General features: G+C 73.8%; 46 protein-coding genes (1 of these 46 running past the window's edge). 28 read left to right on the top strand and 18 right to left on the bottom strand.

Annotated features, from left to right (window positions below; genetic code table 11):
• The 3 genes from ACZ4VK_RS34820 to ACZ4VK_RS34810 form a co-directional block, all read left to right on the top strand.
• Positions 1–97: the final stretch of an acyl-CoA dehydrogenase family protein gene (locus ACZ4VK_RS34820; RefSeq protein ID WP_468361364.1), read on the top strand. 1,100 nt of this gene lie to the left of the window's left edge; 97 of the gene's 1,197 nt are visible here — the last part of the coding sequence; the start codon falls outside the window, past its left edge; the stop codon is at positions 95–97.
• A gap of 536 nt (positions 98–633) precedes the next feature.
• Positions 634–1,770 (top strand): Rv3169 family protein, encoded by a 1,137-nt coding sequence (locus ACZ4VK_RS34815; protein WP_468361362.1) that lies wholly within the window; start codon positions 634–636, stop codon positions 1,768–1,770.
• 10 nt (positions 1,771–1,780) lie between these two features.
• Complete coding sequence (locus ACZ4VK_RS34810; protein WP_468361359.1) at positions 1,781–2,869, top strand: phosphotransferase family protein; 1,089 nt, start codon at positions 1,781–1,783, stop codon at positions 2,867–2,869.
• A 36-nt stretch (positions 2,870–2,905) separates the two neighbouring features.
• Here ACZ4VK_RS34810 and ACZ4VK_RS34805 read toward each other — a convergent pair whose 3' ends face one another.
• Entirely contained in the window at positions 2,906–3,274 is a 369-nt protein-coding gene (locus tag ACZ4VK_RS34805) for a hypothetical protein (protein WP_468361357.1), read from the bottom strand.
• Between the two features lie 224 nt (positions 3,275–3,498).
• Here ACZ4VK_RS34805 and ACZ4VK_RS34800 point away from each other — a divergent pair, with 224 nt between their 5' ends.
• The 4 genes from ACZ4VK_RS34800 (at position 3,499) to fxsA (ending at position 7,615) form a co-directional block, all read left to right on the top strand.
• Complete coding sequence (locus ACZ4VK_RS34800; RefSeq protein WP_073818744.1) at positions 3,499–3,939, top strand: Lrp/AsnC family transcriptional regulator; 441 nt, start codon at positions 3,499–3,501, stop codon at positions 3,937–3,939.
• A 113-nt stretch (positions 3,940–4,052) separates the two neighbouring features.
• The gene (locus ACZ4VK_RS34795) at positions 4,053–5,696 is read left to right on the top strand and encodes an amidohydrolase (RefSeq protein ID WP_468361354.1); all 1,644 of its coding nucleotides are present in this window, start codon (positions 4,053–4,055) and stop codon (positions 5,694–5,696) included.
• 431 nt (positions 5,697–6,127) lie between these two features.
• Positions 6,128–6,904, top strand: coding sequence for a polyprenol monophosphomannose synthase (locus tag ACZ4VK_RS34790; RefSeq protein WP_468361351.1), 777 nt, complete (start codon positions 6,128–6,130; stop codon positions 6,902–6,904).
• Positions 6,905–7,021: 117 nt separating this feature from the next.
• Positions 7,022–7,615 carry an FxsA family membrane protein gene (gene fxsA, locus ACZ4VK_RS34785; RefSeq protein WP_468361348.1) on the top strand — a complete coding sequence of 198 codons (594 nt, stop codon included), beginning with the start codon at positions 7,022–7,024 and terminating at the stop codon, positions 7,613–7,615.
• Positions 7,616–7,719: 104 nt separating this feature from the next.
• On the opposite strand, the gene ACZ4VK_RS34780 is transcribed toward fxsA, so the two are convergent.
• The 4 genes from ACZ4VK_RS34780 to yczE all read right to left on the bottom strand — a co-directional run bounded on the left by ACZ4VK_RS34780 (position 7,720) and on the right by yczE (position 11,220).
• A complete protein-coding gene (locus ACZ4VK_RS34780) occupies positions 7,720–8,094 on the bottom strand; it encodes an RNA polymerase-binding protein RbpA (protein WP_015032218.1) in 375 nt (124 codons plus the stop codon).
• A 255-nt stretch (positions 8,095–8,349) separates the two neighbouring features.
• A complete protein-coding gene (locus ACZ4VK_RS34775) occupies positions 8,350–9,720 on the bottom strand; it encodes an MFS transporter (RefSeq protein WP_468361345.1) in 1,371 nt (456 codons plus the stop codon).
• 70 nt (positions 9,721–9,790) lie between these two features.
• The gene (locus tag ACZ4VK_RS34770; RefSeq protein ID WP_468361342.1) at positions 9,791–10,555 is read right to left on the bottom strand and encodes a glycerophosphodiester phosphodiesterase family protein; all 765 of its coding nucleotides are present in this window, start codon (positions 10,553–10,555) and stop codon (positions 9,791–9,793) included.
• The gene (gene yczE / locus ACZ4VK_RS34765) at positions 10,552–11,220 is read right to left on the bottom strand and encodes a membrane protein YczE (RefSeq protein ID WP_468361339.1); all 669 of its coding nucleotides are present in this window, start codon (positions 11,218–11,220) and stop codon (positions 10,552–10,554) included. Before yczE ends, ACZ4VK_RS34770 begins: the two co-directional genes overlap by 4 nt.
• Positions 11,221–11,321: 101 nt before the next feature.
• On the opposite strand from yczE, the gene ACZ4VK_RS34760 reads away from it, so the two are divergent.
• Positions 11,322–12,821 (top strand): SCO1417 family PLP biosynthesis transcription factor, encoded by a 1,500-nt coding sequence (locus tag ACZ4VK_RS34760; protein ID WP_468361337.1) that lies wholly within the window; start codon positions 11,322–11,324, stop codon positions 12,819–12,821.
• A gap of 68 nt (positions 12,822–12,889) precedes the next feature.
• Here ACZ4VK_RS34760 and ACZ4VK_RS34755 read toward each other — a convergent pair whose 3' ends face one another.
• Together ACZ4VK_RS34755 and ACZ4VK_RS34750 are read right to left on the bottom strand one after the other, a co-directional pair.
• Positions 12,890–14,725 (bottom strand): hypothetical protein, encoded by a 1,836-nt coding sequence (locus ACZ4VK_RS34755; protein WP_468361334.1) that lies wholly within the window; start codon positions 14,723–14,725, stop codon positions 12,890–12,892.
• A 37-nt stretch (positions 14,726–14,762) separates the two neighbouring features.
• Positions 14,763–14,957, bottom strand: coding sequence for a hypothetical protein (locus ACZ4VK_RS34750; RefSeq protein WP_015032212.1), 195 nt, complete (start codon positions 14,955–14,957; stop codon positions 14,763–14,765).
• Positions 14,958–15,266: 309 nt separating this feature from the next.
• On the opposite strand from ACZ4VK_RS34750, the gene ACZ4VK_RS34745 reads away from it, so the two are divergent.
• From ACZ4VK_RS34745 to ACZ4VK_RS34720, 6 genes are all read left to right on the top strand, one after another.
• Positions 15,267–15,659, top strand: coding sequence for an ankyrin repeat domain-containing protein (locus ACZ4VK_RS34745; protein ID WP_468361331.1), 393 nt, complete (start codon positions 15,267–15,269; stop codon positions 15,657–15,659).
• A gap of 255 nt (positions 15,660–15,914) precedes the next feature.
• Entirely contained in the window at positions 15,915–17,330 is a 1,416-nt protein-coding gene (locus tag ACZ4VK_RS34740; RefSeq protein WP_468361328.1) for a HEAT repeat domain-containing protein, read from the top strand.
• A 204-nt stretch (positions 17,331–17,534) separates the two neighbouring features.
• Positions 17,535–18,656, top strand: a complete 1,122-nt coding sequence (locus ACZ4VK_RS34735) for a glycosyltransferase family 4 protein (protein WP_468361325.1) — start codon at positions 17,535–17,537, stop codon at positions 18,654–18,656.
• 26 nt (positions 18,657–18,682) lie between these two features.
• Positions 18,683–19,921 carry a glycosyltransferase gene (locus ACZ4VK_RS34730; RefSeq protein WP_468361322.1) on the top strand — a complete coding sequence of 413 codons (1,239 nt, stop codon included), beginning with the start codon at positions 18,683–18,685 and terminating at the stop codon, positions 19,919–19,921.
• A 107-nt stretch (positions 19,922–20,028) separates the two neighbouring features.
• Positions 20,029–20,868, top strand: a complete 840-nt coding sequence (locus ACZ4VK_RS34725; RefSeq protein ID WP_468361319.1) for an SGNH/GDSL hydrolase family protein — start codon at positions 20,029–20,031, stop codon at positions 20,866–20,868.
• Complete coding sequence (locus ACZ4VK_RS34720) at positions 20,865–24,473, top strand: hydantoinase B/oxoprolinase family protein (protein WP_468361316.1); 3,609 nt, start codon at positions 20,865–20,867, stop codon at positions 24,471–24,473. The genes ACZ4VK_RS34725 and ACZ4VK_RS34720 overlap by 4 nt, the downstream gene beginning before the upstream one ends.
• 134 nt (positions 24,474–24,607) lie before the next feature.
• Here ACZ4VK_RS34720 and ACZ4VK_RS34715 read toward each other — a convergent pair whose 3' ends face one another.
• From ACZ4VK_RS34715 to ACZ4VK_RS34705, 3 genes are read right to left on the bottom strand one after another with little or no spacing between them, the layout of a single operon-like run.
• Positions 24,608–25,486 (bottom strand): 5-oxoprolinase subunit C family protein, encoded by an 879-nt coding sequence (locus ACZ4VK_RS34715; protein ID WP_468361313.1) that lies wholly within the window; start codon positions 25,484–25,486, stop codon positions 24,608–24,610.
• Entirely contained in the window at positions 25,483–26,124 is a 642-nt protein-coding gene (gene pxpB, locus ACZ4VK_RS34710; protein WP_468361310.1) for a 5-oxoprolinase subunit PxpB, read from the bottom strand. The genes ACZ4VK_RS34715 and pxpB overlap by 4 nt, the downstream gene beginning before the upstream one ends.
• Complete coding sequence (locus tag ACZ4VK_RS34705) at positions 26,121–26,897, bottom strand: LamB/YcsF family protein (RefSeq protein ID WP_468361307.1); 777 nt, start codon at positions 26,895–26,897, stop codon at positions 26,121–26,123. Before ACZ4VK_RS34705 ends, pxpB begins: the two co-directional genes overlap by 4 nt.
• A 106-nt stretch (positions 26,898–27,003) precedes the next feature.
• Here ACZ4VK_RS34705 and ACZ4VK_RS34700 point away from each other — a divergent pair, with 106 nt between their 5' ends.
• The 5 genes from ACZ4VK_RS34700 to ACZ4VK_RS34680 all read left to right on the top strand — a co-directional run bounded on the left by ACZ4VK_RS34700 (position 27,004) and on the right by ACZ4VK_RS34680 (position 35,671).
• Positions 27,004–27,714: a GntR family transcriptional regulator gene (locus ACZ4VK_RS34700; protein WP_468361304.1), complete on the top strand. Its 711-nt coding sequence runs from the start codon at positions 27,004–27,006 to the stop codon at positions 27,712–27,714.
• 91 nt (positions 27,715–27,805) lie between these two features.
• Positions 27,806–29,350, top strand: coding sequence for a hypothetical protein (locus tag ACZ4VK_RS34695; RefSeq protein WP_468361301.1), 1,545 nt, complete (start codon positions 27,806–27,808; stop codon positions 29,348–29,350).
• Positions 29,347–29,943, top strand: a complete 597-nt coding sequence (locus tag ACZ4VK_RS34690; protein ID WP_468361298.1) for a hypothetical protein — start codon at positions 29,347–29,349, stop codon at positions 29,941–29,943. Before ACZ4VK_RS34695 ends, ACZ4VK_RS34690 begins: the two co-directional genes overlap by 4 nt.
• Positions 29,940–30,854: a hypothetical protein gene (locus tag ACZ4VK_RS34685; protein ID WP_468361295.1), complete on the top strand. Its 915-nt coding sequence runs from the start codon at positions 29,940–29,942 to the stop codon at positions 30,852–30,854. Before ACZ4VK_RS34690 ends, ACZ4VK_RS34685 begins: the two co-directional genes overlap by 4 nt.
• Positions 30,855–30,997: 143 nt before the next feature.
• Entirely contained in the window at positions 30,998–35,671 is a 4,674-nt protein-coding gene (locus ACZ4VK_RS34680; RefSeq protein ID WP_468361292.1) for a hypothetical protein, read from the top strand.
• 82 nt (positions 35,672–35,753) lie between these two features.
• On the opposite strand, the gene ACZ4VK_RS34675 is transcribed toward ACZ4VK_RS34680, so the two are convergent.
• Positions 35,754–36,122: a hypothetical protein gene (locus ACZ4VK_RS34675; RefSeq protein ID WP_468361289.1), complete on the bottom strand. Its 369-nt coding sequence runs from the start codon at positions 36,120–36,122 to the stop codon at positions 35,754–35,756.
• Between the two features lie 435 nt (positions 36,123–36,557).
• Between ACZ4VK_RS34675 and ACZ4VK_RS34670 the strand changes: the two genes are divergently transcribed.
• Genes ACZ4VK_RS34670 through ACZ4VK_RS34655 form a run of 4 tightly spaced genes read left to right on the top strand, consistent with a single transcriptional unit; the run spans position 36,558 to position 41,166 of the window.
• On the top strand, positions 36,558–39,698 hold the full coding sequence (locus ACZ4VK_RS34670; RefSeq protein ID WP_468361382.1) for a sensor histidine kinase: 3,141 nt from the start codon (positions 36,558–36,560) through the stop codon (positions 39,696–39,698).
• Positions 39,695–40,144 carry a roadblock/LC7 domain-containing protein gene (locus tag ACZ4VK_RS34665; RefSeq protein WP_468361286.1) on the top strand — a complete coding sequence of 150 codons (450 nt, stop codon included), beginning with the start codon at positions 39,695–39,697 and terminating at the stop codon, positions 40,142–40,144. Before ACZ4VK_RS34670 ends, ACZ4VK_RS34665 begins: the two co-directional genes overlap by 4 nt.
• 10 nt (positions 40,145–40,154) lie before the next feature.
• A complete protein-coding gene (locus ACZ4VK_RS34660; RefSeq protein WP_468361283.1) occupies positions 40,155–40,580 on the top strand; it encodes a DUF742 domain-containing protein in 426 nt (141 codons plus the stop codon).
• A complete protein-coding gene (locus ACZ4VK_RS34655; protein ID WP_468361280.1) occupies positions 40,561–41,166 on the top strand; it encodes a GTP-binding protein in 606 nt (201 codons plus the stop codon). Before ACZ4VK_RS34660 ends, ACZ4VK_RS34655 begins: the two co-directional genes overlap by 20 nt.
• 49 nt (positions 41,167–41,215) lie before the next feature.
• On the opposite strand, the gene ACZ4VK_RS34650 is transcribed toward ACZ4VK_RS34655, so the two are convergent.
• Positions 41,216–42,037, bottom strand: coding sequence for a M15 family metallopeptidase (locus ACZ4VK_RS34650; protein ID WP_468361277.1), 822 nt, complete (start codon positions 42,035–42,037; stop codon positions 41,216–41,218).
• On the opposite strand from ACZ4VK_RS34650, the gene ACZ4VK_RS34645 reads away from it, so the two are divergent.
• Positions 42,036–42,614: an NUDIX domain-containing protein gene (locus ACZ4VK_RS34645; RefSeq protein ID WP_468361274.1), complete on the top strand. Its 579-nt coding sequence runs from the start codon at positions 42,036–42,038 to the stop codon at positions 42,612–42,614. The two genes, ACZ4VK_RS34650 and ACZ4VK_RS34645, sit on opposite strands and share 2 nt — an antisense overlap.
• A gap of 159 nt (positions 42,615–42,773) precedes the next feature.
• Here ACZ4VK_RS34645 and ACZ4VK_RS34640 read toward each other — a convergent pair whose 3' ends face one another.
• Positions 42,774–45,311, bottom strand: a complete 2,538-nt coding sequence (locus tag ACZ4VK_RS34640) for a glycoside hydrolase family 31 protein (protein WP_468361271.1) — start codon at positions 45,309–45,311, stop codon at positions 42,774–42,776.
• 215 nt (positions 45,312–45,526) lie between these two features.
• On the opposite strand from ACZ4VK_RS34640, the gene ACZ4VK_RS34635 reads away from it, so the two are divergent.
• Entirely contained in the window at positions 45,527–47,497 is a 1,971-nt protein-coding gene (locus tag ACZ4VK_RS34635) for an acetoacetate--CoA ligase (protein WP_468361269.1), read from the top strand.
• Positions 47,498–47,570: 73 nt separating this feature from the next.
• Here ACZ4VK_RS34635 and ACZ4VK_RS34630 read toward each other — a convergent pair whose 3' ends face one another.
• Entirely contained in the window at positions 47,571–48,659 is a 1,089-nt protein-coding gene (locus tag ACZ4VK_RS34630; RefSeq protein ID WP_468361266.1) for a CU044_5270 family protein, read from the bottom strand.
• Positions 48,656–49,390, bottom strand: a complete 735-nt coding sequence (locus ACZ4VK_RS34625) for an RNA polymerase sigma factor (RefSeq protein ID WP_468361263.1) — start codon at positions 49,388–49,390, stop codon at positions 48,656–48,658. The genes ACZ4VK_RS34630 and ACZ4VK_RS34625 overlap by 4 nt, the downstream gene beginning before the upstream one ends.
• Positions 49,391–49,514: 124 nt before the next feature.
• On the opposite strand from ACZ4VK_RS34625, the gene ACZ4VK_RS34620 reads away from it, so the two are divergent.
• Positions 49,515–51,116: a serine protease gene (locus tag ACZ4VK_RS34620; protein ID WP_468361260.1), complete on the top strand. Its 1,602-nt coding sequence runs from the start codon at positions 49,515–49,517 to the stop codon at positions 51,114–51,116.
• A gap of 136 nt (positions 51,117–51,252) precedes the next feature.
• Here the strand turns inward: ACZ4VK_RS34620 and ACZ4VK_RS34615 are convergent, their stop codons facing one another.
• Complete coding sequence (locus ACZ4VK_RS34615; protein ID WP_468361257.1) at positions 51,253–52,572, bottom strand: aminotransferase class I/II-fold pyridoxal phosphate-dependent enzyme; 1,320 nt, start codon at positions 52,570–52,572, stop codon at positions 51,253–51,255.
• 45 nt (positions 52,573–52,617) lie between these two features.
• Here ACZ4VK_RS34615 and ACZ4VK_RS34610 point away from each other — a divergent pair, with 45 nt between their 5' ends.
• A complete protein-coding gene (locus tag ACZ4VK_RS34610) occupies positions 52,618–53,904 on the top strand; it encodes an MFS transporter (RefSeq protein WP_468361254.1) in 1,287 nt (428 codons plus the stop codon).
• Between the two features lie 23 nt (positions 53,905–53,927).
• Positions 53,928–54,827, top strand: a complete 900-nt coding sequence (locus tag ACZ4VK_RS34605) for a hypothetical protein (protein WP_468361251.1) — start codon at positions 53,928–53,930, stop codon at positions 54,825–54,827.
• Between the two features lie 71 nt (positions 54,828–54,898).
• Here ACZ4VK_RS34605 and ptsP read toward each other — a convergent pair whose 3' ends face one another.
• Positions 54,899–56,569: a phosphoenolpyruvate--protein phosphotransferase gene (ptsP, locus tag ACZ4VK_RS34600; protein ID WP_468361248.1), complete on the bottom strand. Its 1,671-nt coding sequence runs from the start codon at positions 56,567–56,569 to the stop codon at positions 54,899–54,901.
• A gap of 80 nt (positions 56,570–56,649) precedes the next feature.
• On the bottom strand, positions 56,650–57,099 hold the full coding sequence (locus ACZ4VK_RS34595; RefSeq protein ID WP_468361245.1) for a PTS sugar transporter subunit IIA: 450 nt from the start codon (positions 57,097–57,099) through the stop codon (positions 56,650–56,652).
• Positions 57,100–57,671: the final 572 nt, after the last annotated feature.

The following is a 57,671-nucleotide window of genomic DNA, read 5'->3' as shown; positions in this document are numbered from 1 at the left end:
TCTGCGGGAGGCGAAGATGCTCCAGATCGTCGAGGGGACCAATCAGATCCAGCGGGTGGTCATCGCCCGTCACCTGGTCGGACCAGAATCCCGCTGACGCGCACGGTGCGGTCCGCCCAGACGGGGCCGGCCGCGAGCCGGGCCCACTCCTGGTCGCGGTGACCGGGAAGGGTACGGCCCTGACTGGCCCAGAGGGAGAGCACCGCCTTGTAGATGGGCGGGTCGGCGGGGAGGGGGGACGGGGTGGCCGCCTGCGCCGGTACGGGGACGGGCACGGGCGCCGATACCGATACCGGAGCCGGTGTCTGCCCGGGCGCCGATGCCGGAGTCCGCGCGGGCGCACGCCCGGGTGCGGGTGCTCCGCCGGGCGCGGGTGCTCCGCCGGGCGCGGGCGACGGGCGAGGAACCGATTCTTCAAGGCGCGGCTCGGCCTGTCGGTGCCGACCGAATCCGCTGGGCGTGGTGTACAGCGTGGTCATGCCCGGACCAACGCGCCCCGGCGGTCGTGGTCACCGCCGAACGGATTCGAGCGACAGTTCGCCCGGTACCCGGTGCACGGCTCTGGTCCCCGGAGCTGCATCTGACGTACCGTCAGTTTCCCTCGCCGGAACCCTGCCGACCAGGAGGTCCGCCATGTCCGCGCACCGGTACGTCGACGACCGGCCCGTCGCCCTCGACGAATACCCCGTGCACCAGGCCCCGCTCTCGATGAAGCACCTCGTCAGCGGCGACCGCAACGCCTACGACCGATGCATCTTCCATGTCTTCGACCACACGGGCCGCGCCCTGCTCATCGCCGGCCTCGGCGTCTACCCCAACACCGGCGTCATCGACGCCTACGCCACCCTCCGCGTCGGCGACCGGCTGCACGCCGTCCGCGCCTCCGACGCCCTCGGCGACGACCGGACGAACCTCTCCGTCGGCCCCCTCTCCATCACCGTCGACGAACCCCTCAAGCGCCTCTCCCTGCGCTGCGCGGCCGACCCCGGCGACCCCGACGGGCTCTCCTACGACCTCTCCTGGACCGGCGACTTCCCGGCCGTCTGGGAGCCCCACCACACCCAGCGCCACGGCGGCCGGCTCACCCTCGAAGGCCGCCGCTTCGTCCAGGCCGGACACTGCGCGGGCACGATCAGGGCCGGCGGCGAGGAGTTCACGGTCACCCCGGGGGAGTGGACCGGCACCCGCGACCGCAGCTGGGGAGTCCGCCCCATCCCCGGCGAGGAGCCCGGCCGCGGCGCCGAACACCGTCCCGAGGGCTTCCACTGGCTCTGGATCCCGATGCGCTTCGAGGACCGCTTCCTCATGGTCATCGCCCAGGAGGACGCCGACGGCTACCGCACCCTCAACGAGGCCCTGCTCGTACGGAACGGCCGCCGCGACACCCAACTCGGCTGGCCCCGCACCGAGATCACGTACCACCCCGGCACCCGCCACCCCGAACGGGCCACCGTCCACCTCACCGACCCGACCGGGAAACCCCTGGAGATCGGCGTCGAGATCCTCGCCTCGTCCCCGCTCGCGGTCGGCGCCGGCTACCCGCCCGCCACCGACTGGCAGCACGGCACCTGGCAGGGCCGCGGCTGGACCGACCGGCGCGTCTACGACCTCTCGGACCCGGCGGCCCACCCCATGGCCGCGTACGGAGTCACCGACCACGCCGCCCGCTTCACCCTCGACGGCCACACCGGACACGGCGTCTTCGAGCACGGCACGTTCGGCCGCCACGACCCCAGCGGATTCACCGACCACACGTCAACGGCCCTCTGAGGAGCACGCCTTGGCCACGCCCCGACCCCGCACCACCACCCGGGACCCCGAGGAACTCGGCCGCAGGCTCACCGCCTGGCTCGACCGGCACCTGCCCGGGGCCCGCGTCACCGGACTCGCCGTCCCCGGCTCCAACGGCATGTCCAGCGAGACCCTGCTCTTCGACCTCGACCACCCGGACGCCCCCGTCCGCGGCTGCGCCCTCCGGCTGGCCGCCGACCCCGCCGCGTACACCGTCTTCCCCGTCTACGACATGGCGCGCCAGCACCGGGTCATGCGCCTGGTCGGCGAGCACACCGACGTCCCCGTGCCGCGCGTGCTCTGGCTGGAGGAGGACCCGGGGCCGCTCGGCGCGCCCTTCTTCGTGATGGCCCGCGCCGAGGGCCGCGTCCCGCCGGACGTCATGCCCTATACGTACGAGGGGAACTGGCTGCACGACGCCACCGACGCCGAACGCACCCTGCTCGAAGCCGAATCCGTCTCCGTACTGGCCCGGCTGCACGACCAGTTCCCGGTGAAGGAGGCCGAGTTCCTCCTGCCGGAGGGCCCCGGAAGCCCGCTGCGCCGCCATGTCGACGCCCAACGCGCCTACTACGCCTGGGTGGTGGACGGCCTCGCCCCCTCGCCGCTCATCGAGTCGGCCTTCGACTGGCTGGAGGCGCACTGGCCCGCCGAGGAGGGCCCGGCCGTCCTCGGCTGGGGCGACGCGCGGATCGGGAACATCGTCTACGACGGGTTCCGCGCCGCAGCCGTCCTCGACTGGGAGATGGCGGCCTGCGTCCCGCGCGAGGTGGACCTCGGCTGGACGGTCTACCTCCACCGCTTCTTCCAGGACCTGACCGTGGGCTTCGGCCAGCCGGGACTGCCCGGCTTCCTGCGGCGCGAGGCCGTCGAACGGCGCTACGCGGAACTGACCGGGCACACCCCGCGCGACATGGAGTTCCACACCCTGTACGCCGCGCTGCGGCACGCGATCGTCATGCTCAGGATCGCGTACCGGCAGGCCCACTTCGGCGAGGTCGAGGTACCCGCGGACCCCGACGCCCTGATCCTGCACCACGCCACCCTGGCGGCGATGGTGCGGGGAAGCTACTGGTGAGCGCGTGTCAGGGCCGGCTCGGGCCCTGACGTCCCCCTAGGCCGCGCGCCGCATCTGCGGCACCCGCATCGGACGGGAGCCGGGGCCGCCGACGTGTGAGAAGGGCTGCGTGCGCCAGTCGAGACCCTGGGGGAGCGTCAGGAGCAGCGCGGTGTCCTGCTCCTGGACCTCCAGGCTGTCGTCGGCCGGACGGGCCTCGGTCGCCGACAGGCCCGTACCCGGGCAGACCGTCAGGACGAACGGGTTCCACGGCGTGGGGCACAGCGCGTGCTCCGGCAGCGCGTCCTCGTCCGCGAGCAGCGCGATGGGCTGCACGCACTCCGGGCAGATGACCCGGAACATCTCAAAGGTGTCGTACGCGTCGAGCTCGTCGGACGTCTCGACCGAATCAACAGGCTCCTGCATGGAGAATCTCCCCCTCGGGTGGGTCGGCCGGTCTGTACGGCCTCGACCACAGCAAGCACTTCCCATGCGGCCGTCCGCATAATCGTGTGGCAGTACCCGAGGGCGGACGCAAACCTGTGGCGTTCGTCACATGCCCGTCGCAGGTGCCCCGTGGCCGCCCATACCGCCCGATAGCGGTGCTCCCCGGCGGTGCTCGTTTTCCCCGGTGGCCATAGGGTCACCGCATGGAGGAGCTGGATCGTCAGATCGTGGAGTTGCTCGTCAAGGACGGGCGCATGAGCTACACCGACCTGGGCAAGGCCACCGGCCTGTCCACGTCGGCGGTGCATCAGCGCGTCCGCCGACTGGAGCAGCGCGGAGTCATCCGCGGCTACGCCGCCGTCGTCGACCCGGAGGCCGTGGGCCTGCCGCTGACCGCCTTCATCTCGGTCAAACCCTTCGACCCCAGCTCGCCCGACGACACCCCGGACCGCCTCGCGGACATCCCGGAGATCGAGGCCTGCCACAGCGTCGCGGGCGACGAGAACTACATCCTCAAGGTCCGCGTCGCCACCCCGCTGGAGCTGGAACACCTGCTCAGCCGCATCCGCTCCCAGGCCGGCGTCTCCAGCCGTACGACGGTGGTCCTCTCCACCCCGTACGAGGCGCGACCGCCGCGCATCTGACCGCCCCCGGGCCGTGTCCGGCGGGTCATGGCCAGGGCGCGGCCCCTGCGCGTGGCCACGCGCAGGGGGACCTGCCGGACAAACCGGGTCTCGGCAGGTCCTAGCCTGGTCGCATGAGTGAGTCCATGCCCCCCGCGTCTCCCGGCGAACACCGCACCGTGCTGCTGCGCGGTGGAGAAGTCCACAGCCCCGCCGACCCCTTCGCCACCGCCATGGTGGTGGAGCGCGGACATGTCGCCTGGGTGGGCTCCGAGGGCGCGGCCGACGCCTTCGCCTCCGGTGTGGACGAGGTGGTCGACCTGGAGGGCGCGCTCGTCACCCCGGCCTTCGTCGACGCCCATGTGCACACCACCGCCACCGGCTTCGCCCTCACCGGGCTCGACCTGTCCTCCGCCGGCTCGCTCACGGAGGCGGCGGAACTGATCCGCGCCCACGCCGCCGCCCGCCCCGAGGACCGCATCCTCATCGGCCACGGCTGGGACGCCTCCCGGTGGCCCGAGCGCCGGCCGCTCACCCGCGCCGAACTCGACGAGCTCACCGGCGGCCGCCCGCTCTACCTCACCCGTATCGACGTCCACTCGGCCGTCGTCACCACCGCGCTCCTCGACCTCGTCCCGGGCGTCCGTCACCTGGACGGCTTCCACGACGGGCAGCGGCCCCTCACCGGTGACGCCCACCACGCCGTGCGCGCCGCCGCCTTCGGCGCCGTCTCCGCGCGCCAGCGCACCGAGGCGCAGCGCGCCGCCCGTGAGCGGGCCGCCTCCCTCGGCATCGGCACCCTGCACGAGTGCGGCGGCCCGCAGATCTCCTCCGAGGAGGACTTCACCGGCCTCCTCGACCTCGCCCGCGACGAGGCCGGCCCCCGCGTCGTCGGCTACTGGGCCGACCTGGACGTCGAGCGAGCCCGTGCCCTCGGCGCCCTCGGCGCGGCCGGTGACCTCTTCGCCGACGGCTCCCTCGGCTCCCACACGGCCTGCCTCCACGAGCCGTACGCCGACCACGCCGACGCCGGCCACACGGGCGCCGCGCACCTGGACGCGGCGACCGTCGCGCTCCACGTCGTGGCCTGCACCGAGGCCGGCCTCCAGGCCGGATTCCACGCCATCGGGGACGCCGCCGTGACCGCCGTCGTCGAGGGCGTCAGGGCGGCCGCCGAGAAGCTCGGCCTGGCCAGGATCCGAGGTGCCCGGCACCGGGTCGAGCACGTCGAGATGCTCACCCCCGAGACCATCGCCGCCTTCGCCGAGCTGGGCCTCACCGCCTCGGTCCAGCCCGCCTTCGACGCCTTCTGGGGCGGCGAGGAGGGCATGTACGCCGACCGGCTCGGCGTCGAGCGGGCCCGCACGCTCAACCCGTACGCGGCGCTGCTCCGCTCCGGTGTGCCGCTGGCCTTCGGCTCGGACAGCCCGGTCACCCCGCTCGCCCCCTGGGGCACCGTCCGCGCCGCCGCCTTCCACCGCACCCCCGAGCACCGGATCTCGGTCCGGGCCGCCTTCACCGCCCACACCAGGGGCGGCTGGCGGGCCGTGGGCCGCGACGACGCGGGGACGCTGGTCCCCGGCGCCCCCGCCGACTACGCGCTCTGGCGCACCGAGGAACTCGTCGTCCAGGCCCCCGACGACCGGGTGGCCCGCTGGTCCACCGACCCGCGTTCCGGGACGCCCGGTCTGCCCGATCTGACCCCGGGAGTCGACCTCCCCGTCTGTCTTCGGACGGTCGTGCACGGCCGGACGGTGTTCGTACGGCCGAACGAGTGATGTAGGGATATGTCCTACCTGGGGCCCCCGTCCGTACGGTTGTCCCCGACCTGCGGATCTTCCCCTCCGGCCTGGCCTTTTGGTACGTCTCCGCAGGTCAAGCCGGTATTGACAGCCGACCGTCAGGGGCGGGTAGGTTCTCCGCGTCCACCACAGGACGTCCGACCGGACCACCTCCTCGCAGACGCCGAACGCCTCCCGCGCCTCGGCCACGAGGGAAGGTTTCTCCGGCGGAAGGTGCGACCCGGGTGGGGCCCGGACGTTCAGTAGACAACGGCTCTCGGTCGACCCGCAGCCAGCGGATCCCAGGTCGGACCGAAGGACGTCGGGCCCCGCACCGCACGCCACCCCTGCCACAGGACCCGCCGAGGCGGAGCACTCCGGGGACCTCGCTATGGTGGGGGCCTGCGTTTGTATCCGAAGGGGCAGTAGTGAACGACGGTGGCCAGAGGCGTTACGGCCCGCTCGGCAAGGCCTTGGTGATCATTCCGACCTACAACGAGGCGGAGAACATCAAGCCGATCGTCGCGCGGGTGCGGGAGGCCGTGCCCGAGGCGCACGTTCTCGTCGCCGACGACAACAGCCCTGACGGCACGGGCAAGTTCGCGGACGAGATCGCGTCCGACGACGACCATGTGCACGTCCTGCACCGCAAGGGCAAGGAGGGGCTCGGCGCCGCCTACCTCGCCGGCTTCCGGTGGGGCATCGAGCACGGGTACGGCGTCCTCGTCGAGATGGACGCCGACGGCTCCCACCAGCCCGAGGAGCTCCCGCGGCTGCTCACCGCCCTCAAGGGCGCGGACCTGGTGCTCGGCTCCCGCTGGGTGCCCGGCGGCCGGATCGTGAACTGGCCGAAGTCCCGCGAGTTCATCTCCCGGGGCGGCAGCCTCTACTCCCGCGTGATGCTGGACGTACCGATCCGCGACGTCACCGGCGGCTACCGGGCCTTCCGCAAGGAGACCCTGGAGGGCCTGGGCCTGGAGGACGTGGCCTCCGCGGGGTACTGCTTCCAGGTCGACCTGGCCCGCCGGGCGGTCGCCGCCGGCTTCCATGTCGTCGAGGTGCCGATCACCTTCGTGGAGCGTGAGGTCGGCGACTCGAAGATGAGCCGGAACATCGTCGTCGAGGCGCTGTGGCGGGTCACCGGCTGGGGCGTCTCCGCGCGGGCGGAGAAGGTCGGCAAGCTGCTCGGCCGCCGTTCCTCCTGACCGGCCGGGGGCCGGCTCACCGGTCCTCCTGACGCGTCCGGGGCCGGCTCCCCGGTCCCGGCCGTCCTGATCCCCTCTTTACGACGTTCCGGCGTGGCCCCAGGCACACTGGGGACCATGACGACCGGCGCACCGCCTCCCCTCGCCCCCAAGCGCTCACGCGCGCGTACGTTCCTCCCGCTCGGCGTCGCCGCCTGGCTGGTCCTCGAGATCTGGCTGCTCACGGTGGTGGCGGGCGCGGCGGGCGGCCTGACCGTCCTCGCCCTGCTCGTCGGCGGCGCCGTGCTCGGTGCCGCCGTCATGAAGCGGGCGGGACGGCGCGCCTTCAGGAACCTCACCTCGACCTTCCAGCAGGCCCAGGCGGCCGCTCAGTCGGGGCAGCTGCCCCAGACCCCCGAGCGGACCGGCGCGGAGGACCGCAACGGCTTCCTGATGCTCGGCGGCCTGCTCCTCATGATCCCGGGCCTGGTCTCGGACGCGGCCGGACTGCTCCTGCTGATCCCCCCGGTCCGCTCCTTCCTCGGGCGGTACGCGGACAGGGCCGCCGAGCGCCGGATCAGCGCCGCGCCTCCCGGCAGCCTCCAGGACGCCTTCCAGCAGGCGCGTATCCACCGCCCGGACGGCAAGGTCGTCCAGGGCGAGGTCATCCGCGAGGACGCCGCCGGCGGCCCCCGGAGCGCCGACGAGCACCGCCCGCCCCTGACCCCCTGACGCGCTTCCCCCTTCCCCCTGCGGGGTGGGGCACGCGAACGCCGCGGGGCCCGGTACACAGTTCGTGTACCGGGCCCCGCGGCGTTGTTCGTCCGGTGGGTCCGCTAGGCGGACTTACGGCTGTCGCGCGGATGCACGGCGATGTTCATGGCGCCGGAACGAAGGACGGCCAGCCTTTCGGCGAGGACCTCCTCCAGCTCCTCGCGGGTGCGCCGCTCCATGAGCATGTCCCAGTGCGTACGCGCAGGCTTGCCCTTCTTCTCCTCAGGTCCGTCCCCATCCACCAGGAGTGCCTGGATTCCGCAGACCTTGCACTCCCACTCCGGCGGAATCTCCGCCTCAACCGAGAAGGGCATCTCAAAACGATGTCCCTTCTCGCATGCGTACTCCACCGCCTGGCGCGGGGCCAGATCGATGCCGCGGTCGGTCTCGTAGCTCGTCACCACGAGGCGCGTGCCGCGAAGAGCTCGCTCACTCATGAATCGTGCCTCCCGGGCTTGTCGCCCACAGGACAGGTGTCGCTGTCGTCGTTATCCGGTCAACGTCCGGTCGGCGGTAAAGATTCCCGTGCCGGGTCATGCGTCGCCCGTCGTGCCGCCCCTTGTTGTACCCACCAGTGCCCGTTTTGTCACATCTGGCGGCAGAAGTGACCCGGCGTTTTCACCAAAGCAGCACGCAGTAACGGTCCGCCTGGCAGGCCAAACGCGTACACTACCGCCCTTTCGCTGCCACGTCTAAATACGGTCAGGAACGGTGTTCCCCGCGGCTTCCACCGCGCGCCGCACCGGAACCCGGGCGAGCAGGGCGAAGCCGACCACGAAGAAGATCACCAGGGAGATGATGGCATCCCGGTAGCTTCCGGTCAGCTGATACGCGAGACCGAACACGAGCGGACCGAGCCAGCTGAGCCCGCGGTCGCTCATCTCGTACGCCGAGAAGTACTCCGCCTCCTTGCCGCGCGGCACCAGATGCGAGAACAGCGAGCGCGACAGAGCCTGGCTACCGCCCAGGACCAGGCCGATCGCGGCCGCCAGGCAGTAGAAGAACACCGGCGCGTCGGCCGGCAGGAGGTAGCCCGCCACCAGGATCAGCGTCCAGACCGCGAGCGAGGCGAGAATCGTCCGCTTGGCGCCGTACGCCCGGGCGAGTCGCCCCATGCCGAGCGCCCCCGCCACCGCGAGCACCTGGACCAGCAGGACCGCCGTGATGAGCGTGGTCTGGTCGAGCCCCAGCTCCTCCGAGCCGTACACCGAGGCCTGCGAGATCACCGTCTGCACACCGTCGTTGTAGACCAGGTAGGCGAGGAGGAAGGAGAGCGTCAGCGGGTGCCCGCGCATGTCCTTGAGCGTCGCCCGCAGCTGCCGCCACCCACTGCCGACCGGGCCCCCGCCCGCCCCTTCGTATCCCTCGGAGCGGATCCGCCGGTCGCGCAGCCGCCGCAGCGGTACGACGGTGAAGGCGCCCCACCACACACCGGCCGAGGCCAGACAGATCCGGACCGCCTCGCCCTCGGTGAGACCGAAGGAGTCGTGGCCGGAGTACAGGATCAGGTTCAGGACGAGGACCAGCGCTCCGGACGTGTAGCCGAAGGCCCAGCCGCGCGAGGAGACCGCGTCCCGCTCCTCGGGCTCCGCGATCTGCGGCAGATACGCGTTGTAGAGCGTCATGGAGACCGCGAGCGAGGCGTTCGCCACGATCAGCAGGAACGCGCCCAGCAGATACCGCTCGCCCGCGAGGAAGAACATCCCCGCCGTGGCCGTCGCCCCCAGGTAGGCCGAGGCGGCGAGCAGCGGCTTCTTCCGGCCCGTACGGTCCGCCACCGCGCCCACCAGCGGCATCACCAGGACCGCGACGACGAGCGAGGCGGACACGGCGTACGCGAAGAGCGAACCGGCCCGCACCGGGATCCCGAGCGGGTGGACGAAGCCCTCCGCGTCGGACGCCGCACGGGCCACGGAGTTCAGGTACGGGCCGAGGAACACGGTGAGCACGCTCGTCGAGTAGACCGAGCACGCGAAGTCGTAGAAGTACCAGCCCCGCTGCTCCCGCCGGCGCTCGGCGGGCCCGGCGGCGTACTCCTCCGGTTCGGTGGTTCCAGCGGTCAAGGCCCCGCCCCCTCGTTCGTCCCCGTGATCCGGACCGGTGACCCGGGCCCGGTGCCCCCGGCACGCGCGCTCAGACCCACACGCCCCGCTCGGTCAGCACCGTGCGCAGCGTCTCCAGCTGATCGGTCATGATGCCATCGACCCCGAGGTCGAGGAGAGAGTTCATCCGGGCCGGATCGTTCACCGTCCACACATGGACCTGGAGCCCGCGCGCGTGCGCCTCCCGGACGAAACGCCGGTCCACGACCTGGACGCCGCCCTGGCGCTCGGGGACCTGCGCGGCCACCGCCCCGGCCCGTACCGCCGCCGGGATGCCGAGCGAGCGCAGCCGCAGCCCGAGCACCCCGCGCACCCCGTACGAGGTGGCGAGCCGGGGGCCGGCGAGACGCTGCGCCCGTGCCACCCGGGCCTCGGTGAAGGAGCCCACGCAGACCCGGTCCCAGGCCCCCGTCCTGTGGATCAGGTCCACCAGCGGCTCCAGGGCCGACTCGGCCTTGAGGTCCACGTTCCACCGGGCCTCCGGGAACTCGTCCAGGAGGTCGGCGAAGAGCGCCAGTGGTTCGCTGCCCGCCACGCGGGCCTCGCGCACCGCCTCCCACGGCAGGTCCCGGATCCGGCCCGTGGCGTCCGTGACCCGGTCGAGGGTCGCGTCGTGGAAGGCGACGAGCGCCCCGTCCGCCGTCGTGTGCACATCGGTCTCGAAGTACCGGTAGCCCGCGGCGGCGGCCCGGCGGAAGGCGGCTGCGGTGTTCTCCAGGCCGTTCGCCGTGCCGCCGCGATGGGCGAACGGGAGGGGCGAGGGATGGTCGAGATAGGGGTGGCGTACGCGAGTCACCGCCGCAGTATGGCCCCTGACGGTGTCGCCGGGGCGACCGCGGTGCTGCCGGGGTCCGGCTCGGGAACGGCGAACCAGCGAAGGAAGAACTGGGCGAGCGGCCCGATCGCGAGCGCGTACAGGACCGTGCCGACGCCGACCGAGCCGCCGAGCAGGAAACCGGTGGCGACGACCGCCACCTCGATCGCCGTCCGCACCAGACGGATCGAACGGCCGGTGAGCCGGTGCAGACCGGTCATCAGGCCGTCCCGCGGGCCGGGGCCGAAGCGCGCCGCGATGTACAGGCCCGTCGCGACTCCGTTGAGGACGATGCCGGCCGCGAGCAGCGGGATCCGCCCGACCAGGCCGTGGACGTCCGGGACGAGCGCCAGGGTGCCGTCCATCGCCAGACCGATCGCGAACACGTTGGAGACCGTGCCGAGCCCCGGCCGCTGCCGGATCGGGATCCACAGCAGCAGCACCACGGCCCCGACGATGATCGACACCACCCCGATGGTCAGGCCCGTCTTCTCGGCGAGACCCTGATGGAGGACGCCCCAGGGCTCCAGGCCGAGACCGCTGCGGACGAGAAGCGCCGAGCTGACCCCGTACAGCGCGAGGCCCACGTAGAGCTGGACGAGCCGACGGGTGAGGTACCGGCCGGGATGGCCGGAGGCGATGGACAAGGATTCCCCCCAGGGTGGTGGTAGTGGACTGGCTCATGACACTCTGTGGCGGGGGAACGGATGCCAACCATGGCCAATTCGAGGAAGGTGGACTGATTTCGATGGCCCAGTGGACTTCGGCGGTAGGACCGGCTCAGCTCGCACGGCAGCTGCGGGCGCAGCAGCCGCGGCCCGCCGGGCCCGGCGCGCGCAAGCCGCCCGCCTACCGCGCGCTGGCCGACGGGATCCGTCTGCTCGTCCTGGAGGGCCGGGTCCCGGTCGCCGCCCGGCTGCCCGCCGAGCGCGAACTCGCCCTCGCCCTCACCGTCAGCCGCACGACGGTGGCCGCGGCCTACGAGGCGCTCCGCGCCGAGGGCTTCCTCGAGTCCCGGCGGGGGGCAGGCAGCTGGACCGCCGTACCGGCCGGGAACCCGCTGCCCGCCCGCGGCCTCGAACCGCTGCCCCCGGAGTCCCTCGGCTCGATGATCGACCTCGGCTGCGCGGCCCTGCCCGCGCCCGAACCCTGGCTCACCCGTGGCATCCAGGGCGCTCTGGAGGAACTGCCTCCGTACGCCCACACCCACGGGGACTACCCGGCGGGGCTGCCCGCGCTGCGGCAGATGCTCGCCGACCGCTACACCGCGCGCGGCATCCCCACGATGCCCGAGCAGATCATGGTCACCACCGGCGCCATGGGTGCCATCGACGCCATCTGCCACCTCTTCGCGGGACGCGGCGAGCGCATCGCCGTCGAGTCCCCCTCGTACGCCAACATCCTCCAGCTGATGCGGGAGGCCGGGGCCCGGCTCGTGCCCGTCGCCATGTCCGAGGGCCTCGGAAGCTGGGACCTGAGCCGCTGGCGCCAGGTGCTGCGGGACGCGGCACCCCGCCTCGCGTACGTGGTGGCCGACTTCCACAACCCGACCGGGGCGCTGGCCGACGAGGACCAGCGCAGGCAGCTCGTGGACGCCGCCCGCTCGGCCGGCACCGTGCTCGTCGTCGACGAGACCATGGCCGAGCTGCACCTCGACGACGACCTGGAGATGCCCCGCCCGGTCTGCGCCTTCGACCCGGCCGGCTCGACGGTCCTGACGGTCGGCTCGGCCAGCAAGGCGTTCTGGGCCGGCATGCGCATCGGCTGGGTGCGGGCGGCTCCCGACGTCATCCGCTCCCTGGTGGCCGCGCGCGCGTACGCCGACCTCGGCACGCCGGTCCTCGAACAACTGGGCGTGAACTGGCTCATGCACACCGGCGGCTGGGAGGAGGCCGTGGCGCTCCGCCGCGAGCAGGCACGGGAGAACCGGGACGCGCTCGTCACCGCCGTCCGCAGGGAGCTCCCCGAGTGGGAGTTCGCGGTGCCGCAGGGCGGCCTGACCCTCTGGGTCCGCACCGGCGGCCTCTCCGGCTCCCGGCTCGCCGAGGCGGGGGAGCGGGTCGGGGTCCGCGTCCCCTCCGGTCCGCGTTTCGGCGTCGACGGGGCCTTCGAGGGCTTCGTCCGGCTGCCCTTCACGGTCGGCGGGCCGGTCGCCGACGAGGCCGCCGCACGGCTGGCCGCGGCGGCCCGCCTGGTCGAGTCGGGCGCGGGCGGGGGGACGGAGCCGCCGCGGTCGTTCGTGGCGTAGCGGTCTGTGTCACGCGGAGAGGCCGGTACGGACCCCAGGTCCGTACCGGCCTCTCCGCGTGCGCGTGCTCAGCCCTCGGCGGGCACCGGGGCGTGCAGGGGGGCTGGGCCCGGGTGCGGTTCGGCGCGGGGTGCGGGGGCCGGCTCGGGGGCCGAAGCGGCGAGGGTCTCGGGGACGGGGGCCGGGCTGACGACGGTCTTGGGCTCCGGGGGCGAGCCCGCGACGGTCCGGGGTTCGGGGGACGAACCGATCACGACCTGGGGCTCGGGGGGTGAGCCGATCACGATCTGGGGTTCGGTGGGTGAACCGATCACGACCTGAGGCTCGGGGGCCGGACCGGTGACCGCCTTCGACATGGAGGTCGGGCCGGCGACCGTCTCGGCCGCCGGGGCCGTCGCCGCGCGGCGCTCCGGGAGGAGGTCCAGGACCGCCCTCCGGTGTGCCTCGCTCGTCGCGTCGTCGTATGGGTCGGGCGTCGCCGGCACCTGGAGGCGCAGGACCGGGCCGGTACCCAGACGGGCGTAGCCGCGGCCCGCGGGGACCTGGGGCATCGGGGTGGTGTGGGGCTCCGCGCCGAGGACCGCCGAGATCTGCTCCGGCGCGGCGGGGCCGAGCACGATCCGGGCACGCGTGTGCGTGCGTACCGCCTCGCTGAGCGATTCCACGCTGTCGAACTGCTCGGCGACCACCACCGTGACCTGGGCGGCGCGCCCGTGCCGCAGCGGCACCTGGAGCAGCTCCTGCGGGTCGGTGCGGCCGTCGGCGGCGGCCAGGTGGCCGAGGACGCTCGGCCGGTCGAGCAGGATCCACAGCGGCCGCCGGGTGTCTTCGGGCGCCGGGTGGCCGGCCTGCCGGGCCCGGTTGGCGGCGACGAGCCGGCGTTCCGTCTCGTGCGCCGCCCATTCCAGGCCGGCCAGGGAGCCGGAAAGACCGCACTCGACGGCGAGGACGCCGTCGCGGCCGGTGAGGCAGGCGTACTCGCCGGTGCCGCCGCCCTCGATGATCAGCACGTCGCCGTGGGGGAGGGCCTGCAGGGCGATCGAACGGAGCAGGGAGGTGGTGCCGCTGCCCGGCTGGCCCACGACGAGCAGATGCGGCTCGGTGGAGCGGGGGCCGGTGCGCCAGACCACGGCCGGCGCGTCCTCCGTACCGTCCGCCACGACCACGGGCACGGTCCGCTGCACGGCGTCCGCGTCGGTGAAGCCGAGGACCGTCTCGCCCGGCACGGTGACGAAGCGCTGGGCGGCGATCGTGGTGGGCAGGGCGGGCAGCACGCTCATGACGAGCCGGTTGCCCTCCTCGTCCCAGTCGAAGCGGTACTCGCGGCCGCGCCCCGACTTGGCGTGCAGAAGATGCTCGATGCGCGCGCGTGCCTCGGGCTCGCCGTCGGTGAAGTACGGGGGGTAGGCGATCCGCAGCCGGGTGAGCCGCCCGTCCTCGTCGAAGGCGTACTCCGCGAAGGCGCCGCTCCAGTCGCCTCCGTGGGCGAAGAGCGGGGAGGGGTCGTCGGGCACGGAGAAGTAGGGCACGAGGGCCTCGTACAGGCCCTTGAGCCGGGCGACCTCCGCGTCGTCGGGCCCGGTCTTCACGACCGGCCGTACGCGTCCCTTCCACGCGGCCGCGCCCATGAGCGTGACCAGTGCGAAGAGCGGTCCGTACGGCGCGAGGGCGATGACCAGGACGCAGGCCGCGACCAGGAACAGCGTGGGACCACGCCGTTCCTTGGGGGTCGCGGCCCACTTGGCGCGCGCGGTGGCGGCCAGCTTCCGCAGACCACGGGAGACCGTGATCAGGGGATGGAGCACGTCGGTGGCGCTGTCGGCGGCCGTACGCGCGATCTCTCGACTGCGAGCGATCTGTGCGTTGCCGCTGCTCAGAATGCGGGGGAGTGGTCGCCGGGCCACGAAGTACTCCTGAGGTGGTGGAAGGGACGGAAGGGCGTCAGAACTTGATCCCGCCCAGGAGGCCGGCGAGGCTCTGCCCGCCCGCCGTGATGCTCGGGGCGATGGCGGTGCCCGCGAGGTAGAAGCCGAACAGCGCGCTGACGAGGGCGTGCGAGGCCTTCATCCCGTCCTTCTTGAAGAACAGGAAGCAGATGATGCCGAGCAGGACGACGCCTGAGATGGACAGGATCATTGGTGTTCTCCTGGTTGAGGGGGACAGTCACCATGAGTCCTTCCAAGTTCACAGCAAGTATCTATGTGACTAAAGGTTCATTCAGGTGAAAAACGGTCGATTTCACTTGACCGGCGGACGTCGAACGCACTGTCGGGTGGCGAAATGCCCGGTGTGGGTTAGAGGGACGAACCGGGTGCGGGATGCCGTGATCTTTGCCTCGGTCGCGCGAGGTCATGTCACCGGACGGGCAGTACCCTGTCGATTCACTCGTACGGCGGCGCTCGCCGTGCGCAGGCCGACAACGCAGGAGAGAGGCGGTCCCACCCGATGAGCGAGACTCCGGACCCCGAGGTCATCGAACTGGCGTCCAAGGTCTTCGACCTCGCGCGGACCGGGGACGCCGACGCGCTCGCCGCCTACGTCGACGCGGGCGTCCCCGCGAACCTCACCAACGACAAGGGCGACTCCCTCGTCATGCTCGCCGCCTACCACGGCCACGCCGGCGCCGTCTCCGCCCTCCTCGCGCGCGGTGCCGACGCCGACCGCGCCAACGACCGCGGCCAGACCCCGCTCGCCGGCGCCGTCTTCAAGGGCGAGGACGCCGTGATCCGCGCGCTCCTCGCCGGCGGCGCGAATCCGGAAGCTGGGACTCCGTCCGCCGTCGACACCGCCCGGATGTTCGGCAAGACCGAACTCATCGAGCTCTTCGGAACCCGGTGAACGGGTACTGAACCCCAGGTGAGAGCGGCGTCGTAAATGTGGTCGCGGTGGCGAAATGGGTGGGTCATCATGACGTCGGGCCCGGCAAAACGGGCCACCGACGAGAGGCAGAGGAAGATGGTCACTGGCAAGCGCAGGACGACGGGCGGCCCGACATGTTGCCGCACGGCCTAGGCGTACAGCGATGTACCGCCTGACCCGGGTCATCCCGGTATCCCCCGGTCGTGTCGACAGCTTGATGTGAGGCGTCTTCCCATGTTCGATCCAGTCATAGCGCCGAGCGGCACCCTGCTCGGCCTGCTGCAGCGGGGCCGCGGCGACGGCACCCTGCACGCGCTCGCCGCGCCACGCGCCGAGGCCCTCGCGGCCCTCAACCACTGCGTTCTCGACGACCCCCGCCACGACTGGCAGGTCGAGAACCGCTCCCTCTACTACGCCCGTCTCTACCTGGACCTCCACGGCGGTCTCGAGGCGATCGAGGCGCACCTCTTCGCGGCCGAGGACCACCTCGACACCGAGGAGTCGAGGACCGGGCTCGCGCTCTCCGTCCTCGGGCACCTCGCGTCCTACGGACGCCAGGACGCCCTGCTCCTGCTCCGCCGCTACGCGGCGACCGGCACGAACTGGGCCTGGGCCCTCGACGAGCTGGCGCTCCGCGACGACGACGCCGGACTGCGCGCGCTCGCCGTTCCCGTACTGGCCCGCTTCCCGGCCGACGCGGAGGGCGACGCCGAGCTGGCCGGCATCGTCAGGGACGCCTTCGAGCCCCGCCCGTGGCGGCTCTGGGCAGAAGATCAGCGCGACGCCGTCGGCGCCCGGGTCAGGGCCGCCCAGGAACAGGGCTCCTTCGACCGCTGGCAGCGCCAGATGCGCCCCGCCGGGCCCCGCCCCGGCTGGAGCGTCCGGGCCGTCCTCGACTGGGCGCAGGAGGGATACGAGCGCGGAGCCGTCCTGTACGGGCCCGCCGCCCGCTGCCTGACCGCCGTCGCGGGCCCCGAGGACCGGCCCGAGCTGCTCGCCGCCGCCCGTCACGGCTCGGTGGGAGCCCGGGGCGCCGCCCTGCACCACCTCGCCGAGTCGCGGGACCCCGCCGTCCTCGACCTCGTCGAGGCCGCCGCCGACGGCGACTCGCACGAGGTCGCCGAAGCCGCCGTCGCCGCCTACCGGCGCATGTGCGGCGAGGACGCGGTCGCCCGCGCCCGCGCGTGGGTCCGCAGGACCGACGCCCTCGGCGCCGCCGCCGCCGACGTGCTCGCCTGCCGCGGCACCGCCCAGGACTCCCCCTCCGTCCTCGGCGCGCTCCGCGACACCATCCGCTCCGAAGGCCCCGACTCGCCCGCGCTCGCCGGGCTCGTCGACGGCGTCGGCCGCCTCGGCATCGCCTGCGCGGCCCCCGTACTGCGCCACGTCTACCGCGAGACGGCCTCCTCGCAGCTACGCGGGCGCGTGGCCCGTGCCCTCGCCGCCACCGACCCCACCTTCGCGACCGGCTTCGCCGTCGAATGCCTCTGGGACTGCGAGGAGACCACCCGCGAGGTCGCGGCCCAGCACGCCGAGACCGGGGACGTCCGCGTCGCCGAGCGGTTGCGCCGCCTCGCCGCCGACCCGGCCGAGGAGGTCGAGGTCCAGACCGCGGTCCGCAACCGGATAGGCCCGGACCTCCAGGTCTGACCCCCTGCCCCCACCGCCTCCGGGGCGGCGCGGCCCGCGACGGAGAACCCGCCACGCGAGGCCCCGCCCCGGAGGACCGGGCGGGCGTGCCCCCACCCCCGTGCGTCGCCCGGCGACGGCCCCGCGCGAAACGCTCATGGGACGTTCCCTCCCCGTCCAGATCGACGTCGGCGGGGGCACGCCGGGCGCGACGACAACACCCGTATGCGTGTCGTCATCGTCACCGAATCCTTTCCTCCCGATGTCAACGGTGTGGCGCACTGCGCCCTGCAGACCGCGCGCCATCTGGTCCTGCGGGGCCACACCCCGCTCGTCATCGCCCCCGCCGTCGCCGACCCGGCCGCGGGCGCCGACGCCCCGTGCGGCGTCGTACGGGTGCCCTCCCTCCCCCTCCCCGGCTATCCGCAGGTACGGGTCGCCCTGCCCAGCCGCCGTGTCGCCGCGGCCATCGCCGCCCACCGCGCCGACCTCGTCCACCTCGCCGGACCGTTCGTCCTCGGGGTGCGCGGGATGACCGCGGCCGCCCGGCTCGGCATTCCCGCCGTCGCCGTCTACCAGACCGACCTCGCCGGCTACGCCCGCACCTACGTGGGCACCGGCGAGGGCGCCGCCTGGCGGCGCCTCCGCGCCGTCCACGGAGCGGCCGACCGCACCCTCGCCCCCTCCTCCGCCGCCGTCCGCGACCTGGAGGCCCACGGCATAGGCCGCGTCCGGCTCTGGGGACGCGGCGTGGACACCGCACGCTTCCGCCCCGAGCTGCGGGACACCGCCCTGCGCCGGGAACTCGCACCCGAAGGGGAACTCCTCGTCGGCTACGTCGGTCGCCTCGCCCCCGAGAAGCGCGTGGATCTCCTCGCCGCCGTGGCGGAACTCCCCGGCGTGCGCCTGGTGGTCGTCGGAGACGGGCCGAGCGGGCCCGCGCTGCGCACCGCGCTGCCGGGCGCCCGGTTCCTCGGCCGCCGCACCGGCGCCGACCTGGCCAGGGTCTTCGCCTCGCTCGACGTGTTCGCCCACACCGGCCCGTTCGAGACCTTCTGCCAGACCGTCCAGGAGGCCATGGCGAGCGGCGTCCCCGTCGTCGCCCCCGCCGCCGGGGGGCCCTTGGACCTGGTCGATCACGGCCGCACCGGGCTCCTCGTACCACCGGGGGACCCGGACGCGCTGCGCGAGGCCGTCGTCGCGCTCGCCGCCGCACCGGACCTGCGCGCGGCCTACGGCCGGGCGGGCCGGGTCGCCGTGGAGGGCCGCACCTGGGAAGCGCTCGGGGACGAGCTGATCGGCCACTACCTGGAGGTCCTGCGCGAGCGGACGGCGGTGGCGGCGTGAGCGGCGACGGCGCGAGCAGTGACGGTATGAACAGCGACCGTGTGCGTGACGACCGTGTGCGTGACGACGGTGTACGTGACGACGGTGTGCGCGGCGACGGCGCGCCCCGCGGTCTTCGTATCGTGCGGCTCGCCAACTTCGTGACCCCCTCCTCCGGCGGCCTCCGCACCGCCCTCGACCAGCTCGGCCGCGGCTACCTCGCGGCCGGACACGAACCGGTCCTCGTCGTCCCCGGTGAGGCCGAGAGCGACCACCACACCGCGCAGGGCCGGGTCATCACGCTCCCCGGTCCGGTCCTGCCCGGCACCGGCGGTTACCGGGTCCTCGCCGACCGGCGCCGCGTGCGCCGCCTCCTCGACGGACTCGCACCCGACCGGATCGAGGTCTCGGACCGTACGACCCTGCGGTGGACGGGGGAGTGGGCGCGGCGCGCCCGCGTGCCCTCGGTGATGGTCTCCCACGAGACGGCGGACGGGGTGCTGCGCACCTGGGGCGTGCCGCCCGCCGTCGCCGCCCGCGCGGCGGACCGGCTCAACCGCCGCACGGCGTGGGCGTTCTCGCGGATCGTCTGCACCACGGAGTGGGCGGAGCGCGAGTTCGTACGGATCGGGGCCCGCAACGTCGTACGGGCCCCGCTCGGCGTGGATCTCGACCGGTGCAGGCCCGACCGCCGCGGCACCGCACTGCGGGCCCGGTACGCCGGCGGGGAGCGGGTGCTGCTCCTGCTCTGCTCACGGCTCTCCGTCGAGAAGCGGCCAGGCACGGCCCTGGACGCCCTCGCCGAGCTGCGGGACGCGGGCGTCGCCGCCGCGCTCGTGGTCGCGGGCGACGGGCCCCTGCGGGGTGCCCTGGAGCGGCGGGCGCGGGAGCGTCGGCTCCCGGTGCGGTTCCTCGGGCACGTCGCGGACCGGGAGGCCCTCGCGGACCTCCAGGCGGCGGCCGACGTGTGCCTGGCACCGGGACCGGCCGAGACGTTCGGTCTCTCCGCCCTCGAAGCCCTCGCCTGCGGGACTCCTGTCGTCGTCAGCGCGTCCTCCGCGCTTCCGGAGGTCGTCGGCACCGCCGGGGCCGCCGCAGTGGACACACCCGGGGCCTTCGCGTCGGCCGTCCGGGGACTCCTCGCCGGTCCGGAGAGCGCCCGCCGCGCGGCCGCACGCGCGCGTGCGGAGGTCTTCACCTGGGACCGCTCCGTCACCGCCTTCCTCCGTGCTCACGACGCCCTGTCGGCACCGCGGCCCCGCCTCCCCGAGAAGGCCCGGCGATGACCCGGGACCGGGCGACCGCCGTGGGCACGGCCCTCTCCCGCGTAGCCGCGCCACGAAACCGTCGCGGGCCCCATGCCGGTGACGGCCCCGGCGCCGGGGGCGCTGCCGTGGACGCCGTCCGGTTCGCCGTGCTCGGGGACTCGCTCAGCGCGGGCGTCGGGGACCGGGTGGACGGCGCCTGGCGTGGCTGGGCACCGTTGCTCGCCGACGCGCTCCCGAGCCAGGGGCAGGAGACCGCGCTCCTGAACCTCGCCGTCAGCGGAGCCCTCAGCGGAGACGTCGCCGAGCGGCAGGCACCCCGCGCCCTCGCCTTCCGGCCGCACCTCGCCTCTGTCGTCGTCGGGGTCAACGACACCCTGCGCCGCACCTTCGACATCGGGCTCCTCGCCCGCCACATGGACCGCGTCTGTGCCGACCTCGACGCCCTCGGAGCCGTACTCCTCACCGCCTGTCTGCCCGACCCCGGCCGGATGCTCGGCCTGCCACCCCCGCTGGCGCGCCCGCTCGCCCGCCGTCAGCGGTCCGTGAACGCCGTCGTGCACGCCCTCTCCGCCCGGTACGAGGCCGTCCATCTGCACCTCGCCGACGACAGCTGGACCGAGGATCGCGCCCTGTGGAGCGCCGACCGGCTCCACCCCGGGGAGCGCGGCCACCGTGCCGTCGCCGAGGGCTTCCACCGGCTCCTCGTCCAGCGGGGACTCGCCCACGGCGCACCGCCCGCACGGGAGCCGGCCCAGCCGCCTCCGACCCGCGCCGAGGCCGCTCTCTGGCTCGCCACGGCCGGTACCGGCTGGCTCGTCCGGCGCAGCCGTGACCTGCTCCCTCAGCTCCTCCTGCTCGCCGGCGCCGAACTGCGCCACTGGGCCGACGGCACCGGCCCCGCTCCCCTCGACGCGCGCGCGGACGCCGCCCTCAACGCCGCGCTCGCGGCCACAATGGAGAGATGAACGGGCGCTGGGAGTTCTGGATCGACCGGGGCGGCACCTTCACCGACATCGTGGGCAGACGGCCGGACGGCCGGCTCGTCACCCGCAAGCTGCTCTCCCACGACCCCGCCCGGCAGCAGGACGCCGCCGTCGCCGGAATCCGTCTCCTCCTCGGGCTGACGCCGGGCGAACCCGTCCCCGCCGACCGGATCGCCGTAGTCAAGATGGGCACCACCGTCGCCACCAACGCCCTCCTGGAGCGGCGCGGCGAGCCGACCGTCCTCCTCGTCACCGAGGGCTTCCGCGACGCGCTCCGCATCGCCTACCAGAACCGGCCCCGGCTCTTCGACCGCCACATCGTGCTCCCCGAAGCGGTCTACGCGCGCGTGGTCGAGGTCCCCGAACGGGTCGACGCCCACGGGCACGTCGTCCGGCCTCTGGACGAGCCCGCCGTCACCGAGGCACTCGCCACCGCCCACCGCGACGGATTCCGCTCCGTGGCCGTCGTCCTCCTGCACGGCTACCGCCACCCGACGCACGAGGCGCGGATCGCGGAGATCGCCCGTGCCGCCGGCTTCGCCCAGATCAGCTGCTCGCACGAGGTGAGCCCGCTCATCAAGCTCGTCCCACGCGGCGACACCACCGTCGTCGACGCCTACCTCTCGCCGATCCTGCGCCGGTACGTCGACGAGGTCGCCCGTGAACTCGCCGGAATCCGCCTCATGTTCATGCAGTCCAACGGGGGACTGCGCGAGGCGGCCCACTTCCGTGGCAAGGACGCGGTCCTGTCAGGACCCGCCGGCGGCGTCGTCGGCATGGCGCGCACCTCGGGACAGGCGGGGCACGAGCGCGTCATCGGCTTCGACATGGGCGGCACCTCCACCGATGTGTCGCACTACGCCGGGGCCTTCGAGCGTGAACTCGGTACACAGGTCGCAGGGGTGCGGATGCGGGCACCGATGATGAGCATCCACACCGTCGCGGCCGGCGGCGGATCCGTCCTCCACTTCGACGGACGCCGCTACCGCGTGGGCCCCGACTCGGCCGGCGCCGTCCCAGGGCCCGCCTGCTACCGCCGGGGCGGTCCCCTCACGGTCACCGACGCCAACGTCATGCTCGGCCGCGTACAGCCCGCCCACTTCCCCGCCGTCTTCGGCGAGTCCGGAGACCTGCCCCTGGACGCCGACGTCGTACGCGAATGGTTCACGGCCCTCGCCGAGGAGGTCGGCGGCGGCCGCACCCCGGAGGAGGTCGCCGCGGGCTTCCTGGAGATCGCCGTCCTCAACATGGCCAACGCCGTCAAGAAGATCTCCGTGCAGCGCGGCCACGACGTCACCCGGTACGCGCTCACCAGCTTCGGCGGCGCCGGCGGCCAGCACGCCTGCGCCGTCGCCGACGCCCTGGGTGTCGACACCGTCCTCGTACCCCCGCTGGCCGGAGTGCTCTCCGCGTACGGCATCGGGCTCGCCGACGCCACGGCCATGCGGGAGCGGTCCGTCGAGGCCGAACTCGCCGCCCCCGGAAGCGCCGAGCGCGTCACGGCCCTCTGCGCCGAACTCGCCGCGCTGACCCGGGCCGAGCTGCGTGCCGACGGACTTACGGACACGGCGATCACGACCCACGCGCGCGTACTCCTGCGGTACGCGGGCACGGACGCGAGCCTCCAGGTCGACCTCGCACCCCCCGAGGAGCTGGAAGCCGCGTTCACAGCCGCCCACCGCGCCCGGTACGCCTTCACCCTGGACCGGCCCCTCGTCGTCGAGGCCGTCTCCGTCGAGGCCGTCGCCCGCGCGGGCCCCCACGGCCCCGTCCACGCCGGCCCGGAGCCCCCGGACGGCCGGACCGGCCCGCTCACGCCCCACGCCACCGTCCGGATGTACAGCGAGGGCACACCCCGCGAAGCCCCCCTCCACCGGCGGGAGGAACTGCGGCCCGGCGACACCGTGGACGGCCCCGCGATCCTCGCCGAGTCCGATGCCACCACCGTCGTCGACGACGGCTGGCGGGCCACCGCGCACGACACCGGACACCTCCTCCTCCACCGCGTCACCCCGCGCCCCGCGCGCGTGGCGGCCGGCACGGACGTCGACCCCGTCCTCCTGGAGGTCTTCAACAACCTCTTCATGGCCACCGCCGAGCAGATGGGCGTCCGCCTGGAGAACACCGCCCAGTCCGTCAACATCAAGGAACGCCTCGACTTCTCCTGCGCCCTCTTCGACGCCGAGGGCAACCTCATCGCCAACGCGCCCCACATCCCCGTCCACCTCGGCTCCATGGGCGAATCCATCAAGGAGGTCCTGCGGCGGCGCGCGGACGACCTGCGCCCCGGCGACGTGTACGCGATCAACGACCCGTACCACGGCGGCACCCATCTGCCCGACGTCACCGTCGTGACCCCGGTGTTCAGCGACACGGGCGACGAACTCCGCTTCCTGGTCGCCTCACGGGGTCACCACGCCGAGATCGGCGGCATCACCCCCGGCTCCATGCCCGCCTTCAGCCGGACCGTCGACGAGGAGGGCGTCCTCTTCGACAACTGGCTGCTCGTACGGGACGGACGGCTGCGCGAGGCCGAGACGCGGGCCCTGCTCACCGGCGCGCGCCACCCCTCCCGCGACCCGGACACCAACCTCGCCGACCTGCGCGCCCAGATCGCGGCCAACGAGAAGGGCATCGAGGAACTGCGGAGAACCGTCGAGGAGTTCGGCCTCGACGTCGTCCAGGCCTACATGCGGCACGTCCGCGCCAACGCCGAGGAGTCCGTGCGCCGCATCGTCGCGCGCCTGGAGGACGGCGCGTACCGCTACGAGACCGACGGCGGCGCGGTCATCCAGGTCGCGGTCCGCGTCGACCGCGAACGGCGCTCCGCGCTCATCGACTTCACCGGCACCTCCCCGCAGCTCCCCGGGAACGCCAACGCGCCCACGGCCGTCGTCATGGCCGCCGTCCTGTACGTCTTCCGCACCCTCGTCGACGAGGACATCCCGCTCAACAGCGGCTGCCTCGAACCCCTGGAGATCCGCGTCCCGCCCGGCTCCATGCTCGCCCCCGTCCCCCCGGCCGCCACCGTCGCCGGGAACGTCGAGACCTCCCAGGCCGTCACGGGCGCGCTCTACGCGGCCCTCCGGGTCCAGGCGGAGGGCTCCGGCACCATGAACAACGTCACCTTCGGCAACGCGCGCGTGCAGTACTACGAGACCGTCGCCAGCGGCTCGGGCGCCGGAGACGGCTTCGACGGCGCCGACGCCGTCCAGACCCACATGACCAACTCGCGGCTCACGGACCCCGAGATCCTGGAGTGGCGGCACCCGGTCAGGGTCGACTCCTTCGCGGTACGGGACGGCGGCGGCGGACGCGGCCGGTGGCGTGGCGGGCGCGGGGTGGAACGCCGCATCCGGTTCCTGGAGCCGATGACCGTGGCCCTCCTCACCGGACACCGGCGCGTCCCCCCGTACGGCATGGCGGGCGGCGAGCCGGGCGCCCTCGGCGAGAACCTCGTGGAACGCGCCGACGGCACCGTCGAGCACCTCGCCGGCGCCGCCACCACGGAGGTCGGCCCCGACGACGTCCTGGTCCTGCGCACGCCCGGAGGAGGGGGCTACGGGCCACCACCAGCCGAGGCGTGAGCGGCGTCGCGGCGAGGCGTGAGCGGCCCCAGGCGCGGCGAGACGCCCGCGCCGCCGCGCTTCCGCACGGGGAGACGCCGTGCCCGCCGCGCTTCCGCAACGGCGGGACGCCTCTCCGCCGCTTCCCGACGGCCTCAGCGCACCGGGACGAACCGCACCGGAGTCCCCGGCACCGCCTGCGCCGCCGCGCCCAGGTCGGCCTCCCGCACCACCCCGACCACCGGGTAGCCGCCGGTGGTCGGATGGTCCGCCAGGAACACCACGGGCCTCCCGTCGGGCGGCACCTGGACCGCGCCGAGGACCATGCCCTCGCTCGCCAGCTCGCCCGGCAGGGCCCGTGCCAGGGCCGGGCCTTCGAGTCGCAGTCCGATGCGGTTGCTCGCCGGCGACACCCGGTACGCGCGCGTGACGAGGGTGCGGAGCGCCTCGGCGGTGAACCAGTCGTCGCGGGGCCCCAGCCGGATCCGCAGCACGAGCTCGTCGGGCGGCCCCGGCCACGGGGGAACGTCGACCGGCCCCTTCACGGCGGTGTCCGCCGACGAGCGAGACGGTCCAAGCGGCAGGACGGTCTCGTCCGCCAGCGGTGCCGGGCCGAGGCCGGAGAGCAGATCGGTGGAGCGGCTGCCGAGCACCGGTTCGACGCCGATCCCGCCCCCGAGCGCCACGTACGCGCGTACGCCACGCACGGCGGCGCCGATCTCCAGGACGGAGCCGGCCGCCACCCGTACCGCGGTTCCCCAGGCGGCGGGGCGTCCGTCCACGCGGACCGGGCAGGGGGCGCCGCCCACGGCGACGGTCACCGCGCACCGGGGCCGTACCGCGCAGCCGTCGACGGTGGTCTCCAGGACGGCCGCCGTCTCCGGGTTGCCGACGAGACGGTTCACGAGCCGTACGGCCGCCGGGTCGAGGGCTCCCGAGCGGGGCACGCCGAGATGCGCGTGGCCGGGACGTCCCAGGTCCTGCACGGTCGTCAGGGCTCCGGCCCGGACCACGGCGAGGGCCCGGTCGCTCACCGCCCGCCCTCCGTCGTGACGCCCGTCGCCGTGAACCGGACGCGGGTCCCCGGGACGAGCAGCGCGGCCGGCTCCCGGTCCGTGTCCCAGAGCACCGCGTCCGTCGTGCCGATCAACTGCCAGCCGCCGGGGGAGGAGCGCGGGTACACGCCCGTGTACGGCCCCGCCAGGGCGACCGACCCGGCCGGGACGGCGGTACGCGGAGTGGCCCGCCGCGGCACCCCGTACCGCTCGTCGAGCCCCGTCAGATAGCCGAAGCCCGGTGCGAACCCGCAGAAGGCGACCCGGTACTCGGCGGCCGTGTGGATCCGTACCGCCGCCTCGATGGACACCCCCCACAGCGCGGCGACCTCACCGAGGTCGGGCCCGTCGTAGCGCACCGGTATCTCGACCGCCCGGTCCACGCGCGCGGGGAGCGGCCCCACCTCCCCATCGGTCAGCTCGGCCGCCAGCCGGTCCGGTTCGGCCACTCCGTCGAGGAGGACGGTCCGCGCCGCCGGCACGATCTCCCGTACGGCGGGCAGCGTGCCGGCCGCCCGCCGCCGCAGCAGCTCGGCGTGGAACGCCTCGGTCTCCGGGCCGTCGGCCAGCTCCACGAGGACGGCCCGCTCGCCGACCCGCAGCGCCCGCACCGTCACGCGAAGGCCTCCACCCGGACCCCGGAGGTCTCCAGGCGTTCCCGGACCCGCCGGGCGAGCTCCACCGCGCCCGGGGTGTCGCCGTGCAGACACAGCGACCGCGGCCGGACCGCCACGGAACTCCCGCAGTCCGCCGTGACCACCCCGAACCGCGCCATGGCCACCGACCGTTCCACCACGGCGGCCGGGTCACTGACGACCGCGCCCGCCTGCCCGCGCGGCACCAGGGAGCCGTCGGCCCGGTAGGCCCGGTCGCCGAAGGCCTCGGCTACGACCGGCAGCCCCGCCGCCTCCGCGGCCTCGTGCAGCCGCGACCCGGGCAGTCCCAGGACCGGCAGCGAGCGGTCCGCGAGCAGCACGCCCTCGACGACCGCCGCCGCCTGCTCCTCGTCCCGGACCACCCGGTTGTAGAGCGCCCCGTGCGGCTTCACGTACGCCACGCGCGCGCCTGCCGCCCGTGCGAAGACCTCAAGGGCGCCGATCTGGTACGCCACCTCGGCGGCCAGCTCCGCCGCCGGGACGTCCATCGAACGCCGTCCGAACCCGGCCAGGTCGCGATAGGAGACCTGGGCCCCGATCCGTACCCCCCGGCCGGCCGCGAGCTCGCAGACCCGCCGCATGGTGGCCGCGTCACCGGCGTGGAACCCGCAGGCCACATTGGCGCTGGTCACCACCGACAGCAGCTGCTCGTCGTCGGTGAGCGTCCAGCGGCCGAAGCCCTCTCCGAGATCGGCGTTGAGATCGATCGGAGCCTGGTCCGGGGGCGTGCGCATCTGCACCTCGCAGGAGGGAGGGGTACCGTACGGTGCTCCGTCAAGGTAGAGGATTGTTGAACGATCCGACAAGATGACCGATGTCCGGCTGAGGAGTGGGAGCGGCATGGCAGCGAGCGAAGCCGGGGACCTGACCGCGGACCGGGTGCTCCTCGGTCGCACCAGCACGGCGGAACGGGTCGCGGACATCCTGCGCACCCGGGTCGCGGAGGGGTATTTCCCGCCCGGCACCCGGCTCTCCGAGGACGCCATCGGCGGCGCGCTCGGTGTCTCCCGCAACACCCTGCGCGAGGCCTTCCGGCTCCTCACCCACGAGCGGCTGCTCGTCCACGAACTCAACCGCGGCGTCTTCGTGCGCGTGCTCGCCGCCGACGACGTGGACGACATCCACCGCACTCGACGCCTCGTCGAGTGCGCCGTCGTGCGCGGCCTCGGGCAGCCCCCGTACGCCCTGGACGCGCTCACCGCCGCCGTGACGGAGGGCGAGACCGCCGCGCGAGCGGGGGACTGGAACGGCGTCTCGACGGCCAACATCCACTTCCACCGCGAACTCGTCGCCCTCGCGGGCAGCGCCCGCACCGACGAGCTGATGCGGGGCGTCCTCGCCGAACTCCGCCTCGTCTTCCACGTCGTCGACGACCCCCGTGCCCTGCACGAGCCGTACCTTGCCCGGAACCGGGAGATCCTGGACGCCCTGCGGGCCGGCGAGCGGACCACGGCCGAAGACCTCCTCGCCCGCTACCTGGACGACTCCCGCACGCGGCTCGCCGCCGCGTACGCCCGGGTCGTCGAAAGACCGGCGGACCCGCCGCACTGACCTCCCGGAGCCCGGCCGGCCCGGCTCCCCGGGGCCGGTCGCATCTGCGCCGTTTCGACCGTTGTCAGTTCGAGGACCTAATCTGTGCACCGTGACTTCGCCTGCCTCGACGGACCTCGCTCCGCCCCAGCTCAGCGCGGGGCCGCGGCCCGCGCAGGGCCCGGCCGCCGACGAAGGGCTCGCGCGGCGCCTCCGCGCGCTCGCGTGCACCGCCCCGCTGCACGACCTCGACGCGCGCAAGGCGAACCTCGCAGGCGAGTACTCGGTCTACGCGATGGCCGAGGTGGCCCTCGCCGCGATCGACCTCATCACGCTGAACATGGACTTCGACACCGGCGCCGACCACGAGCAGATCGTCGCCCGCCTGCTGCCCCGCGTCGCCGCCCAGGCGCCCGACCGGCCCGCCGCCGAGCACGAGCGTGTGGCCCGCTGGGTCCTGGAGAACCTGATCAACGTCGGCAGCGTCGACCGCGGCTTCCGCGCCGTCTACGGCACCTTCGGGACCGACGGGGTCTACGTCCGCAGGGACTACGACTTCAAGCTCATCGAGGAGGTCCCGGGGTACGGCGGCGGGGTCTACCTCCGGACGACCGACGAAGCGGTCAACGTCCTCGTCGGAGCTCTCGACACCGACGTCACCAGCGCGCAGATCGCCGCCGAGGTGAAGCTGGAGGTCCTCATCAACCGGGGCCGCCTCGCCGACGCCCAGCTCGCCGCAGAGCAGGCGCGCTACCGGACCGTGCAGTACGCCGAGACCCTCCGCAAGACCCTGGAGGCCACCCGGCGCAACGTGCGCGCGGTGGACTGGCTCAACGCGGTGCCCGACATGATCGCCGAGGCGCTCGACCACGTCGCCGACCGCTACCGCCACGAGAACGCGATCCTCACCAACATCCGCAGGGTCCGCGACGAGGCCGAGGCGATGTCCGACGCCAGGACGGCCGAGCACAAGCGGCGCGCCGCCGAGCTCGTCGACATAGTGAAGGACTGCATCCGGCGCCACACCCAGCTCCAGTCCCGGCTCCTGGACGCCGGGCCGCTCTTCCGCGCCGAGCAGGACCGGCAGGCGTTCGCCGCCCCCACCACGTACACCGGGCTCGACCTGTACGGGCAGCTCGTCGCCCCGACCCTGCCGCTCCCCGTCGAACAGGCCGCCAGGGTCACCGACGCCTTCTTCGCCCGGGGCACCGGCCTGCGCACCCCCGCCTCCGTGCGCCTCGGCGACCTCGTCGACCTGCTGCTGACCCCGCCCGTCGAGCGCGAGCACCTCGGCGCGGAGATGCCCGAGCCCGACCTCATCGCCACCCCCGACGACTCCCGCTTCAGCGAGGAACAGCTCGCGAGCGCCCTGCGCCTGCTCGATCTGGAGCACGACGCCCCGCGGCGCCTCTCCGGGCTGCTCGCCGAGGCCCGCGAGCTCGACGGGGACCTGCCGTATCTCGTCGCCCTCCTCGCCGTCCACGCGGCGAGCCCTCCGGTGGGCACCGCCTACCGCCAGGGCGAGGAGCGCCTCCTCTTCGCCGTCGACGACGGCACCCCGCTCGACGACCCGGAGTTCGGGGGTGCCGACCTCATCGTCGGTACGGCCCTGCTCGACGCGGCGGGCATGGCCGCCGACCGCACGGAGGCCACGTGACCCTCGTCCCGCCCGCCCCCACGACGATCGCCGTCGCCGCCGAACCGGCCGTCCTTCCGGACACGTCGGTCCCGACCCTCGCCGTGCCCGCGGACACCGGCGTACGCGACGACGACCCGTCCACCTCGCCGGCGGTGGAGCCGGAACAGCCCGAACCGGAACCGGAATCCGAACCGGAGCCCGAGCCCGATCCTGAACCCCAGCCCCAGCCCCAGCCCGAGCCCGACCTCGAACGGGAACCGGAGCCGGAACCGGAGCAGGTATCGGAGCCCGGCCCCCGCGTGCGGCCCGTCCACGTCGACCCGCCCGCCGGAGCGCGCGGTGACGCCGAGGACCGGCCCCCGCTGCCCTCCGGTACCCGCCCCCGGTTCGGGGTCGTGCCCGTGCCCGAGCCGTCCCGCACGCCGTCCGTCCGGCGCCGGGACGTCCCCTCCGTACGCGCCGTACGCCTCACGGAGGAACCGCCCACCCCCACGGACCGGCCCGCCACGCCCCCCGCGGCCGTCACCCCCGTGCCGTTGCCCCTGACCCGACCCGTCACCCCCGCCGAACCGACACCGACCGAGAGCCGTACCGAGGAGCCCCAGCCGTGAGCGAAACCCACGCCGAGTACGCGGACGCGTGGGGCGAGCAGGAGTCCCCGCAGCCCCCGGCCACGCCCGCGACCGGCACCGGCACTGCCGCAGTCACCCCGGCCGACGCCGCCGACGCCGCCCGGCTCGTCTCCTTCGGGCTCCAGCCCAAGCTGCTCCCGGCCCGTGACGCCGAGTACGGCGAACTGCTCCGGCGCTACCGCGAGGACCCCCCGTTCGCGCGCCTCGCCGACGCCGTCGCCACCGGCCTCGGCCTCATCGTCCTGGAGGTCTCCCCACGCGCGGGCATGGCCGTCACCGCCGGCGAGGACTCGGTGTTCGCCGTCCGCATGGGCGACTACGCGCGCCGCGCCTCCACGGACTCCGCCGACCGGTTCCTGCACGGCCTGGCCCATCTCGCCGTCGCCGCCATGGCCTTCCCCCGCCCCGAGGATCTCGCGGACGACGCGTACATCGGCCGTCTCACCGTCAACGGCGTGGACGCGTTCGTACGCCAGGCGTGTCTGCGTCTCGAACAGCGGGCGGAGGAGCAGGGCGAGAACACCGACCCGGCATCGGACGCGCCCGGCCTTGAGGCGGCCTGGCGGATCTACGCCCGGCGCAGCGCCACCGGCGCCACCAAGGACGCCCGCCGCCTCGCCGGGTCCACCACCGGCATCGTCGGCAAGGCGGCCGCCTTCCTCACCGACTCCGGCTTCCTCCAGCGCACCGGCGACGAGGGCGGCGGCTCCTACCGCACCACCGCCCGCTACCAGCTCCAGGTCCGCGACATGGCCGGTTCCGCCGCGATGGCCGAACTCCTGGAGCTCGGCGTCGTCCCCGTCAGCGACGGCTCCGCGACCCTGGTTCCGCCGCCCGAGGGCGACGACCTGGAGCTCGCGGCCGACGCGGGCCTCCCCTTCCACCCCTGACCGAGCCGCCCGACCGAGCGGCCCGACCGAGCCGCGTCACCGATCCGCCCGACCGAGCCGCGTGACCCAGCCGGGCGACCGACCTCCCCGACCGCCCCGCGCAACCGCCCTTCCAGAGCACGAGAGCACGAGAGTCCCTCGCCATGTACGAGTTGTCCCGGGTCCGCCTGTACTCCATCGGTCCCGCCGGTGCGCGCTACGCCGACACCGTCCTGGACCTGCGGGGGGTCGGCGCGCCCGTGCCCCATCCCGCGCCCACGCAGGCGGAGTTCTTCGAGGAGGAACCGGTCGGCCCGCCGCGCCGCCCCGCCCCCGCGGGCGTGCTCTTCCTGGAGAACGGCGGCGGCAAGTCCGTCCTCCTCAAGCTGATCTTCTCGGTCATGCTCCCCGGCCACCGCAACACCCTGGGCGGCGCCAGCTCCGGCGTCCTGCGCAAGTTCCTCCTCGCCGACGACTGCGGACACGTCGCCCTGGAGTGGCAGCACACCCTCACCGGCGAGCTGGTCGTCGTCGGCAAGGCCAGTGAGTGGCGGGGCCGTCAGGTCTCCCACGACCCGCGGAAGTTCGCCGAGGCCTGGTACTCCTTCCGCCCCGGCCCGGGCCTCAGCCTGGACAACCTCCCCGTCGCCGAGGCCACGTCCGTCCGCCCGCCCGCCGAGGGCGCCTCGGGCGCGACCGGCCGCCGCCGCACCATGAAGGGCTTCCGCGACGCCATCACGGAGGCCGGCAAGGCCTACCCGCACCTGGAGGTCTACTGGGAGGAGATCCACGACCGCTGGAACGAGCACCTCGGCGAGCTCGGTCTCGACCCCGAACTCTTCCGCTACCAGCGCGAGATGAACGCCGACGAGGGCGAGGCCGCCGGCCTCTTCGCGGTCAAGAAGGACTCCGACTTCACCGACCTGCTGCTGCGCGCCGTCACCGACACCCGGGACACCGACGGCCTCGCCGACCTCGTCGGCGGCTTCGGCGACAAGCTCGGCCGCCGCGCCGAACTGACCGCCGAGCGCGAGTTCACGGCCGGTTCGGTGGACCTCCTCGGCCGGATCGTCGGCGCCGCCGAGACCCGCTCCCACGCGCGCGAGATCCACACCGCGGCCGAGCGCCGCACCCGGACCCTGGCCCGCCGGCTCTCCGCCCGCGCCGCCCAGGAGCGCGGCCGTGGCGCCGAACTCGCCCAGCAGGTGACCTCGGCGGCCCACGCCGTCGCCGAGGCCGAGACCGCACGCGGCCGCAGCTCCCTGATCGCCGCCGAACTCGCCTACCGGCACGCCTCCCTGGCCCTGACCGCCGCCGAGAAGGGCGCGAACTCCCAGCGCCGTGAGCTCACCGACGCCCGCACCGTGCACGCCGCCTGGCAGGCGGCCGAGGTCGTCCTCCGCCACCGCGCCGCGAGCGACCGCTCCGCGCGCGTGGCCGTCGCCATCCGGGAGGCCGAGCGGGACGCCGCACCGGCCCTCGCGGCCCGTGCCGACGCGGCCGCCGACCTCGTCCGCGCCCTGGCCGCCGCCGCCGAGGAGGGCGAGCGTCACGCCGCCGAGGAGGAGGAACGCTCCACCGCCCTCCAGGAGGTCGGCGAGACCGCCCACCGCGACGCCACGGCCGCCGCCACCGAGGCCCAGCGCGCCCGCAGCGAGGCGGGTCACCTGCGCCAGCGGCTCGCCGAGGTCGAGCAGGAGACCGCGGAGGCGGTACGGGCCGGCTGGCTCGACGACACAGCGCCCGACGCCGACCCCGCCCGCGCGGCCCTCGCCGCCAGCGACGCCGAGAAGACGACGGTCGCAGCCTGGGACACGGCCCGCGAGGCCGCCCGCACCACGGCGGACCGCGCGCGGGAGACCGCGGGGGCGGAGTCCCGCGCCGAACTCGCCGCCGCCCGCGCCGCGGACGCGGCCGAGGCCGCGGGGAACGCCTACGACGCGGAGCGCCGCGCCGCCGAACTCCTCGCCGGGGAGGAGCGCCTCGCCGAGCTCCTGAGCCTCCCCGCCTCCGGCTCTCCCCTCCCGGGGCAGCGAGCCGCCACCGCCGCCACCGAGGGGACGCCCGAGGCCGCCACCGGCCCCGCCGCCCAAGGGCCGCTCACCGTCACCGAGTTCGACCGGTACGCCGACGACCTGCGCGGCATGCTCGACCAGGCCGTCGCCTCCGCCGAGCGTCAGCTCTTCGACCTGCGCACCGCCGCGGCCGACGACTCCCGCATCCTCGGCGCCCTCGGCGACGGCGGCCTGCTGCCGCCGGGACCCGACGTCCTCGCCACCGTCGAGTACCTCGGCGAGCACGGCATCCCCGCCCTCCCCGGCTGGCGCTACCTCGCCCAGTCCGTGGATCCCGCCGACCACGCGCGCGTCCTGGCCGCTCGCCCCGAGCTCGTCGACGGCGTCGTGATCACCGACCCCGTCTCGTACGGACGCGCCCGCGAGGTCCTCGGCTCGGCCGCCCTGCTGCCCCGCTCCGCCGTGGCCGTCGGCACCGCCGCCGCCCTGCTCGCCCCCGCGCCGGCGCGGGACACGACGGACGACACCGGGGCCCACGGCGTCTTCCTCGTACCGCCGAACCCGGCCATGCACGACGAGCACGCGGCCGACGAGGAGCGGCACGCCCTGCGCGCCCGCGCGGCCGCCCGCGACGAGGAGATCCGTACCCTCGCCGCCCGACTCGCCGGCGACCGCTCCCTCGCGGCGCGGATCGGGTCCTGGCGCGCCGACTGCCCGCCCGGGATGCTCGCCGAGCTCGCCGCCGTCGCCGCGACGGCCCGCGAGACCGCCGAGGCGGCCGCGGCGACCCTCGAAGAGGCCCGCACCGCGCGCGTGGAGGCCGAGGAGACCGCCGCCGAGGCGGCCCGGCTCCGGGACGAGCGCCAGGAGGCTGCCCAGCGCGCCCGCCGGGTCGCCGACGCCCTGGCGGGTCTCGCGTACCGGCTGCGCGAGCGGTCCGCCTGGCAGGCCAAGCTCCGTGAACTCGCCGACGACGCCGCCGAGGCGGAGGCCCGCGCCCAGACCTGTCTGGAACGCGCGCGTGCCGCCGACGAGGACCGGCGCGCCACCCAGCGCTCCGCCGACGACGCCCACCGCACCGCCCGCGCCCTGCGGGCCGAGCGCGCCGAGATCGCCGGCGCCCCCGAGACCCTCCCCGAGAGCGACACGCCCGCGCCCCGCGCCGCGCTCCCCACCCTCCGCGAGGCCTACCGGGCCGCGTCCCAGCTGTACGAGAAGGTCGGCGTCGGCGCCGACCTGCGCGCCGAGCAGGCCCGCGCCGAGAGCGACGAGTCCGCCGCCCTCGCCGAGCTCGACCGTCTCACCAACAAGGTGAGGACCCGCGCCGAGCAGCTCCTCGAGTCCACCGACGGCGCCGACGGCCCCTCCCGGCAGGCGGCGGCCGCCCGCGCCGAGTCCCTCGTGCAGATGCTGGAGATCCGCGCGTCGGAGGCGAGCGAGAAGCTCGGCCGTCTCCGCGGCGAGGCGGAGCGCCTCGCCCCCGAGGACGGAGAGGCGCACACCGAGCTGCCCGAGGAGCTCGTCCCCGCCGACGCCGAGCGTGCGCAGGTCCTGCTCCGTACGGCCACCGCCGAACTCGCCGCCCGCACCGACGCCCTGGAGGCGGCGCGCGCCGCCCACGCCGGCCTGCTCCGGGACCACCGGGCCGCCGAGGACGCGGCGGGCGGCTTCGAGGAGACCGCGGCCCTGCTGCGGGACCTGCTCCGCGACCACGCCGACGAGGAGCGCGAGGCCGCCGAACCGTACCCGGGCACCCTGGAGGAGGCCCGTACGACGGCCGCCGAGGCGCGCCGCTCGCTGCGCGGCTGCACCGCCGAGCTGTCCGCGGCCGACGCCGCCGTGCGCGAGGCGAGCGACATCCTCGTACGGCACGCCAACTCCACCCGCTACGAGCAGGTCCGCACCCCGGCGCGCCAGCAGATCCGCGAACTGCCGGCGTCCGCGCTCCCCGAGCACGCCGCCAAGTGGGCCGAGGCCTTCGCCCCCCGGCTGCGGGTCCTCACCGACGAGCTGGAGCAGCTGGAGCGCAACCGCGACTCGATCGTGGACCGGCTGCGCGGCCTCGTCGAGTCCTCTCTCGCGACGCTCCGCTCCGCACAGCGGCTCTCCCGCCTCCCCGAGGGCCTCGGAGAGTGGTCGGGCCAGGAGTTCCTGCGGATCCGCTTCGAGGAGCCGGACCAGGCCACCCTCGCGGAGCGGCTCGGCGAGGTCGTCGACGAGGCCACCCGCGCCGCCGTCAAGAAGAACTCGGACCTGCGCCGCGACGGCATGTCCCTGCTGCTCCGGGGCGTGCAGGCGGCCCTCGAACCCAAGGGTGTCTCCGTCGAGATCCTCAAGCCGGACGCGGTGCTCCGCGCCGAGCGGGTTCCCGTCGGACAGATGGGTGACGTCTTCTCCGGCGGTCAGCTGCTCACGGCGGCCATCGCCCTGTACTGCACGATGGCGGCGCTCCGCTCCAACGACCGGGGCCGCGACAAGCACCGGCACGCGGGCACGCTGTTCCTGGACAACCCGATCGGCCGCGCCAACGCCACGTACCTCCTGGAGCTCCAGCGGGCCGTCTCGGACGCGCTCGGCGTCCAGCTGCTGTACACGACGGGGCTGTTCGACACGACCGCCCTGGCGGAGTTCCCGTTGGTGATCCGGCTGCGCAACGACGCCGACCTGCGGGCCGGACTGAAGTACATCAGCGTGGAGGAGCACCTGCGTCCGGGTCTGCCGCAGACCGCGGCCGAGGGCGAGACGATCCACGGCGAGATCACGGCGACCAGGATGTTCCGTCGGCACCAGTCCGACGAAGCCGCCGCGCGGACCACCCCGTAGCACCCTGTCTCACCCGTAGACGGTGAGTGGCCCGGTCCCTTGAAGGGGCCGGGCCACTCACCGTCTCTCCGCCGTCCGCGGCTCAGGCCGCCTCGGACAGCGTCGCCGTTCCCGGCCGGCCCTCCTCGTGCTTCTCACGGATCAGCCGACGTGCCGTGCTGCTCGGCTCCGACACCACACCGTTGCGCTGGCGCCACACCTGACGGGTGATCCAGACGTCGAGCACACTCCACGTGGCCACGACGGTGAAGACCACCGCGCTGACGGTCACGGGGAACGCCAGCCAGGAGCCCGCCAAGGAGCAGAGGAACGCCACCACCGCCTGGATGAGCGTCACCGATGTGATCATCACGGCTCGTACGGCCGCGGTGCGCACCGGATCGGGCATCCGGCGTCGGCCCCGTTCCTCGTCCACCCACAACTGCCGCGCCGACCGCGCCTCGTGTTCCATTGTCCTGTCACTCCCCACCACTGAACGACTTCAGGGTCGGTTGCCCGTCTTGAGCGCCTTTACACGGACAGAGCCCTCCCCGTACGTATTGACGCACGAGAGAGGGAAAAGGTTTCGCCCGCCCCGGGACGAACGTGACGGGTTCGCGAGCGGAACAAACAATTCCAGCCATCTCCGCAGGCCGGAGAAAAGGCGCGACATCAGGTGTCCTGCACCACAGTGGCCGATCCCAACTCCCCGAATAACAGGACATCTCATGATCAACACTCACTCGACAGGCTGAAAATAGCCCGGACATGCCTTCGGGATGGCCGTGATGCAGTAGTAGGCTCGCGCCGCCATTTGTTGAAACTCAAGGTTGACGCCGCGTGTTGACACGGGACGTCACGAACGTGAAGGACCCCCGTGGCCACGGGGGCCGAGCTGGGGGAGGCCATGCGCTTTCGCGGGAAGTCCATCCGCCGGAAGATCGTGGCGTTGCTGCTCGTACCGCTCGTCTCCCTCACCGGGCTGTGGGTTTTCGCCACGGCCCTCACCGGGCGCGAGGCCGACCAGCTCCTCGACGTCGGCTACATCGTCGACAAGGTCGGGTACCCCCTGGAGGACACCGCCCGGGTCATCCAGCTCGAACGCCGCCAGTCGCTCATCTACCTCGCCGACCCCCGGGGCTCCGACGCCCTCGGCTCCCTGCGCGAGACCCGCGAGGCCACCGACCGCCAGATCGCCCGCATCCGCGCGAACGCCGCCGACCCCGGCGTACGCGAGGAGATGCGGCCCGTCACCGCGCAACGGCTCACCTCCCTCCTCCAGGCACTCGACGGCCTCGCCTCGCTGCGCCGCTCGGTGGAGAAACGTGACATCGGCCGTATGCAGGCCCTCGACTTCTACAACCGGCTCGTCGACCCCTGCTACAGCTTCCTCATCACCCTCCACGCCCTCGAGAACGTCGAGATGGACAAGCAGGGCCGCGCCCTCGTCGGCATCACCCGCGCGCGTGAGCTCCTCTCCCGGGAGGACGCCCTCGTCCTCTCCGCCCTCGTCGCCGACCGGATCACCGCCCCGGAGATCCGCGAGATATCCGACCTCATCGCCAACCGCGAGCAGTTCTACGAGGTCAACCTCGAACTCCTGCCCACCGCCGAGCGCGTACGCTTCGAGAAGTACTGGCACGGCCCCGACACCCGGTCCCTGCGCACCGCCGAGAACGCGATCGTCGAACAGGGCCCCACCGACAGCCCCCGCGCCGTCGCCCCCGCCTACTGGCAGGACCACGCGGGCCCCGTCCTCGACGACCTGGCCCGCGAGAACACCGCCGCCGGCGACCGCTACCAGGACCGCGTCCAGCCCGCCGCGTACAGCGTCCTCCTCAAGGCCGGCGTCGCCGGCGTCCTCGGCTTCGTCGCCCTGCTCGCCTCGATCGTCATCTCCGTACGCGTCGGCCGTGAGCTCATCCGCGACCTGCGCCGCCTCCAGAAGGAGGCCCAGGAGGTCTCCGGCGTCCGCCTGCCCAGCGTGATGCGGAGGCTCGCCGCGGGCGAACAGGTCGACGTCGGCACCGAGGTGCCCCAGCTGGGCTACGGCGGGGACGAGGTCGGCCAGGTCGGCCAGGCACTCAACACCCTGCAGCGCGCCGCCGTCGAGGCCGCGGTCAAGCAGGCGGAGCTGCGGCGCGGCGTCTCCGAGGTGTTCGTCAACCTCGCCCGCCGCAACCAGGTCCTGCTCCACCGCCAGCTGACCCTCCTCGACACCATGGAGCGGCGCACCGAGGACACCGACGAGCTGGCCGACCTCTTCCGGCTCGACCACCTCACGACCCGCATGCGCCGCCACGCCGAAGGCCTCGTCATCCTCTCCGGCGCCGCGCCCTCCCGGCAGTGGCGCAAGCCCGTCCAGCTCATGGACGTCGTCCGCGCCGCCGTCGCCGAGGTCGAGGACTACGAGCGGATCGAGGTACGCCGGCTGCCCCGCCTCGGCGTGGGCGGCCCCGCCGTCGCGGACCTCACCCATCTCATCGCCGAACTCCTCGAGAACGCCACGGTGTTCTCGCCCCCGCACACCGCCGTCCAGGTGCTCGGCGAACGGGTCGCCAACGGCTTCACCCTGGAGATCCACGACCGCGGCCTCGGCATGAACCCCGACGCCCTGCTCGACGCCAACCTCAGGCTCGCCGAGACCCCCGAGTTCGAACTCTCGGACACCGACCGCCTCGGCCTCTTCGTGGTCAGCCGGCTCGCTCAGCGCCAGAACGTCCGCGTCTCGCTCCAGACCTCCCCATACGGCGGGACCACCGCGGTCGTCTTCATCCCGGCCGCGCTGCTCACCGACGCGCCCGAGACCCAGGGAGCCGGTTTCCGCCTGGACCGCAAGACCCTGGAGCGCATCGCCCCCGCCGACGATGCGGCGGCCGACGGCGGTACGCCGCCCGGCCGGCGCCCGGCGCTCGCCAGGGTCCCGGACGTGACCGAGGGACCCGGGCCGCTCGACGGCCCCGTCGAACTCGAAGGACCCGTCGGCAGCGAGGACTTCGACGCGCTCCTCGACCGGTCCGCCGATCTCCTCGACACCGAGAGCGAGCGAGGCGGCCTCTTCCTGCCCCGCGGCAGGCGCCGCGCCGGGCTCGCGCCCGCCGGCGAACCGCACCAGCAGGCCGCGGACCGGACGAACGGCGAGGGCGGGACGGCGGCCGACGGGGGAGTCCTCGGTCCGGTGCCGCTGCCGCGCCGCCGCACCCCCACGCTCGTCGTGGACCACGGCCGCCGCGTCGACGAACCGGACCGCACGCACCCCTTCGCGGCCCGCGCGGACTCCGCGTCGGACGTGCCGCCCTCCGACGGGGGGCAGGCGATTCCCGACCGTTCCCGCGGAGTCCCCGACCGCACGCAGGCGCTTCCGGCCGGGGATCACCGGCTCCCTCCGAGGGACCACCAGCTTCCCGGGGACCACGAGCCCCCTGCCAGGGACCACGAGCCTCCCGTCGGCGGCCACCAGCCTCCCGCCCGGGAGAGCCGGCTCACCGCCCGCGACCACCGGCTCCCCGACCGGGACCCGTCGCTCACGGGCCGGGCGCACCCCGCCCCCGGCCGGACGACCGGGCGCGCCGGCGCGGGCCACCTCGCCCACGGCGCCGGACCGGACGACCCGCCGGCACCCCCGAGGGGAACAACCGGCCCCACGCTCGTCCCCGTACCGCCGAACGGACCTGTGCCGCCGAACGGATCCGTACCGCCGAGGGGCCCCGTACCGCCGGAGGCCTCCGCGTCACCGAATCGGGGTTCCGTACCCCCGGGCGACCCCGAGCCGTTCGGCGGACTGCCCCGCCGCGTCCGCCAGGCCAGCCTCGCGCCGCAGCTCCGCGCCACCGACGGCCCGGCCGACCGCGCCACGTCCGGGCGTGCCGACGCCCGGAGGAACGGCGGCGCCGCGCCCACCGGCCCCGACTCCTTCGAGCGCGACGCCGAGGAGGTACGCGCGCGCATGGCCGCCATGCAGCGCGGCTGGCAGCGCGGGCGCCGGGACAACGCAGGCCCTGACGACCCGACAGCACAAGGAACGACACCCGAGGGGGACGGTCGATGACCGCACCGAACGCCGCAGCACCCAGCACCACCTCCGGACACGGCCACGGAAACGGCGAGCTGAACTGGCTCCTCGACGAACTCGTCCAGCGCGTCGGCTCCATCCGGAAGGCCCTGGTGCTCTCCAGCGACGGCCTCGCCACCGGCGCCTCCCAGGACCTCACCCGCGAGGACGGCGAGCACCTGGCCGCCGTGGCCTCCGGCTTCCACAGCCTCGCCAAGGGCGTCGGCCGCCACTTCGAGGCGGGCAAGGTCCGCCAGACGGTCGTGGAGCTGGAGGACGCCTTCCTCTTCGTCACGGCCGCCGGTGACGGCAGCTGCCTGGCCGTGCTCGCCGACGCCGACTCCGACGTGGGCCAGGTCGCCTACGAGATGACGCTGATGGTGAAGCGGGTCGGGGCCCACCTCGCGACCGCCCCCAGGACCGGCCAGCCCTCGGGAGGATGAGTGGGACGGCATGAGTGACGCAGACCGGCGGAACCAGCCGGACCAGAACCCTGCCCCGGGCCTCCACCACTGGTTCGACGACGAGGCCGGGCCGGTGGTGCGTCCGTACGCGATGACCCGCGGCCGGACGAGCGCCGCCACCCGCCACCGGCTCGACCTGATCGCGGTCGTCGTCCCCGAACCCGCGGCCGACGACCCCGGCCGGGACCAGACACTCTCCCCCGAACACGTGGAGATCGTCGAACGCTGCTCCGAGCAGCCCCAGTCGATCGCCGAGCTCGCCGCAGGACTCGACCTCCCCGTCGGGGTGGTCCGGGTTCTCGTCGGTGACCTCGTCGAGGACGAACTCGTCCATGTGACCCGCCCCGTTCCGCCGGCCGAGCTGCCGGACGTGAGCATTCTCCGCGAGGTGATCAATGGCCTTCGGGCGCTCTAGCCGCAAGAAGCCCTTCGTCGAGCCGACGACCCTGAAGATCCTCGTCGCGGGCGGGTTCGGGGTCGGCAAGACGACACTGGTGGGCGCGGTCAGCGAGATCCGGCCCCTGCGGACGGAGGAGATCCTCAGTGAGGCGGGACGGCCCGTCGACGACCTGCACGGCGTCGAGACCAAGACGACCACCACGGTCGCCATGGACTTCGGCCGGATCACCCTCCGCGAGGACCTCGTCCTGTACTTGTTCGGCACCCCGGGCCAGGACCGCTTCTGGTTCCTCTGGGACGAGCTGGCGCAGGGCGCCCTCGGCGCGGTCGTCCTCGCGGACACCCGCCGCCTCGAGGACAGCTTCGCGGCCATCGACTACTTCGAGCGGCGCGGCATCCCCTTCACGGTCGCCGTCAACTGCTTCGAGGGCGCGCGGCGCTTCCCCGCCGAGAGCGTGCGCGGGGCGCTCGACCTCGATCCCGAGGTGGAGCTCCTCATGTGCGACGCCCGGGACCGCGAGTCCGTGAAGAACGTCCTCGTGGCCGTCGTCCAGCACGCCCTCGTCCTCGCGGACCGCGGCCACGCGGCCGCGACGACCTGACGGACGGCCCCCGCGACGCGGGGGCCGTCCGTGGCTCGTACAGAACGACTCAGTGCCCGGCCACCGACCTCCGTGCCACCGGGAAGTCGAAGAACGTGCTCGGGAACGGCTCCGGCTTGAACGTGAAGTGCCACCACTCCTCCGGCAGGTTCACGAACCCCTGCTCGGCGAGCACCGCCTTGAGCAGCTGCCGGTTGGTCCGCTGTGCGCCCTGGACCCGGGGGTCGTCGGTGTGCGAGAGCGTGTCGAAGCAGTCGTACCCGGTGCCCATGTCGACGGAGTTGTCGGGGAACCGTTCCTCCCGCGGCGCGTAGCACTCCACCAGCTGCTCGCCCGGCACGTACGCGCGCGTGGGCACCGCGGGCAGCCGCACGATCGTCAGATCCACCGTCGAACCGCGGCTGTGCCCCGACTTCTCCGCGATGTAACCGTCCGCGAACAGCCTCGACTTGTCGACGTGCGGATAGAACTCCTTCTTCATCCGCTCGTCCGTCAGGTCCTTCGCCCAGCGCACGAAGTGGTCGACGGCTCGCTGCGGCCGGTAGCAGTCGTACACCTTCAGCGTGTATCCCCGGGCGAGCAGACGCACCTGGGCCCGGTGCAGCGCCTCGGCGGCCGGCCGGGTCAGGATGCACAGCGGCTGCCGGTAGCCGTCCACCGGCTCACCCAGGAAGTTGTGCTCCGTCGTATAACGCATCTCCTGGAGGATCGTCCGGTCGACGGAGCCGAGGGCCACGAACTCCCGTGGCGCCTTGGGCTCCGGAGCGGCAGAGGCCGGAGCGGCGGGGGCGGCGACGGCGCCCGTGACGGCGAGCAGCCCGGCCGCGGCGGTGACGGCGAGCGTACGGAAAGCGGAAGCGAGTCCTGTCATGCGCACCGTCTATCAGTTCCGGCAGCGCCGGGAAAGGGTGATCGCATACGGTCGGGCCGTGAAGGACTCCTCCGGTTCCCCCCGCTCCCACTGCCCCGGCTGCGGCGCCGCCCACCCGGCCGACGCCGGCTGGCCCCGCATCTGCCCTGCCTGCGGCCACACCGTCTACCGCAACCCGCTGCCCGTCGCCGTCGCCCTCCTCCCCGTCACGGACGCAGCCGGAACGGGCCTCGTCGTCATCACCCGCACCATCGAGCCCGCGCGGGGCGGGGTCGCCCTGCCCGGCGGCTTCATCGACCACGGGGAGGACTGGCGCGCCGCCGTCGCCCGCGAGCTGCGCGAGGAGACCGGCATCCCCGCCTCCGCCGAGGAGGTCCTCCTCGCCGACGCCATGAGCTCCCCGGCCGGCCACCTCCTCCTCTTCGGCCTGCTGCCGCCCCGCCCGGCCGGCGAACTCCCGCCCTCGGCCCCGACGGACGAGACGAGCGGCCACCACGTGCTCACGGCACCGGAGGAGCTGGCCTTCCCGCTTCACACGCAGGCGGTACGGAAGTGGTTCGACGGAGCCTATGGGTGACCGGCCGGAGACTGGATCCAATCTCCAATCTCCGGTATCCAATCTCCGGTATCAGGGATCCCGGGTGTCAGGTATCCCGCCTTCCGTATCCAATCTCCAATATTCGGCTATTGGCTATTGGCTATTGGCGATTGGAAACGGGATACCGGACCGCTCCCCTCACGCCCCCCGCGCCCGCACCGGCAGACCCGCCTCCTCCACCCCGTCGTCCGTCACCCGCTCCACGACCACCCGGCCGTTCACGAGACGTGACTGGTACCGCTCGATCTCGGCCGGCTCCCAGCCGTCCCCCGTGTCCCGTACGACAAGCCCGCCGCCCGTGCGCCCCGCGGCGGGCGCCCACACCTCCAGGGCCAGTCCGCCGTCCTCGCCCCGTACGGGCAGCACCGCCCCCGCCCGGGCCAGGACCGGGATCCGGGAGAGCGGAGCGTCGAGCAGAACCTGCCCGGGGCCCTCGTACGCCCGCCCCGTCGCCGTGTCGTACCAGCGACCGCGTGGCAGCCGCACGGCACGCCGGTCGGCGCCACGGGTCAGGACCGGCGCCACGAGCAGAGCGTCGCCGAGCAGGAACGCGTCCTCGCAGTCCCGCAGCACCCGGTCCTCGGGCGTCCCCCACCACAGGGGGCGTACGTAGGGGGCGCCCGTCATCCGGGCGAGCCGGGCGAGGGTCGTGAAGTACGGCCGCAGCCGCTCCCGTTCGGCCAGTGCCACGCGCGCGTGCTCAAGGACCTCAGGACCGAACTCCCAGGGCTCGCGCCGCCCCGCGCCGATCGCCGCGTGCGTACGGAACAGCGGCAGCCACGCCCCCAGCTGGTACCAGCGCAGGAACAGCTCCGGCGCCGGGCTGCCGTCGAAACCCCCCACGTCCGGCCCCGAGTACGGCACGCCGCAGAGCCCGAGCCCCAGGACCAGGGCGAGCGAGGCCCGCAGCCCCGGCCACCCCGTCGACACGTCGCCCGACCAGGTGCCCCCGTACCGCTGCATGCCCGCCCAGCCCGAGCGCGAGAAGAGGAAGGGCCGCTCCTCGGGCCGCAGCCGGCGCAGCCCCTCGTATCCGGCCCGCGCCATCGTGAGGCCGTACACGTTGTGGGCCTCGCGGTGGTCGCCTCCCCGCCCGTCCAGCGCGTGCCGAGCCGAGCGCGGCAGCGTCATGTCACCGAAGGGCACGAAGGACACCGGCTCGTTCATGTCGTGCCAGACCCCGGCGAAGCCCTGCCGGAGCCGCTCCTCGTAAAGACCGCCCCACCACTCCCGTACCGCCGGATCGGTGAAGTCCGGATAGGCGCACTCGCCCGGCCAGACGACCCCGCGGACCTCCCTGCCCCGGGCGTCCCGGACGAACGCCCCCACCGCCCGCCCGCTGTCGTAGACCGCGTCCCCCGGTTCGGCTTTCACCGCCGGGTCCACGATCGACACGAGCCGTACGCCCTGCTCCCGCAGCTCCGCCGAGAGGCCCGGCAGGTGGGGGAACCGTTCCCGGTCGACCGTGAACACCCGGTGGGCGTCGTAGTGGTCGATGTCCAGGTGCACGGCGGACAGCGGCAGACCCCGTTCCCGGTACCCGGCCACGATCCGGCGCACCTCCCGCGCGCTCCCGAACCCCCAGCGCGCGTGCTGCGGTCCGAGCGCCCAGTCCGGCGGCAGCGCGGGAGCCCCCGTCAGGGCGGCCCAGCCGTGGAGCACGCGCGCGGGGGTGCCGACGACCACCCAGCAACGCAGGGGCCCGCCGCTCATCCGTACCTCGCTGGTCCCCGGCCGGTCGTGCCCCGACCCCGCCCCTTCCTCTCCCTCCGCGAGGGTGACCCGGCCGTCCCAGGAGTTGTCGTGGAAGGCGAGGTGGGTGCCGGCGTCCGAGACGACGAACTGCACGGGCATGGTGAGGTAGAGCGGATCGTCCCCGGGGCCGAAACTCCCCTTGGGGTCGGTGTTCCACAGCCGGTACGTGCCGTCCCGCAGCCGAGGTCCGGCGGACCGCCCGCCGAGCCCGAAGAACCGCGCGTCCGCCGGCACCTCGCTCCGCTGCACCCAGCGCGCGACACCGGCCGCCACGGAACAGCCGAGCCCACCCGCGCCGCTCCCCGCGTCCGCACCTTCGGACACGCCCGCAACGCTCACCCCCGCAGACACATCCCCAACCGCACCCACCCCCGCGGACACGCCCGCCCCCGTCCCCCCATCCGCGGCCGTCTCCGTGACCGCCATGGCCCCCGGCCCCCCGGCTGCCGCCCCACTCGCCACCGGCTCCCACCAGCGGGGCGGTAGCTCCCGGCGCAGCATCACCCCGCCAGGCGTCCGGATCTCGACCGCGCCGTGCCGGGAGACCGCCACCGTCACCCGCTCCGAGACGATCCGCCAGCCGCCGTCGGTGTCGGGCTCCAGGGAGGCCCGCGGATCCGGCTCGGGCGGCTCGCCGGCCAAGGCGTACGAGGGAAGCGGACCGGCCCCGTCCCATCCCCAGAACACCGTGCCGCCCGCCGCGACGCAGATCCGCAGCGAGGACCGGGCGAACCGGATCGTCCCCCCACCGGGCGCGGCCTCCGCCCCGGTCGCGAGCCCCGGCACCCTGGCCCGCTCGGGCCCCCTCGGCGGCAGCCCCCAGGCGTCCGTACGGCGCGTCCGCCACGCCGCCCGCACCGTCCGCAACCCCCGCACCGAACCGAACACCTTGATCGAACGCACCAGTCCACGACCGTCCATGGTGATCACCCTGCCACCCACCAGGGGCGATACGAGCTCCGTTCAACTTCCGTTCACCCGTGGTGGGAGCACATATTCAACTGCCGGACCATGGGCGGGCAGCCCTGGTGCGAAAGACGATCACATGGCATCGTCCTGTCAGCCGCGTCGCGCGCACACCCCAGCACGTGCGCGGGACACACGCCGACCCCGCGTACAGCCAGGGAGCCACCCCAATGACATCAGCGCAGACCGAGCCGCTCTGGCAGCCGGACGAGGAACGCATCGCCACGGCCGCCGTCACCCGCTTCCAGAGCTGGGCGGCCGAACACCACGGCGCCCCGGCAGAGGGCGGATACCCGGCTCTCCACCGCTGGTCGGTCGACGAGCTCGAAGCCTTCTGGAAGGCGGTCGTCGAGTGGTTCGACATCCGCTTCTCCACCCCGTACGAGCGGGTTCTCGGCGACCGGTCGATGCCCGGCGCCGACTGGTTCCCCGGGGCCACCCTCAACTACGCCGAGCACGCCCTGCGCGCCGCCGACGAGCGCCCCCACGACACGGCTCTGCTCCATGTGGACGAGACACAGGTGCCGACGCCCATCACCTGGGCCGAGCTCCGTCGCCAGGTCGGCGCCCTCGCCGCCGAACTCCGCGCCCTCGGCGTACGCCCCGGCGACCGGATCAGCGGCTACCTGCCCAACGTCCCGCAGTCCGTCGTGGCCCTCCTCGCCACCGCGGCCGTCGGCGGCGTGTGGACCTCCTGCGCCCCCGACTTCGGCGCCCGCAGCGTCCTCGACCGCTTCCAGCAGGTCGAACCGGTCGTGCTCTTCACCGTCGACGGCTACCGCTACGGCGGCAAGGAGCACGACCGCCGCGACACCGTCGCCGAACTCCGTGCCGAGCTGCCCACCCTCCGCGCGGTCGTCCACATCCCGCTCCTCGGCACCCCGGCCCCCGAGGGCACGCTCGACTGGGCCGACCTCGTCGCCGGCGACGTCGAGCCGGTCTACGAGCAGGTCCCGTTCTCGCACCCGCTGTGGGTCCTGTACTCCTCCGGTACGACCGGCCTCCCGAAGGCGATCGTCCAGTCCCAGGGCGGCATTCTCGTCGAGCACGTCAAGCAGCTGGGCCTGCACTGCGACCTCGGCCCTGAGGACGTGTTCTTCTGGTACACCTCCACCGGCTGGATGATGTGGAACTTCCTCGTCTCCGGCCTGCTCACCGGCACGACCGTCGTCCTGTACGACGGCAGCCCCGGCTACCCGGACACGGCGGCCCAGTGGCGCGTCGCCGAACGCACCCGCGCCACCCTGTACGGCACCTCCGCCGCGTACGTCATGGCCTGCGCCAAGGCGGACGTCCACCCCGGCCGTGACTTCGACCTCTCGGCCGTGAAGTGCGTCGCCACCACCGGCTCCCCGCTGCCTCCCGACGGCTTCCGCTGGCTCCACGACGAGGTACGCGAGAACCTGTGGATCGCCTCCGTCAGCGGCGGCACCGACGTGTGCTCCTGCTTCGCGGGCGCCGTCCCCACCCTGCCGGTCCACATCGGCGAGCTCCAGGCGGCGGGCCTCGGCACCGACCTCCAGGCCTGGGACCCCTCCGGCAAGCCCGTCATCGGTGAGGTCGGCGAACTCGTCGTCACCAACCCCATGCCGTCCATGCCGATCCACTTCTGGAACGACCCCGACGGCAGCCGCTACCGCGACAGCTACTTCGAGATGTTCCCGGGCGTCTGGCGGCACGGCGACTGGATCACGATCACCGACCACGGCTCGGTCGTCATCCACGGCCGCTCCGACTCCACCCTGAACCGCCAGGGCGTGCGGATGGGGAGCGCCGATATCTATGAGGCCGTGGAACGCCTCCCGGAGATCCGCGAATCCCTGGTGATCGGTCTGGAGGAGCCGGACGGCGGGTACTGGATGCCGCTCTTCGTCCACCTCGTGGAGGGTGCCACCCTGGACGACGAGCTGATCGGCCGGATCAAGAGGACGATCCGCAGCGAACTCTCGCCGCGCCACGTCCCCGACGAGATCATCGAGGTCCCGGGCGTCCCGCACACCCTCACCGGCAAGCGCATCGAGGTCCCGGTCAAGCGCCTCCTCCAGGGCACCCCCCTGGCCAAGGCGGTCAACGCGGGCTCTGTCGACGACCTCGGCCTCCTCCACTTCTACGAGACCCTGGCCGCCAACCGCCGAGGCTGAGCCGGGCAGCCAGGCAGCCAGGTACGCGAACCGGGCCCCCGATCCGACGGATCGGGGGCCCGGACGCTCCACCTCACCCCTCCGGCAGCTCCCCCGGCGCGGAGGCGGCCGCCTTGGCGAGCACCGCCGACACACCGAGCACCGTGCCCGCCCGCCCGGCGGCCGTGGTCTCGGTGAGGACGGTGCGATCCCCGAGGAACGCCGACGTCTCCCGGTCGAAGATCCACTGGGTCTGCTCGCCGTACGCGGTACGGGCTACCGCGACGCCTTCGCGTCCGGCCGCGTCCTCGGCGGACGGCAGCACGGCCACCCCGGGGATCCGCGCCGCCGCCTCGTAGAGAGCGGCGGTCACCCGCGGCGGAGCCCAGGTCTCGGCGAGCAGCGTCCCGATCGCGGTGAACGCCCGCTGCTCGGCATCGCCCCCGGCGCCACGGGTCTGCTCGCGGATCAGCCGCAGAAGGGCCTCCGGGTCGGTGGGCAGGGACGCCACGTACGCGTGGGTCGGGTTGGTGACGGACGGGGGTGCCGCCTCGGCCGTGGTCGGCCGGGGGGTGGCACCGCGGTGATCCAGCTCGTACACGGGCAGTCGGGGGTTCAGCATCGTGTCGGCCGCACCGGGCTCACGGAGCAGGCCGGGCCGGCTGCCGTCGGCGGACAACCACACCTCGCGCTGACGGACGGGCGGCAGCACGGCGGCACCGCCGCCCGCGTCGCGTCCCGCGTGCGCGACGAGGCTCCTGACGTACACGTACCCGTCGGGCCGGACGTCCGGCGCGGGCGACTCGGCGGCGGCGAGCGCCGCATGCGACAGCACTCCGGCGGCGTCGGGGGAGGCGGACTGTCCGATGGACGTGTCCCCCGGGGAACCGGCCGACGGGCCTGGGGGAGCGAGGACGGCGACCCCGGCCACGACCGCGCAGGCGGCCACGGGCGCCACGATCCAGCCGAGCCGGAGCCCCGGTCGCGAGCGGCGGGCGGGGACCGGGCGGGCACCCGCGCCGTTTCCGCCGGCCAGGGCGTTCCGGAGGACGGCGTGGCGCAGGGAGACGTTCCGGTCCGGCGTCAGTTCGGGCACCGGGGGCGGCGGCAGCAGCGCGGTCAGTTCGGCGCGCAGGAGCGTGTCCTCGTCGGTGTGGTGCGGGCGGGGGGAGGCGGTGTTCATGCCTGCTTCTCCGGGGTCGGTCGGGACGAGAGGGCCGGGCGGACGGTGGAGCGGACGGAGACGGACTCGGCCAGGGGCAAGGCCCCGGACAGGGATAGCGACTCGGACAGCGACTCGGACAGCGACACGGACCCGGAAGCGGACCTGGAGACGGACCCGGGCCGGACCGCGGCGGCGGAACGCCCCCGCCGCCGCTCCGCGCGCAGTTCGGCGTCGGCGAGCTTCCGGAGCCGTTCACGCGCCCGCGACAGCCTGGATCGGACGGTCCCGACCGGGATCCCCAACGCCTCCGCGGCGGCGGCGTAGTCGAGCCCGGCCCACACCACGAGCGTGAAGACCTCCCTCTCACGCCGCCGGAGCCTGCCGAGCGCGATCCGGGCGGCACGTATCTGCTCCCCGTCCGTCATCCGGGCGAGGACGTCGTCGGCGAAGTCGGGCAGGACGCCCCGCTCGGGCATCCGGGCCAGGGCCGCGTCCCTCCGTCGTGCCTCGCGGGCGGAGCCGCGCATGATGTTGGTCGCGATGCCGAGCAGCCAGGGACGCAGACTTCCGCCCTCGGCGTGCAGCTTCTCGCGACAGCGCCAGGCCTCGAGGAACGCGGCGGAGACGACGTCCTCGGCCGCCGCCCGGTCCCCGCACACCCGGAACGCGTAGTGGTACAGCACGCGCGCGTGCTCGTCGTACGCCTCGCCGAGCGCCGAGGGGTCCCCGGCGCGGAAACGATCTCTCATAGGTGATTCCACACAGGGCACTGGACGGTGGTTCGCCCGGGTTCCGGTGACCTGGGCCACACCGCGCCCGAGACGTGTGGCCCAGGTCACCGGAACGCCCCGGCCGCAGCGCGCAGTGCTGGGCATGAACGATTCCTCGACACCCCGTACGGCCCCGGTCACGAGCCGCCGCACGATTCTGCGCTCCCTGGCCCTGGCCGGCGTCCTCGCCGGCACCTCCCTCTCGACGCCGCCCCCAGTCGCCGCAGCGGACGGTGCCCCCGCCACGTACACCCTGACCATCCGCCACCTCGACCGGTCCGGCGCCGCCACCGGCGACTACCAGACCCACGTCACCGGCATCTCGGGCGCCGGCGCGTCCGAGGAAGCCGTGCCCTACGACGCATCAGGCACGGTCACCATCCGCCTCCCCGAGGGCCGCTACCTGCTCGACTCCACGCTCTCCGGGGCCGACGCGGGAACCGGCACCGACTGGATCGTCCAGCCCCGCCTCGACCTGGACCGCGACACGACGGTCACCGTCGACGCCCGTACGACCGCCCCGGTGGACGTCCGCCCGCCGGAGAGCGGCGCCCGCTACCTGAACAGCCTCGGATTCGTCGAGGTCACCCACGACGGAAGGACCCGCTCCGCGAACGTCGTCACAGCGGGCCCCGGGCTGCGCGTGGCCCACCTCGGCCCCGCCGCCGAGTCCGGCTCCGTCAAGGAGTGGATCGACACGTACTGGTCCGGCGCGAGCACCGACTACGCCCTCGGCTACACCTTCACCTCGGGGCGCGCCCTGACCGGCCTCGTCCGGCACCCGACGGCCGCCTCGCTGGCCACGGTCAAGATCCGGGGAGCCGCCCCGGAGGGCGCCACCGGCACCGGGTTCGTCTCCATCCAGCCCAGCGCGGGCCCCACCATCGGGCTCGTCCAGCCCCTCCAACTGCCGGGCACCGCGACCGTGCTCGTGACCCCGGAGCGAGGCCTGTGGGACGTCGGCTACTCCGGCCCCGCCGCCCCGGAGACCCCGCCCAACCGGTACGACGCGAACGGCTTCGCGGTCCGCGCGGGCGCCACCACCACCCACACCTTCGGCAACGCCGTCTTCGGCCCCGCGCTCGACCCGGCGCCCGGCGCCCGCCCGGCGGGGGTCCGTGACGGCGACGCCCTCACGCTCGACGTTCCGCTTCTCGCCGACGGCGAGGGCCACGCGCCGAGCGCCCCGCGCTTCGACAGCGCCACCACCACACTCCACCGGGACGGCGTCCTGATCGGAACCAGCCAGGGCGACCCGGGCCGCGCCGCGTTCACCACCACCCCGGGACGGGCCGCGTACCGGCTGACCGCCACCGCGACCCGCGGCGACGGTACGCCGACGAGCAGCCGGGTCACCGCGTCCTGGACCTTCACCTCGGCCGCCGCGTCCCGTCCCGCCGCGCTGCCCCTCAGCACCGTCCGCTTCGCCCCGGCCCTCGACCTCGACGGCACCGCCCCGGCGGGCGCCCTGGCCCGCGTACCGGTCACCGTCCAGGGCGCGGCCGCCGAGATCGGGGTGCGGTCGCTCACGGTGTCGATGTCGACCGACAACGGCGCCACTTGGACCCGTGTCCCGGTCGTCGACGGCCAGGCCGGTCTCCGCACCCCCGGCCCGGGCCGGTCCGTCTCGCTCCGCGCCGAGCTCACCGACACCCAGGGGAGCACCCTCACCCAGACCCTGACGAACGCCTACCGAACCAGCTGACCGCGACACCCGCTCAGGGTCCTCGGGTCCGCCCACTCCCCATGCCCACAGCCGGCGCCCGCCCGACGGCCCCCGCAGCCGCCGCCGACCCAGCGCCACAGAACGCTCCGGGGACCTCCCCCGGAGCGTTCTCGCGTCAACCCCCGTACGTCGCCTGCGCGTCCCCGAGCACCTCCGCGAAGTCCGCCGCGAGGCGCACCGCGTCGCCGGGCGCGAGTGTCGCCGTGGTGATCCGTACCGCGGGCGGCGCCCCGATCCGGAACCGCGCCCCCGCAGCCACCCACCAGCCCTGCGTCCGCAGGCCGTTGACCACCGCCGACTCGTCCCGCACCGGCACCCACACGTTGAGCCCGCTCGCCCCCACGGCCCGGATCCCGTACACCCCGAGCGCGCCGATCAACGCCGCCCGCCGCTCGGCGTACGCCGCCTCGCCCCTGGCCACGAGCGCGCGTACATCCCGGTCGCCGAACAGGCCGGCCACCGTCTCCTGGAGCACATGACTGACCCAGCCCGAGGTCATCAGCATCCGCCCGTCGTGCCGTGCGAGGGTCACCGCGTCGCACGCGAGCCCGGCCCACCGCAGGTCGATCCCGAGGTGCTTCGACACGGTCCGCACCTGCGCCCACCGGTCGAGCCCCGCCGCCGCGAGCGTGTACGCCGCGGCCCCACCGACCTCCGCGTTGTGGTCGTCCTCCACGACGAGGACCTCAGGGAACTCGCGGAGCACCGTCACGAGTTCGTCCCGCCGCGACCGGGTGAAGAACGCCCCGGTCGGGCACTGCCCCCGCGGGCTGCACACCACCGCGCGCACCCCGCCCCGCAGAGCGGTCCGCAGCGCCTCCGGTACGAGCCCCTCGCCGTCCACCGCCACCGGGACGATCCGCAGCCCCAACGCGGGCACCAGGTCCAGGAGATGGTGGAAGCCGGGATCCTCCACGGCCACCGCGTCGCCGGGCCGCAGCTCCGTCGAGAGGAGACGTGCGATGCAGTCGAGGGCCCCGTGCGCGAACGACACGTGCCGCGCGGGCACTCCGTCCCGTTCGAACCACTCCCGGGTCACCTCTTCGAGCGCCGGAAGCCGGGGCGCGGCGCGATGGGATCCGTACACGGGGGCGACCGCCGACGGCGGACGCACCACGGGAAGGAAGGCCGGGTCCGGGTGGCCGCCCGCCAGGTCGACGAGGCCGTCCGGCACGCGCGGTGGACGTCGTGAGGCCACCGAAGGAACCTCCGCCACCACCGTTCCACCCCGGCCCCGCGTGACGATCAGACCCCGCTGCCGAAGCTCCTTGTACGCCGTCGCGACGGTCCCGGGACTGACCCCCAGCGCGTCCGCGAGCCGCCGAACGGGCGGCAGGGCGTCACCCGGTGCGAGCCCGCCCTCGGTCACGCCCTGCTCCACGGACGCGGCAATCCCCTTGGCCGTCGCCCCTACGATCACATATTGTGCTGCCACGTAGTCAAGTATGTATCAATACAAAGTAGTTGGCAAGGGGGATCCATGAGCCGCACCACCCGCTCCACCCGCACCGCCTTCAAGGACCGCGTCCCCGGAGGCCCCGACGGCCGCCGCATGCTCCTCATCGGCTTCATCGACAAGTGCGGCACGGGACTCTGGGCCACGGCCATGGCCCTGTACTTCACCTACGTCACCGGCTTCGGCCTCGGCCAGATCGGCCTGCTCATCGCCGTCTCCGGCGCCGCCGGCATCGCGGGCGCCCCTCTCGGCGGCCGCCTCGCCGACCGCTTCCCCCTGGTCCGCGTCATCATCTGCACCCAACTGCTGCGCGCCGCGGCCCTCCTCGCCCTCCTCACCACCGACGACTACCTGCTGCTCGTCCTCTTCTCGGCCGTCGGCGCCCTGCCCGACCGCGCCACCAACGTCCTCACCAAGCTGTACGCCGCCCGGATCGCCGGCCCCGACCGCGTCCGCTACCAGGCCATCAACCGCACCATCTCCAACTTCGGCTGGACGCTCGGCGGCCTCGGCGCAGCGGCCGCACTCGCCGTCGGCACCAGCACCGCCTTCCACCTCCTGCTCATCGGAGACGCCCTCTCCTACCTCGTGATGGCGGCCCTCACCCTCCGCTGCGCCGAACCCCCGGCCCCCGCCTCCTCCCGCATCGCCGCCGCGTTCACCGACCCCACCCCCACCACCAAGCCCACCAGCCCCTGGCGCGACCGCGGCTTCCTCGCCTTCACCGCGGGCGAATCGGTCTTCTTCCTCCACGACTCGGTCCTCCAGGTCGCCCTCCCGCTCTGGATCGTCCACGCCACCGACGCCCCCGCCGGCCTCGCCCCGCTCCTGATGGTCGCCAACAGCGCCCTCGTCGTCGTCTTCCAGGTCCCGCTCGCCCGCTTCGGCTCCTCCACCGAAGCGGCCCGACGCCTCCTCACCCCCCTCGCGGGCCTCTTCGCCGTCGGTACGCTCGCCCTCACCGTCTCCGCCCTCGGCGGCCGCACCCTCTCCATCGCCGCCCTGATCACCGCGGCCGTCGCCCTCACCTTCGCCGAGATGATCCACACGATCGCCTCCTGGGAGATCTCCGTCGCCCTGGCCCCGGACGACGCCCAGGGCGCCTACCTCGGAGTCCACGGCCTCGCCCAGTCCACCCAGCGCTTCGCCGGGCCCCTCCTCATGACCGGCCTCGTCTCCGCCGGCCCCTTCGGCTGGCCCGTCCTCGGCGCGGCACTCGCCGCCACCTGCGCCGCCCAGAGCCGCCTCGTCCGCCGACGCCTCACCGAACCGTCACTGTCAGTGGCGAAGGTTACGGTGAGTGAGCACTGATCGGACTGTCACCAGGGGGAGACATGACACGGACCGGCACCACCCAGGCAGGACTCCGGCGCGCCCTGCGCCGCGAGGTCCCCACCACCGTCGGCCTCCTCGCCGACGAGCACGACTTCACGGCCATGCGCCAGTACCGCACCTTCGTCTTCGACGACCACACCGTCTACCTCCGCCAGGTCGAGGCCCTCCTCAAGAACCTCGCCACCCAGGGCGGTCACACCACCGTCACCCTCTTCGACCCCGAGGAGTACGCGGCCTACTGCGCCGAGACCGCCATCGACCCCGACCACCCCACCAGCCGCAGCCGCTTCACCGCCCACCTCGCCGCCACCGGCGCCCGCGTCACCTACACGGGACAGCCGCTCAGCACCCTCCTCCCCGAGCTCGTCGACACCGCCGTCCGCCACGCCACCTGGGAGTACGCCACCACCGTCCTCGCCACCGCGGGCGACTGCGCCACCTGCGGCAAGGACATCGGCAAGGCGGCCTTCGAGCGCGCCGCCCGACTCCTGGCCCGACTCCTCGACGCCGCGGGACCGGGCGCCCACCACCTCGTCTGCAGCGTCCGGGCCGCCGACGACCAACTCCTCGCCGTCCTCCACACCGACGGCACCGCACGCCCCTCGGACATCGAAGAGGCCGCCGCCGCCGAATTCACGGCCGTGCTCGCCGCCGGCATCGCCCTCGGCGCCCCGGGCGGAGTCGTCCTGCGCACCAGCAACCCGGGGGACCGCGACCGACTCCACGGCTGGCGCCTCACCGGAGGCGGCCTCACCCCGCTCACCGAGGCGGAGGTCTTCGCCGCCTACTGCACCGACGCCCGCACCGGCGAGCCCCTCTCCCCGGAACCCGGCGTCGACCACCTCGCCGGCTTCCCCCTCACCCCCGACCCCGACGACGACTGGACCACCCACCACTGAGCCCACCCACGCCGAAGGGGCTCCCCGTCACCTCGGTGACGGAAAGCCCCTTCGCCGGACCCGCCCGGGAATCACTCCCCGGACAACACCGCCTGAGCGGCCACACGCGCCTCGTGCGCCGTGTCCGCCGCACGCGCCGCGGCCGCGGCCCGCTCGCACTGAGCCAGCGTGTACTTGGCCAGCGTCGCCCGCACATACGGAATCGACGCGGCACCCATGGAAAGGGAGGTGACACCCAGACCCGTCAGCACACACGCGAGCAGCGGATCCGAAGCGGCCTCGCCACAGACACCACAGCTCTTGCCCTCGGCCTTGGCCGCCTCGGCGGACAGCGCCACCAGGTCGAGCAGCGCCGGCTGCCACGGGTCCTGGAGCCGCGACACCGCACCGACCTGCCGGTCGGCCGCGAAGGTGTACTGCGCCAGGTCATTGGTGCCCAGCGACAGGAACTCGACCTCCTGGAGGATCGAGCGCGCCCGCAGCGCGGCCGACGGGATCTCGACCATCGCACCGAACTTCGCCCGCAGCCCCGCCTCACGGCACGCGTCGGCGAACGCCTTCGCGTCCGTACGGTCGGCCACCATCGGAGCCATGACCTCGAGGTACACCGGCAGCCCCTCGGCCGCCTTCGCCAGTGCGGTCAGCTGCGTCCGCAGCACCTCCGGGTGCTCAAGGAGCGACCGCAGACCCCGCACGCCGAGCGCCGGGTTCGGCTCGTCCACCGGCGTCAGGAAGTCCAGCGGCTTGTCGGCACCGGCGTCGAGCACCCGCACGACCACACGGCCCTCGGGGAAGGCCTCGAGCACCTTGCGGTAGGCCTCGATCTGCTTCTCCTCGGACGGAGCCTTCTCGCTGTCGTCCAGGAAGAGGAACTCCGTACGGAAGAGACCGACACCCTCCGCCCCGGCCTCCACAGCGGCCGGCACGTCCGCCGGACCACCGACGTTCGCGAGGAGCGGCACCTTGTGCCCGTCCGAGGTCGCACCGGGACCGCTGGACGTGGCCAGCGCGGCCTTGCGCTCGGCGGCGGCCCTCGTCAGCTCCGCCTTCTTCTCCTCGCTCGGCTCCACGAAGATCTCACCGGTCGAACCGTCGACCGCGATGAGCGTGCCCTCGGCCAGCTCACCCGCACCCGGCAGCGCCACGATGGCCGGCACACCCAGCGCCCGCGCCAGAATCGCGCTGTGGCTGGTGGGCCCGCCCTCCTCCGTCACGAACCCGAGCACCAGCGTCGGGTCGAGCAGCGCCGTGTCCGCCGGCGCCAGGTCCCGCGCGATCAGCACGTACGGCTCGTCGCTGTCCGGCACACCCGGCATCGGCACACCGAGGAGCCGCGCCACGATCCGGTTCCGCACGTCGTCGAGGTCGGCGACCCGCCCGGCCATGTACTCACCGGCACCGGCGAGCAGCTCCCGATAGTGCGAGAAGGCGTCGTAGATCCCGCGCTCGGCCGTGCTGCCCACGGCGATCCGTCGGTCCACATCGGCGATGAGCTCCGGGTCCTGGGCGATCATCGCCTGGGCCTCCAGCACGTGCTGCGCCTCACCGCCGGCCAGATTGCCACGCGCAATCAGGTCGGCGGCGACAGCTTCGACGGCCTGACGGGCGCGCCCCTGTTCGCGCTCCGCCTCGTCCGCCGGAATCTGCTTGGCCGGCGGCTCGAGAACCGCCGTGCCCATGTGCCGGACCTCGCCGATCGCCACACCGTGGCTGACGCCGACGCCTCGCAGCGTTGTCTCCATCTCACCCGTCTCCGATAGAGCGGCGGCACCCGCCGCCGCGTTGAATGTCGAACTCGCGGTCGTCACGGGGACGAACCGGCTCAGCGCCAGCCGAAGAGCTCGTCGCCGGACTTCACGTCACCGTCTTCGACGACGCCGGAGAGCGAGTCCGCGGTGGCCTCGAGGGCCACGACGGGACAGATGGGGGACTTGCCGGCGGCCTCGACGTCAGCGGGGTTCCAGCGCACGACGGCCTGTCCGCGCGTCACGGTGTCACCCTTGTTCACGAGCAGCTCGAAACCCTGCCCGTTGAGCTGAACGGTGTCGATGCCCAGATGGGTCAGCACGCCGTGGCCCTCGCCGTCGACGACGACGAAGGCGTGCGGGTGCATGGAGACGACGACCCCGTCGATGGGGGAGACGGCCTCCGAGGCCTCACGTACGGGATCGATGGCGGTACCGGGACCGACCATCGCACCGGAGAAGACCGGGTCGGGAACTGCGGCGAGACCGATGGCGCGTCCAGCAAGCGGCGACGTCACGGTTGTCATGGGAAGCCTCCCAGGGGCGGAGATGGTGTGGCGCCGTCACTACCTGTCCTGGACGGCGTACTGTTCTGAAGCGTATGTCATACGAAGTCCTAGTTCCGCACGAGACGTACCAGTTGGGCGGAGCTAGGGACCACCGGAAACGATTTGCCTCAACTGACGGTGGGATGTACTGTCGTACTCCTGCTTGACCCCAACGCGGCCTTGAGTCGCGGGTCGGCAGCACCTATCAAGCCAGATCCTAACCCCAGTGGTCTACACCTCTGCATGCTCGCAGGGGACGTGGTCGGGGGGACCGGCAAAGCCTGGTAGTGTTTGACCCCGCCGGGAACGGAAAAGCGAAAGCGAATTCCAGCCCCAGCAGCCCGCTCCAGCGGGTGGCAGAAACGGAAATCGGGTCTGCTAAGCTGGAAACACGAAATACCGAAGGGAAGCCCGGAGGAAAGCCCGAGAGGGTGAGTACAAAGGAAGCGTCCGTTTCTTGAGAACTCAACAGCGTGCCAAAAATCAACGCCAGATTAGTTGATACCCCGTCCATCTTCGGATGGCGAGGTTCCTTTGAAAGTCCTGCCGGC

It is taken from the genome of Streptomyces sp. NPDC028711, assembly GCF_055565415.1.
The sequence above is the reverse complement of the archived record's forward strand: the minus strand, read 5'-3'. Positions and strand labels throughout refer to the sequence as shown.

What these genes read in the sequence shown, in the direction of transcription:
- ACZ4VK_RS34815 (WP_468361362.1), top strand. Translation starts at nt 634, where the DNA reads ATGTCCGCGCACCGGTACGTCGACGACCGGCCCGTCGCCCTCGACGAA.
- ACZ4VK_RS34805 (WP_468361357.1), bottom strand. Translation starts at nt 3,274, where the DNA reads ATGCAGGAGCCTGTTGATTCGGTCGAGACGTCCGACGAGCTCGACGCG.
- ACZ4VK_RS34800 (WP_073818744.1), top strand. Translation starts at nt 3,499, where the DNA reads ATGGAGGAGCTGGATCGTCAGATCGTGGAGTTGCTCGTCAAGGACGGG.
- ACZ4VK_RS34795 (WP_468361354.1), top strand. Translation starts at nt 4,053, where the DNA reads ATGAGTGAGTCCATGCCCCCCGCGTCTCCCGGCGAACACCGCACCGTG.
- fxsA (WP_468361348.1), top strand. Translation starts at nt 7,022, where the DNA reads ATGACGACCGGCGCACCGCCTCCCCTCGCCCCCAAGCGCTCACGCGCG.
- ACZ4VK_RS34780 (WP_015032218.1), bottom strand. Translation starts at nt 8,094, where the DNA reads ATGAGTGAGCGAGCTCTTCGCGGCACGCGCCTCGTGGTGACGAGCTAC.
- ACZ4VK_RS34760 (WP_468361337.1), top strand. Translation starts at nt 11,322, where the DNA reads ATGGCCCAGTGGACTTCGGCGGTAGGACCGGCTCAGCTCGCACGGCAG.
- ACZ4VK_RS34750 (WP_015032212.1), bottom strand. Translation starts at nt 14,957, where the DNA reads ATGATCCTGTCCATCTCAGGCGTCGTCCTGCTCGGCATCATCTGCTTC.
- ACZ4VK_RS34745 (WP_468361331.1), top strand. Translation starts at nt 15,267, where the DNA reads ATGAGCGAGACTCCGGACCCCGAGGTCATCGAACTGGCGTCCAAGGTC.
- ACZ4VK_RS34740 (WP_468361328.1), top strand. Translation starts at nt 15,915, where the DNA reads ATGTTCGATCCAGTCATAGCGCCGAGCGGCACCCTGCTCGGCCTGCTG.
- ACZ4VK_RS34735 (WP_468361325.1), top strand. Translation starts at nt 17,535, where the DNA reads ATGCGTGTCGTCATCGTCACCGAATCCTTTCCTCCCGATGTCAACGGT.
- ACZ4VK_RS34730 (WP_468361322.1), top strand. Translation starts at nt 18,683, where the DNA reads ATGAACAGCGACCGTGTGCGTGACGACCGTGTGCGTGACGACGGTGTA.
- ACZ4VK_RS34720 (WP_468361316.1), top strand. Translation starts at nt 20,865, where the DNA reads ATGAACGGGCGCTGGGAGTTCTGGATCGACCGGGGCGGCACCTTCACC.
- ACZ4VK_RS34705 (WP_468361307.1), bottom strand. Translation starts at nt 26,897, where the DNA reads ATGCGCACGCCCCCGGACCAGGCTCCGATCGATCTCAACGCCGATCTC.
- ACZ4VK_RS34700 (WP_468361304.1), top strand. Translation starts at nt 27,004, where the DNA reads ATGGCAGCGAGCGAAGCCGGGGACCTGACCGCGGACCGGGTGCTCCTC.
- ACZ4VK_RS34680 (WP_468361292.1), top strand. Translation starts at nt 30,998, where the DNA reads ATGTACGAGTTGTCCCGGGTCCGCCTGTACTCCATCGGTCCCGCCGGT.
- ACZ4VK_RS34675 (WP_468361289.1), bottom strand. Translation starts at nt 36,122, where the DNA reads ATGGAACACGAGGCGCGGTCGGCGCGGCAGTTGTGGGTGGACGAGGAA.
- ACZ4VK_RS34670 (WP_468361382.1), top strand. Translation starts at nt 36,558, where the DNA reads ATGCGCTTTCGCGGGAAGTCCATCCGCCGGAAGATCGTGGCGTTGCTG.
- ACZ4VK_RS34665 (WP_468361286.1), top strand. Translation starts at nt 39,695, where the DNA reads ATGACCGCACCGAACGCCGCAGCACCCAGCACCACCTCCGGACACGGC.
- ACZ4VK_RS34660 (WP_468361283.1), top strand. Translation starts at nt 40,155, where the DNA reads ATGAGTGACGCAGACCGGCGGAACCAGCCGGACCAGAACCCTGCCCCG.
- ACZ4VK_RS34655 (WP_468361280.1), top strand. Translation starts at nt 40,561, where the DNA reads ATGGCCTTCGGGCGCTCTAGCCGCAAGAAGCCCTTCGTCGAGCCGACG.
- ACZ4VK_RS34645 (WP_468361274.1), top strand. Translation starts at nt 42,036, where the DNA reads ATGCGCACCGTCTATCAGTTCCGGCAGCGCCGGGAAAGGGTGATCGCA.
- ACZ4VK_RS34650 (WP_468361277.1), bottom strand. Translation starts at nt 42,037, where the DNA reads ATGACAGGACTCGCTTCCGCTTTCCGTACGCTCGCCGTCACCGCCGCG.
- ACZ4VK_RS34640 (WP_468361271.1), bottom strand. Translation starts at nt 45,311, where the DNA reads ATGGACGGTCGTGGACTGGTGCGTTCGATCAAGGTGTTCGGTTCGGTG.
- ACZ4VK_RS34635 (WP_468361269.1), top strand. Translation starts at nt 45,527, where the DNA reads ATGACATCAGCGCAGACCGAGCCGCTCTGGCAGCCGGACGAGGAACGC.
- ACZ4VK_RS34630 (WP_468361266.1), bottom strand. Translation starts at nt 48,659, where the DNA reads ATGAACACCGCCTCCCCCCGCCCGCACCACACCGACGAGGACACGCTC.
- ACZ4VK_RS34625 (WP_468361263.1), bottom strand. Translation starts at nt 49,390, where the DNA reads ATGAGAGATCGTTTCCGCGCCGGGGACCCCTCGGCGCTCGGCGAGGCG.
- ACZ4VK_RS34620 (WP_468361260.1), top strand. Translation starts at nt 49,515, where the DNA reads ATGAACGATTCCTCGACACCCCGTACGGCCCCGGTCACGAGCCGCCGC.
- ACZ4VK_RS34610 (WP_468361254.1), top strand. Translation starts at nt 52,618, where the DNA reads ATGAGCCGCACCACCCGCTCCACCCGCACCGCCTTCAAGGACCGCGTC.
- ACZ4VK_RS34605 (WP_468361251.1), top strand. Translation starts at nt 53,928, where the DNA reads ATGACACGGACCGGCACCACCCAGGCAGGACTCCGGCGCGCCCTGCGC.
- ptsP (WP_468361248.1), bottom strand. Translation starts at nt 56,569, where the DNA reads ATGGAGACAACGCTGCGAGGCGTCGGCGTCAGCCACGGTGTGGCGATC.
- ACZ4VK_RS34595 (WP_468361245.1), bottom strand. Translation starts at nt 57,099, where the DNA reads ATGACAACCGTGACGTCGCCGCTTGCTGGACGCGCCATCGGTCTCGCC.